The following is a 57,170-nucleotide window of genomic DNA, read 5'->3' as shown; positions in this document are numbered from 1 at the left end:
TCCCTAGTCCCTCGGAAGCTCTCTTAGAACCCCGTTGAAGCATGGAGATGCTCTTTGGGTAAATTGGAGTGGAGTGGATACTGTCAAACGTTTGACATTCAGCGAATAAAGGTCGTAAGCCGGTTTGCCCAAGCATCAAGCGCGTTCTGACGACTGTCTGGAATAACGAGCAGAGATTCCAAGTCTGAGGGAGTACACCAACGAAAATCTGTGGCTTCCTCTCCAAGTCGCAGCTTGCCCTCAACATGCTCCACCAAAAAGCACAGAACGAAACTGCGATGCACATTTCCATCGGGATAGGCGACGATGCTCGTCGGGTCGGTGTTGATCGAGATGAGGCGGACAACACGGGTCAAGAGACCTGTCTCTTCCAAAACCTCGCGGATACAACATTCCGCAGCGGATTCAAGGAGGTCAATACGCCCCCCAGGTAATGACCAGTAGTCGCTCAGATGACGCTTAAGGAATAAAATGCGGCCGATGGAGTCCATGAGAACGGCGGAGACACCAGGGGAGAGCGGTACATTGGGTGAGGGAGCCAGCGGATCGTGGAAGTAGAAACGTTCTTTGTTCATTGGGCGTTTAACCTTCCTGAGGCACAAGGAGATCGAGAAGACGTTCTAGTTCATCGAGAGAGTAGAAGAAAATTTCGATGCAACCTGCGCCGCTCGAAGCATAGTGGAGGCTTACACGTGTCTTAAGGGCGCCCTGAAGACGTTCTTGAATGTATTGGATCTGCGGGTCGGGAGAAAAAGAAGCAGAAACGGAAGGCGGAGCGGCAGAATGGCGGGAGGCTTTGGCCAGACGCTCTGTTTCCCTTACGGATAGCCCACGCGATTTAACAACAGTCCAGAGACGTAAGATCACCTCGGGACGCTCTGCCATCATAAGGGCACGGCCATGCCCTTCGGTGATCTCTCCACGTTCAATGCTCTCCTGAACCTCCTCTGGTAGCTGTAGAAGGCGGAGCGCATTGGCGATCGCGGTGCGGGTCTTCCCAACACGTTGAGCAACCTGCTCTTGGGTTAGGCCGAATTCGCGCATCATTCGAAGATAGGCTTTGGCGGCTTCGATGGGGGTGATATCCTCACGTTGAAGGTTCTCGACGATGGCCACCTCGAGCATTTCCCGATCGGAACAGGAACGTACCATAGCAGGGATACGAGTGAGCCCAGCTCGTTGGGCGGCACGAAGGCGACGTTCACCGGCCACAACCTCAAATTTGCCCGATTCGGTCTCCCTCACGAGTATGGGCTGAAGCACCCCATGCTCGCGAATAGATTGCACTAACTCTTCAAGTGCCACCGGGTCGAAGAGGGTTCGTGGTTGATAAGGATTTGGAAGAACCTCAGAAATATCTATCTCGCGTACCTGACCCTGAGGGATATCAGCGGCCTCAGGAAGTAGCATGGCGAGGCCGCGACCGAGTCCGCGTTTGGCCATATATCTCCTCCGCAATTTTCTTGTAGGCAAGCGCCCCGCGGGAGCGGGGATCGTAGAGAGCGATAGGAAGTCCATGACTGGGTGCCTCGGATAATCGCACATTGCGAGGTACCTCAATCGCAGAGACTTTGTCCCCTAAAAATTGGCGTACCTCATCAGCGACTTGTTGTGAGAGACGGGTACGGGAGTCGACCATCGTCAAAATCACCTTGGCGATCTCCAATTTAGGGTTCAATCGCTGGCGTACGAGCTCGATGGTGCGCAAAAGCTGTGAGATCCCCTCCAAAGCATAGAACTCGGCCTGAAGGGGTATGATAAGGCCTTCCGCGGCTACCAGAGCATTTACCGTGAGAATGCCCAAAGAGGGAGGCGCATCTATGAAGATCAGATCGAAGTGGTCTGTAGCCGGCTCGATGGCCTCACGTAGATAGCTATCTCGCCCGATTTTAGGCATTAACTCTAACTCGGCGCCCGCAAGATCGATGGTGGCTGGAAGCAGTGAAAGGCCCGTGATAGGAGTTTCTACAAGCGACTCGAGGAGAGGATGACCTTCCACTAGCACCTCGTAAGTCGAGTACTCCAAGGATTTTCTGTTGATGCCAAGGCCGCTTGTTGCATTGCCCTGTGGGTCAAGGTCAATAAGCAGCGTTCTAGCGCCTGCCAACGCGGTGTAGGCGGCGATGTTGATGGCTGTTGTGGTTTTTCCAACCCCGCCTTTTTGATTGACAATTGCGTATACTGTGGTCATATCGTATCCGAGGGACGCCAACACATGTTGAAAAGAGTATACTCCAAGAAGTAGGTAGATACGTGAGGAGATGGATGTTGAGTGCTACTTTCACCCGATCGCAGCGTAAGGCTATCGAGACTTTGGATAGGAACGTCTGTGTGTCTGCAGGCGCAGGGTCGGGAAAAACCAAAGTGTTGGTGGAGCGCTTCATTCGGATAGTTGTCGGGAGCAAGTGTGGGCGCCTTGCGGAAGAGCTTCGGGCTACGCCCGAACAGATCCTTGTGATAACTTTCACCGATAAGGCCACGCGCGAAATGAAAAACCGGATCATTGAGGCCTTTCGACAGCGGAATCTGATAGAGGAGCTCCATCAGATTGAAAATGCCTACATTAGCACCATACATGGGTTTTGTGCGCGCCTACTGTTGGAAAACCCTTTTGAAGCCCAGATAGATCCCCAGTTTCAAGCGCTTGACGAGGTGAGAGCCGCTCAGCTTCTACGTCGCTGTTGCGAGATAGAGTTAGATCGCCTTGTGGAGAAGAACGACAGATGGATACAGGAACTCCTTATAGCAATACAAAATAAACAGCATGAATTGCAAAGTGGATATGATGCATCTGGATTGTTGGCAGAGGCGGTGGAACAGGTACTCATGACCCTAAGAAATGCTGGATGGCAACGAGAAGATGTTGAAGCTCTCGCTGCCGAGGCGCTCGATGGGATCGCCAGAAGAAACCTAGTGGCTGTACGTGGCTTTTTTGAACCTCTCGTCGCTGAGATACTGGCTTGTCGTGAAGCGCTTATGCCGCTTCTTGGAAACCTGAGAAGCGAGATGCGTGCGATCGTTAGCAAGTTAGACAACCAAATCACTGCATGTCCTCTAAACAGTGGCGATCCCAACTTGCTATTGGGATGGTTTGAAAAAATAAAGCCTCTTGTAAATAGACGCATCGTTTACGCAAGTGGCCCCAGCGAACATGATCTCTTGCCTCTTCTCTATCGCATAAAAGAGGCGGTTGCCCAAGCGCTGAAAGTGCATAAAACGAGCCGCGAGCTAGAGGAACAAGCGATCCGCTTCTGTCATAGTTTTGTGGTGCTTCTGCTGCAGGTATGGCGGGCGTATGAGAAGAGTAAGCGCCAACTCGGCTGCCTGGATATGGAGGATCTTCAGAGCAAGGCGATACAACTGTTGGAAAATTTTCCGGCAGTGCGCCATCGCTATCAAAAACACTTCCGTCACCTGCTAGTAGATGAGTTTCAGGATACAAATCTTCTGCAAGTACGCCTCGTCGAACTGCTGCATAAGGAAGACGGGCAAATTTGTAACAGAAAATTTCTGGTCGGTGACATCCAACAGTCTATCTACGGCTTTCGTGGAGCGGAGCCTCTGCTGTTTCGTGAGGCCGTTCGAGACGCGGAAAATAAAAGAGAGGCTATCCACGTGCGTCTTGCCGACAATTTTCGTTCTCGACCTGAGGTGCTTCGACTGGTCGATCAGGTATTTCGACAAAGAGCCTTCGCACTAGAAAGCTTTGAGCCGCTAACGCCTGGAGCAGACTTCTTGCCAAAGGAAGCGCCCTCCATAGAGATTCTGCTTGCGAAAAATATGCGTAGAGATGCTTACCTTCTTAGAGAAGCCGAGGCTTTAGCCTTTCGCATTCGTGAGATTGTGGAGAAGGGGCAGCTACGTATCACGGCTCGCTCCGATCCGAGATGTGGCGAGCCGATACGCTGGCGCGATATCGCCGTGCTTTTTCGTAGCCTAACGAAGATCGCCCTTTATGAAGAGGCTTTTGCAAGTCAAGGAGTACCTTGTTTCGTAGTGGGTGGAGGGCGTGGCTACTATGCGAGGCAAGAGGTGCGCGATCTTTTGAATGCTCTACTTTATCTCGATACTCCCTTCGATGATATAGCGTTGACTGCAGTATTACGCTCGCCGTTTGTAGGGCTAAGGATCGATTCGTTGGTGGAACTGCATCGCCTTCGGAGAGAAAGAAGCTCTGAGCCGCTTCATCTTTACCTAGGTTCTCTCCTAAGCTCACGGGTTTTAACCGAAAGAGAAAAAGAAAGGCTCCATTGCTTTTTGCAGATCGTGGAGACGCTCCGAGCACAAGCAGATAGGCTCCCCGTCGGTCAGATTTTAGAGAGGCTCATTTTGCACACGAACTACGACATCTGTCTCCTAAGTCGGCCTAATGGGCGAAGGAGACTGGCAAATATGCGCAAGCTTCTACAAATGGCAAGCACAGAGCCGGTTTTCGGTGTCTCCGCCTTTATTCAGCAACTTAAGGAGATAGAAAAACTCTCTCCGCGCGAAGGCGATGCGCCAACGGAAGAGGAGGAGGCGGATGTGGTGCGAATGCTGACCATCCATCGGGCTAAGGGGTTGGAGTTTCCACTGGTCTGCTTGGCCGATCTTTCTCATCCGTTTCAATTGCCTTCTCAGGAGCTGTTTATCTGCCATGGAAAAACCATGGCCATCGGCTCTCGAATTATGGGGAAACCCGATCTCGCCTACAGCGTCATCGAGGCAATGCGGTTAAAGCGCGATCAAGAGGAGGCCATGCGGTTGCTCTATGTCGCTCTTACCCGTGCAAAGGAGCATCTTCTGCTTTCGGGATGCCTCAACGATCTATCGTCCTCCTCAGAGAGTTGGGCTTCTTTGCTGTTTCCTCTGCTAGGCGTGAACGATGCTCCGCAAGAACCGCAGATACGATCTCTGGTGGGAGGACTAAGAGCCCGCGTAATGGCCATAGCTCATAGCGGAGTAAGTAGTGATGCCAATGAAGCCTATCTAAGAGAAAAGAGGATAGATGACCTTGCCGAAGTGCTGGCAAACCTGACAAAGGCTATGGAAGGTGCAACGGACTTCAAAGGGTGGAGTGAATAGGCGTTGCTAGCTCTATTCGCGGTATAATAGACGAGGATACGATTACGGGCTGCAGCTCGTTCCTAATGTAACTCGCTTTAAACGGACTTGTTGAAAATATACTCCTTGCAGCTTTAACGGCATCCTTCATAAAAGGAATTCTTCGTAAAGAGACCACCGCTGGTAGCAAACGACTGTTTTGTCATTGGACGGGAGCTGCGGTGCGATAGCATCGTGGTGAATGGACTTCCCATCCTTGAGGTAGTTCCTATGCATCCTTCGTGAGCAGGGGAACAGAGGAGGCAGAATGACGTCGGAGGCATCTAAAGCTCAGAACGAAAAAGGCGAAATGGCCTGCGGGGATTTGCAGGAAGGCATCGTGTTGAAGGTCCTAAGCGGCACCTACATTGTGCAGGCTGAGGCGGATAAGAGCAGCGATCCGCCCCGCTATACCTGCATCTTAAGGGGAACGCTTCGTAAACAGCTTACCTACACAGAGAGCGCTGCGCTCCCTCGCCGGGTCGTCAAGGCAAAAATGCCGCCACAGACCGACGTCGTGGCGGTTGGCGATCGGGTGCTCTTTTCCATTTTACCTGACCATACCGGTGTCATTGAGGAGGTACTACCTCGCCGGACACGCTTTGCAAGGGCAGCTTTTCGTGGCAAAGAGCAAACGCTGGTAACCAATCTAGACCAGCTGGTTGTGGTCTTCGCCTGTGCCGAGCCGAACCCCGATCCATGGCGCATAGACCGTTGGCTGGTGGCAGCCGAGGCATTTGGTTTGGAAGCCGTATTGGTAGCCAACAAGCGCGACCTAGTGGATGAGACGCAGTTTCAGAGGAGTTTCGGTGAGTTCGCGGCTCTTGGCTATAAAGTCTTGCCAACAAGCGCCTTGAAGGAGACCGGTATTGAACCGCTTCGGCACGTGTTGCGAGGACGAATTTCGGCCTTCACTGGCCCCTCCGGGGTCGGCAAGTCGAGCCTTCTAAACGTTCTGCAACCGGGCCTGCATCTGAAGGTTGGCGCTGTGGGCGATGTTACCCATCGAGGACGACATACCACAACGGTGCGCGAGCTTTTTCCTCTGGAAGGAGGCGGATGGGTAGCCGATACTCCTGGTCTACGGCAGTTGGAGCTGCCTGCCCTCTCGCGACAGGAGTTAGCGGAATGCTTTGTTGATTTTAGACCGTTTCTGGCTACCCCCTGTCGGTTTCGGGACTGTCGACATGAAACCGAGCCCGGATGTAACATTAAAATGGCGGTGGAACAGGGCCACCTTTCTGCCAGACGCTATCGAAGTTTCCTCGAAATCGCACATGAGCTAGAGCAAAGTCGTCCTAAATAACCTCGCATCCCTAGAAATAGAGCTAATCACCTTTGTGGAGAATGAAGTTAGGAAAACTCTTGAAACCGAATACTTCACGGCTGCGTAGTCTCTTCAAGAAAGAGAGCGCTCCGTGAGACCAATGGGGACGATCACACTCGTGGAAGAAAAGGATTCCGACCTCGTGCAGCGTACGCTGTGTGGGGACTGGTCCGCTTATGATCAACTCGTAAAGCGTTACCAGCGCCAAATCTATAATTTCGCCTACCGAATGATGGGCAATGCAGAGGATGCTCAAGACATTAGTCAAGAGACGTTCCTGCGCGCCTTTCAGTCGCTACACTCCTTTCGAAAAGATGCAAGCTTTCTAACGTGGCTTTTTAAGATCGCCTCCAACTTGTCCATTGACCTCCTGCGATCAAGAAAGTCAAAGGGAGCGCTCTCTCTTGATTCCGAATTGGAAGAGGGCCGTGAACCCGCCGCGGAGGCTCGCACTTCAGACCCTGAAATCATGGCGATACGCCATGCCACGCAGGAGATGGTACAAAATGCCATCAACACGTTACCGGCTCGCTATCGAGCGGTTGTCATTCTGCGCCATCTCCAAGGCATGAGTGTGGAAGAGATCGCGCAGACACTGGATATACCTGCCGGCACGGTAAAAACCCACCTCTTTCGTGCGCGCGAGATGCTTCGTGAACGGTTAGCCACGGCATTAGAGATAAAATGATGGAACATCAATTTCATGAGCAGCAAGAACAACACGGTCAAAAGCCGCTCTATCTTACTCACTCCGCAGAAGCGGCCAGTGAAGAGCTTTGCCTAGAAGTTCGCCGATATCTGCCGGAACTGCTTGAGAACGACGGCTCGCTGCGCCCTGATCAGGCCGTAGCGCTCAACGTCCATCTGGCCGTCTGCACCAAGTGCGCACAGGAGTTTGCGCTAATGCAGCAGGTGGTGATGTGCCTTGAAGAGCTTCCGATGCTTGACCCTCCATCGGATTTTTCCGATCAAGTGCTAAGGCGTCTGCAGTTTCTCGCACCTCCTGTTATCTCTCCTGAACGCATGCGCGATGAGTTCTCTGAGGAATCGGCGAGTCAACTCCAGAGCCACCTGCAGACTCCCAAAGAGACTTTAGGCCGATATGGCCTATTGGCTGCGACGCTTTTTATGGGGGTTTTCCTTTTCCTCATAGCAAGCGCTTGGGGGCGACTCGTGCTAGGGGCTAATCTGGAGATAGGGGTTCAGATACTGCGCGAATTTGCTGCTTCCATGCGCTCTGTTCCCCTATTAGGCTGGCTGGTTGCTAATGTGCTGCAGTCGTTGGCGGCTTCTCTCGATACTCTCCTTCACATCTGGCAGGAAGGAGGAAGTGCGGAGCTGGCAGGGGTTCTTTTTGATATTGCCCTGTTGGCGGTGTTGGCAGCATTCATGCGCTATCGGCGTCGTCCACTCTGGCGAGGAGGAATGTAGCGATGCGTGCAAGAGCCCTTTTCTCTTTGTCCATCCTGATGAATCTTCTCTTGGTTCTACCCTGCTGGGGGCAGGATTCACAGAACCTTCATTCCGCTCTGCTTCGTGTACCTGCCAATGCCAAAGAGGAACAACTTAAAGCGCTCCATCAAGCTCTGTTCATAGAAGGCCATGTTCTGAAAGATGTCTATGCCTATCAGTGCCCGCGCGTTATCGTCGCCCCAGGCGCCCGAATCGATGGAGCGATCAAACTCTTTCAAGGCCCCACCACCCTGGAAATATCTCCCAAAGCCATTGTGCATGAGGTTGCGCTTTTTGAATCGGCTCGCAAGACCAAACCGCTGAAAACTATTCACCCAACACCAAATCTGAGGGTCACCTGCTTTTTTAAGTCAACTCCCAACCGAGGGTACATATTAAATGAGCGATCCGATTCGCTAGGGAGTTCGTCCGCAACCACGGTTAATATGATGACGGATGGCGATGCGAGCACTTACCTGCCGATAGGATCTCCCACGCTTACTAACACAATCGCAACTTATCACGCACCTGCCGATACCGAGTCGGCGCCACCTTCGCGACCTCTCACACTGCTGGGATTGTGGCTTTATGGTCTTTTGGGAACAGTCATTCTTGCGGGCTTAGCCCCACGGTGGGCACAAAATGTCAGCCTTACCCTCTTGGACCGGCCGCGCGAGGCGGTAGGGCACGGGATAGGTAGCTTACTTATCTTGCTCTGCACCGGAGTGGCCTTGGGGAGTCTATGTGCAACCAGCTACAAACTCTACATAGCTCCTCTCGCCATAGCCTGGGTGCTGCTGATGTTTTGTGGGCTAGGAGTAGGGTGGCTTTGTGGATCGGCAGCCTTGATGGATAAGCTCATAGAGCGCTTTCCAAAGTATGCTGCCTATCTCACCAACTGGCCGCGTAAAGCGGCCGCTGGCATCACGTTCTTGATGGTTGCAAATCTCTTGCTAGGTATCTTCGGTCTGTCACTTATAGGAGTTTTAGCCATCGCCATTGTAGCGGTTGGAGGGCTTGGCTCGGCGATCCTTTGGGTTCGCACACGCTTTCATCCGATAGAGGGGACAGACGTCTAAGCGTCGGGAATGATATCAAAAGTCGAGGCCGGGCGCAACGCAAAATCTAAAGGGAACATGGCTTATTGGCGTTTAAATGGTCAGAGTAAGAGATGCGGTATCGGGCTGTTTCATGTGCTAAAATAGCCTCAATGCATTGGCATAAGGAATGTGAGTGAGGTGATAAGTTTCGAGTGCACGGACGGCCAAGTGCGTCTGCATCACGTTGCCCTGCAGCTACCCCAACTCCCCGGAATACTGCACGTGGATGAGGTGACAATCGAGCTTGCCTCCGCTCGCTTTGAGCTTGATCAAGCAGGAGGTTTAAAACCACAACTGTCCGCAGACCTCATCTCCGTTGTTCTAGTCCTATCAGAGGTTACTCTCAACTCCCTCCTTCGCGATTTTACGCCACCAAGCGCGCCGGTACGCGAGCTGCGGATACGGCTGCTTTCGGGCAAGACGATCGTTGATGGCAAGTTCCTTCCCGCTCAAAAAAATCTCTACCTTCCCTTTTTATCGAATCTCCTCGTGCCGTTCACTGCTGAGGTTGTGCCCGCGATCGCCAGCACAACCCAGATTCGTGTGGAGCTGAAGTCGGTACGTACCGGTTTTGCACTGCCGGAGATGGCGGTGCAGCATATAGAGCGTCTGATCAACGAACTGCCTCTTTTGAGCCTGCACCAACTTCCCTTTCCCGTGGTACTCCAGGATATTCGCTGTGAGCCAGGGCGGCTTATCGTACGTGCTGCTGTGCAGTTCTCCTGGCCGTTCGTTACCCCATCATCCCCTCAGGTCGCTACGGCTCCTTTCTCCCTAACCTCACTTCCCACTCCTAGCGATAAGGCGAATAGCTAAGGTCGCTTATGGCGTTACGTGATCGCCTCAGAGAGGTTTGGCATGACCCTTACACAGTGGCGTTGCTTTTGCTGCTCACCGTCGCACTGATAGCACGAATCCCCCTCTTGCTTACCGGTGCCACTGAAGAAGATGTCTATATTACTCTGCGCTATGCGGCCAACATTGCACAGGGTGTAGGGTTTGTCTATAATCCCGGTGAACATGTTTTAGGGACAACAACGCCTTTGTACACTCTCTGGCTCGCGCTGTTATTTCGCCTCCATCTCAATGCCTTGCTGGGAGGGAAGCTCTTAGGAATTGCATGCGATCTATTGACGGCTCTTGGAGCCTATCGGTTAGGAAGAGCAGTGGGCAGGCCGGGGGTGGGTTTAGGGGCAGCATGGGCTGTGGCCCTTTTTCCGCTCAACCTTACCTGGGCCGCCAGAGGAATGGAGGTAGGGCCTGTAGCCGCAGCCATTATGGGCAGCTTTCTCGGGCAGATACTGGAAAAAGAGCTTGTAACATGGTTTTGCGCTGCTCTTCTGCTGCTATTGCGCGTTGATGGAGGGGTGCTTGCCCTCTTCCTTTTAGGCGATTCGCTCTTACGACTGCACCGTTTTCCATGGAAAGGGTTGCTTCTATTCTGCTTAATCGTTCTTCCCTGGCTTGTTTTCGCAACCATCTATTTTGGCTCGTTCATCCCCACATCTGTCCCGGCGAAGCTGATCGTGTACTCTCGTGAATATGCCAGACCTTTGCCGCAGCTTAAGCCCTTCTTGAGTCATATGTTGATGCACCCTTTCGAAGGATGTATGAGTGTAGGTTGCATCCTCGCAATTTTGCAGGCAGTTTGGGGCTTCGTTCACAAAGAGACCACTCTCCAGTCGCAAAACACCAACTTGTTGGCCTCTCTGCTTTGGATGCTAACCTACTATGCCGCAATGGCTTTCTCCCCTGTTTTCCTTTTCGGCTGGTACTTTGTACCACCCTCTCCCCTCTTCTACTTCTGGGGCATGCTTGGCTGGTTTGCGCTCGGCGCGCGTCTCTTGCCCAACCGATTTCGCCTTTCGCCGCTGGTTGCTACAGCTCTGGCCAGCCTGTTGCTAGCTACCGTCACCGTTCCTTATGCCTATCGCACCTTGAAGCGGGCGCAGATGGCCGAGCAGAGACTGCGCTTACCTATAGGAGTTTGGCTTCACACACACGCACATCCTTATCAGACCCTTATGCTGGAGCCAATAGGCTACATCGGTTACTTTAGCGGCCTGCGCGTGCTAGATACCGTCGGGCTGGTCTCACCACAAGTTTTGCCTTTCTATGCAAAGCGTTACCCATCACCACTGCACGCACTTTGGAGCCATTTTCTGCCGGATTTCGTGCTACTACGCGCCGGAGAGTACCAGATGCTTGTCCGATACGAGCGGACGCTTCCGTTTGCAGAGCGTTTGGAGGGTCACTATCGTCTTATTCATGTATGGCACGATCCGTCACACCCAATGGCTGTACCTGCGTTCTATCTGTTCAGACGTAGTAACCCATTATAAACCACCGTACAACCGGCTGGCGGTAGCGTAACGCTGGTGCGACGTATAGAGACAAGGGGTAAAATGAACCACAATCCTTTCTAGGTATAACGCTTGCACCAACAGGACGGCGTTCTTTGCAAAAAACAAGAGGAGATTAAAGGAGGGTATTCGTGGCTTATTGGCAGCGCACCATAGCATGTGGAGCTTTGCGGGAAGAGCATGTGGGACAAGAGGTTGTTTTGAACGGTTGGGTGCACCGTGTGCGCACCTTTGGCGATCTTGTTTTCATTGACTTGAGAGATCGCACCGGCCTGGTGCAGGTGGTCGTTGATCGTTCAGACGTACCTCATCTCATTGAGACGGCAAATGCTCTTCGAACCGAGTATGTGCTAAGCCTTCGCGGGCTAGTGCGTCTGCGCAAGCCTGGCACGGAGAACCCTAAGCTTGCTACCGGCAACGTTGAGATCGCCGCACAACAGATCGAGATACTCAACACGGCTAAAACTCTTCCCTTTCCTCTGAACGATGAAGATCAGATGCGCACTGTGGATGAGACGCTGCGAGTAAAGCATCGGTACCTCGATCTGCGACGTCCAAAAATGATGCGCATTTTGGAGCTTCGTCATCGCGTGGTGAAGTTGATCCGCGATCTGTTGGATGCCGAAGGCTTTTTAGAGATCGAAACGCCCATTCTCACAAAATCCACACCTGAGGGGGCAAGGGACTATCTTGTGCCTTATCGGTTGCAACCAGGCCTTTTTTACGCACTGCCGCAGTCGCCGCAACAGTATAAGCAGCTGTTGATGGTTGCCGGCTGTGAGCGCTATTTCCAGATTGCACGTTGCTTTCGTGATGAAGCTCAACGCGCCGATCGTCAGCCCGAGTTCACCCAACTCGATGTGGAGATGTCGTTTGTTACCCAAGAAGACGTCCTACAGATTATCGAGAAGGTGATGACGGCGGTGGTGCAACAGCTTAGCGAAAAACGACTTCTATCTACCCCATTCCCTCGCCTTACCTACGATGAGGCGCTCCGACTCTACGGAACAGATAAGCCCGACCTCCGGTTCGGCCTCACGCTCTGCGATCTCACAGCGCTTGCGCAAGAGACGGAGTTCGGAGTTTTTCGAGCGGCCATAGAGGCCGGCGGGCAGGTAAAGGCCGTGCGTTACCCCCAAGGGGCGCAGCTCTCGCGAAAAGAGCAAGAGGCCTTGGGCGAGTTGGTAAAGGAGTTCGGGGCCAAAGGGTTGGCCACGATCGCCGTCCTTGAACCGACTCCACAGGGGGTAAAATCCAACATCGCTAAGTTCTTTTCTGCCGACCAGATGCAGCGTTTGCTGCAGCTTTGCGAGGCGGAAGCCGGCGATCTGCTCTGTATTGTGGCCGACGCCAACCCAAAAATCGTGGCAGAGTCGCTGTCTCGACTGCGGTTGGAGATCGGGAAGCGATGTGGGCTGCGTAACCCTGATGTGCTGGCGTTCTGCTTTGTAACCGATTTTCCTCTCGTGCAGTGGAATGCGGAGGAGCAGCGTTGGGAAGCCGAGCATCATCCCTTCACAATGCCCTACGAGGAGCATCTGCCCTATTTCGATACCGATCCCGCCCGTATACGCGCTCAATGCTATGATCTCGTTTGCAACGGCCAGGAGTCGGCGTCGGGCAGCATTCGAATCCATCGGGCAGACATCCAGCAGAAGGTTTTTGACCTTCTAGGTATTGGCAGAGAGCAACAGCAGGAGCGTTTTGGGCATCTATTGGAGGCCTTTTCCTATGGGGCTCCGCCGCACGGGGGTTTTGCTGCTGGGATCGATCGGCTCATCATGAATCTTTTGGATGAGCCCAACATTCGAGAGGTCATTGCTTTTCCAAAAATGGGACTTGGTTACGATCCGATGATGGAAGCCCCCTCAGAAGTCGAGGAGGCCCAGCTCATAGAGCTAGGCCTCCGCATTATCCCGCGCAAGAGCTAGCGGGCAGCCTCGCTACGGGTTCGGAGTTAGCGATCGTCTCGATCGTGGTCGCGATCCCGCCGCTCATGTCCGGGTGGAATGCGCCCATGCTTGTACCAACCAAGGTGTTTTCCGTTATCGTGATGCCAGGCTATCGGGCGGTAACGGTCGTTATCGCCATCGCGGTCGGAGTCCCAGCGCTCTGGACGATAGGGCGGGTGGTAGTATCGCGGTTGGTACCTGTAGTGGTGACCCCAGTAGCTCTCCCAGCGGTGACGAGCCGTGATGGAGTCGTTCCACCGTTTGTAAGCATAGGCCGCAGCGAGGCCGGTGAGGATGCCCGCCGTCTTATCATGTTGTGTTAGCAATAGGGCGGCGGCAGCAGCGCCAAGCGCATAGGTGGTGTTGCGTCGCCCTTCCTCGCTGGCCAGCGCTTTAGAGGGGAGCGTCAATGCCCCCATCATACTGGCAAGCGCCAGCATACCTGCCAAACCTTGTTTCGCATATCTCATGGCATCTCGCCTCCTTTCGCAATGTTTTGGCAGTTTTCACTACACACTTTTAGAAGACGAGACCTCAAAAAGGGCGTGACTCAACCACCTATTGTCCTAAACTCGCAGTGAAGCGGACGCCGACAGGGTCGCTCAACAGATGCCGTGAGCAATCTGATGAATAGCGAGCACCTGCCGCAAAAGCGGTTCTAGCTGGGCTAAGGGAAGCATCGTAGCCGCATCGGACAGGCCTTTTTCCGGCTCTGGATGGATTTCAAGAAAGAGCGCATCAATACCTACAGCGGCGGCAGCACGCGAGAGATGAGGGATATATTCGCGAAGGCCGCCTGTTGCCGTTCCCCCTGCAGCAGCTCCCGGACGCTGCACACTATGGGTGCCGTCGAACACTACTGGAAAGCCCAAAGACCGCATCTGCGGTAGCCCTGTCATGTCAACGACGAGTGTGTTGTAGCCGAAAGAGACTCCACGTTCCGTCAGCAAGAGCCGCTTGTTCCCCGTAGAGAGAACCTTCTCCACCACGTTTTTCATATCCCATGGAGCCAAAAACTGCCCTTTTTTCACATTAATGGCCCTGCCGGTGTTGGCGGCAGCAAGCACCAAATCGGTTTGTCTGCAAAGGAAGGCCGGAATCTGCAACACATCGCATACCTCCGCCACCGGAGCGCATTGCCACGTTTCATGAACGTCCGTCAGCACGGGAACGCCCACCTCCTGCCTTACCGCCGCCAAAATTTCAAGGCCCTTCTCTAGGCCATGTCCTCGAAACGAGTTTTTGGAAGTGCGGTTTGCTTTGTCGAAGCTCGCCTTGAAAATATAGCCCATTCCCAATGCCTGAGTTATCTGCCTGGCAGTTCGGGCGACCTCCAAGCACAACTCCAGGCTTTCCACCACGCAAGGGCCTCCGATCAGCGCGAGCGGTTGGGCAGGCGCCCCAATACGCACTTCCTCTATCTCTACCGTGGTTACCTTTTCGGCTTGCATCTTATCCTCTCTTTCCAAGTCTTAGCCTAAAAGATACCTTATCCCAAAAATGGGATATTTTGCAAATGCCGCATATCCGGCCGACCGAGGTTGTGAGAATGGGGTAACATGAACCTAAAAAAGTGTGAAGGGAGGAGCCTGCGAAGATGATTCGGAAGGGGGAATATATCCGCGATATTCTTGCCGGCGATGTTGGACGGCCGGTGGTGGCGCACGGATGGGTAAAAACGCGCAGGGATAGCAAAGGGATTCATTTTGTGCAGATTAACGACGGTTCTTGCTTTGCCGATCTGCAGGTGGTTATCGAAAATGGTGCTATTGAGGAGAGCGTTCTAAAACAGGTTACCACCGGTGCAAGCGTTCGCGTGGAGGGTGAACTTGTGCCGTCTCCTGCATCAGGGCAACCGGTGGAGCTAAAGGCAAAGGCGATTTTTGTGTATGGCACTGCAGATCCGGCCAGCTACCCGCTCCAGAAAAAGGGACACACTATGGAGTTTCTGCGGGAGATCGCCCACCTCCGTCCCCGCTCCAACACCTTTGGTGCCGTCTTTCGGGTGCGCAATGCCCTCGCCAAAGCTATTCATGACTTCTTTCAGGAGCGTGGCTTCCTCTATGTGCATACCCCTATCATTACGACGTCGGATTGCGAAGGGGCTGGCGCCATGTTTGGCGTTACGACTTTAGACCTCATGAACCTTCCCCGCTATGGGGAGGGCCCGCGAATCGGTGAAATAGACTTCAGCCAGGACTTCTTCGGAAAACCGGCCTACCTCACGGTAAGCGGGCAGCTGGAGGCCGAAATCTTTGCGCTCGCTTTCACCAACGTCTATACCTTCGGCCCTACGTTTCGTGCTGAGAACTCTAACACTCCTCGCCACCTGGCCGAGTTTTGGATGGTGGAACCGGAGATGGCTTTCTGCGATCTGCAAGATGACATAGCTCTTGCAGAGGAGTTTCTTAAAGCAATTATCGCAAAAGTAATGGACGAATGCTTGCCCGACCTCGAATTTTTTAATAAACGCTTCGACCCACAGGTTTTAGAGACGCTAGAGCATGTTGTCAAAAGCTCATTCGCGCATGTGAGCTACACGGAAGCGATAGAGATTCTGCAAAAGAGCGGACGAAACTGGGAGTTTCCGGTGCATTGGGGAGCCGACCTCCAAAGTGAGCACGAACGCTATCTTACAGAGGAGGTGTTTCGGCGACCGGTGATCGTAACCGACTACCCCAAAGAGATCAAAGCGTTTTACATGCGGGTAAATGAGGATGGCCGCACAGTACGTGCCATGGATGTTTTGGCCCCTCGCATTGGAGAGATCATTGGAGGAAGTCAACGTGAGGAGCGCTATGACGTCCTGCTTCAGCGCATTCGAGAGTGTGGGTTGTCGGAAGAGAACTACTGGTGGTATTTGGACCTGAGGAAGTACGGCAGCGCGCCGCATGCCGGTTTTGGTCTTGGCTTTGAACGGCTTATGCTCTATCTAACCGGCATGAAGAACATTCGAGACGTTATTCCGTTTCCACGAACCCCCGGCTCCGCGGAGTTTTAAGGTTCTAGATCGCGTAGAAGGGCGTTAAGCCGATCGGCCTCGCTTCTTAGGAGAACAGCGAACTGTTTGCCCATGCGCACCAGAAAGTCGAAGTCGTTGCCACGCTGCGCATAAGCCTTTCGGAGGCAGGCCACGATCAGAGGATCTGGCAGAGCTATTTCCGGTAAGAAGAGCAGGCGTCGCGGCAGATCGGGCAGTTCGGTGAGCGCATAAAACTCAGCTTGGGTACAGGGATAGACAAAGGCATGTAAGCGTGGAGGAACGGCAGGAAGGCCACCACGTAGCTTTTGATTGGGGCCTTGCACCGCCAAATGGACGGCACGAAACTCGGTGGTTAGCAGATGAAAAATCTGCGGCTGCTCTGCCCGTAGGCTCTCTTCATCCAGGCCGTAAGCCATCGCCTTGCGGCCCGGATCGGTACCTGTGGTGTAGGCCTCTACTACCACCGCATACAGCGTCTCTGGCGGAGCTGCAACCTGCGCAGCTCTCTCTTCCGGCTCGAGAAAGGGGTCCTCTATGAAATCACCGTTGGCAGAGGGCGAAGCACCGGGGGGTAAAATGCGCACAAATGTTCCTACCTCCGGCGGAGCATGCAGGCGAGGCGGATGACATTGGGCGGTGAAGGCTGTGGTACTGGTCTCTACCACCTCACCAAGCGGTTCACACGTCTGCCGAGTATCCGTTTCCACGGCATCTCACCAGAGTTGGTTTTCGGTCATATGAAAATTATACTTTACCTCGGCACGATTTGGGTTTTGGGGCATAGGCCGTAGCTCTCCTACCTTGATGAGTCCGGGGCTAATGTAGGTATGAAATATGACAATAGAGCAGTTTTCGCCGAGGTCGTTGCGGGCCTCACGCCACACCATCAGGGCAATACGGCTCATATTCCAGGGCTCCATGCGCGCCGGACAACAGAGTTTAATGGTATTGGGATTATCCCAAGAGACGCGAATGGCAATGGCATCAGGCCTATCACGAAATCGTGACGTAAGCAAGCTGGCAAAAAGGGCGCGCTTCTTCGCCATCTCTTTCTCCGAAGCCAAACGATGCGCTACCGTTTGCGCATCTGGTGGCCACTGGCTGAGGTCAGGCAGTTCATCCGTAGCGGGGGCCCAACGGGCATTGAGACAGCGAATTCCTAGCCACACTACGAGCAGTAACGCCACCGGTGCAATAACCCATAAGCGTTTCATTGTTGTTTTGTCCTCTTTCGGCTTCTCTTCTTAATCGTACCTTAATCAAGGAGCCGAACAGAATGCTTCTGTGGAGACGTCATTTCTATTGAGTGAGGGAGCTAGGGCGTCGGCAGAGACCCCATAGGCGATTACCATCTCTCACTTATCCATCTACCTGAAGCAGGAGCAGTACCATGATCACCGACACAATGAGCGAAATCGCCACGCCGAACACCATCGGCGAGGTTCCATCCTCTACCTCGAAATCGCGCGGGCGCGGGTGGTTCGGCGATCCCGAAGGTCATGCTAAAGCTGGCCAAAAGGGAGGCCAGAAGATAGCCGAGAACCGTGCCCATATGGCCGAGATAGGGCGTAGAGGCGGAAAACGAGTCGCCCAAGATCGCGCTCACATGGCGGCGATAGGTCGCCTTGGGGGCTTGAAAGCTGCTAAGAGACGACGCACAGAATCGTAGTAAAGAGCTTTACTTACGCCCCCTGCCTATCCTAGCCTAAATTCGATTTGCAGGCACCGTTTTCCTTCATTTGGCATAGCTCCCCCAGAGGATTTTTGTCAAGAACTCTGAGGGAGCTTTTCTTTTATCGTCAAAGCACGGGCACGATCTCGAAGAGCCCTGGCCTTTCCGCGTTGGCCGCTTCAATACGCTCCCTAGGGCCAACAACGCCAACAACGGAGTTCCGGCTGGCCTCATAGAGGGCCTCACCGAGCCGACGGAAGTCTGCAGGGGTTGTCGAGAGAACCTCTTCCCGAAAACGTTGCCGATCCTCTTCGGTAATCCCCACTAGCTGGCGTACCATGGAGGAGTAACCTTTTGCATCGGGCAACTGATAGGCATCCAGATCGCCAATAGCCCCGATAATAGCGCGCTCCCGCTCCATATCGCTTATCTCGACCTCTCTAAGGAAACGAATGGCCCCCTCAAAATTATTGAGGGTTTGTATTAGGTTCGGATCGCGATAGGATGAGAAGGCAAAGATGCCTGATAACCTATCTAAACCACATCCGGCTCCATAGGCGCCGCCCTCCATACGAACGCGCTCCCATAGATAGGTTGTGTTGAGATAGTTTTGGATAGGCAGAACGGAACCGTGCTCTTCATACCCAACGGCATACAGATCGAAGGCCATGCCAACGTGGTTAACCTGTCCAGGTATGGTAAATCCCTCGTTGTGAGGGGTAAAAACAGGCTTCCACATCGCCCTCTCTGGGCTTCCTTCAGGCAGCTCGGACAAAAACGCTTCGAGGTGGGGTTGGAACTGTAGCCAATGGGTTTCATCTACAGTAACGTTAGCTATCATGGTATTACGTTGAAGAAGTAGCGATCGCATGCGCTCGAAGTTTTCACGGATCGTCTGCCACTCCGTCTCCATGGCGGAGAGGAACCAACGCAAGAAGAAGAGATAGCTAATACCACCAACAAGCTCTGAAACCATGTCGGCTTCAGAAAACTGGGCGCGCAGGCGGCGCACAACAAACCCCGATCCGGAAGGGGCTAATCGCGATTCAAGCTGCGCTTTCTCTTCAAGCGCCAGCTGCAGGATGCGTTCCTTATCATCCAGACGTGCGGTAAGCAGCACATCGTTCAGAATGGCTAGCAGCTCCGTTGCGTTGGCCGGCGTGGCCTTACCGCGCAAAATGAACCAAGCCGCACTGCGTTTTTCATTTCGGCGGGAAGAGAGCAGCAGCGTCTGATAGATGCCTCCTGTCTTTTGCCCAATGCGTTGTGTGAGACGTACAAAATCTTCCTTCTCGGTGCCTGTTTCGAGGAGGGCGCGCCCAAAGAGACCGAGGTAAGGAAGCAGCTCCTGTGGCAACGTGTGTAGGTCGAAGCCAATGTCAAGATAAAGCACGCCGTTAGTGAAGAGGTCATGATAGAACACGGGAACGCCACGGCTCTCAAGCACCTCGATGGGAACTGCCTTAGTTTGGCGTTCGATGTCCTCGAGATGAAGGGTTGGAATAGTAGCCAGCGCCTCAGGCGGATCAGGGGTTGTTTGAAACTCTTTTAGCCGCTGCGTATTCGCAATGACCTGCTCCTTTTCGGCATCGCTCATCTGGGCTAATGTGTGGCGAAGACGAGCGCGCTCCTTCTCTGCGCGTTTCTTATCAAGATCTGGGTCGGGCTCCAGCAGCACGGTGGTGCGGTGCGGGTTGGAGAGGAGATACTGTTGGATAAGCCCCTCGAAGAAACCGCCTTGAGCCACCTTTTCACGTAGCTCGGCGAGTGGTTGCTCGAAAGCAAGAGCCGCAATGGGGTCGCCTCCGTAGAGCCACACGGTGAGCGCGCGCAGCATCATGGCCAGACCGCGTGGAAACGAGCCGGTGTTGTTTTCTCGGAGTCCAAACTCCACCGTGTTAAAGGCGGCTTCTACGGTTCCTGGGTCTAGGCCCTCATCGGAGAGCTTTTCCAAGGTACAAAGAACGAGTTGTTCTACCTTATCGGCATCTTCCGAACGTATGCCCTTGAGACCAACCGAGAAAGTCGCTTGTCGTAAATTGCGGTCCATCCAGCTGATCACCTCTTCGCCAAGCCCCGAGTCGGTTAATGCCTTGTAAAGTGGTGAGGCAGTGGTGCCAAGCAAAACCTCATCCAGCATCATGAGCGCAAACATGGTAGGTATATCGGTGGTTTCGGTGAGGAGCCAGTTGACCGTAAGCATAGATCGGTTCGGCTCATCCGCCGTTTCTGGACCAACGGCATAACGTTGCACCACACGCCTTGGCGCTGAGAAGCGAGGCTGAAGAGGGACTTCTGGTGCCGGTTCTTGGCGCTCAAACTCGGAAAAGTAGGCGTTCAGCAGGCGCAGTCGTTCTTCTGGAGGATCATCCCCATACATCACCGTAAGACTATTGGAGGGGTGGTAGTAACGTGCATGAAAGGCACGTAGCTGCTCGTAGGTGAGATCAGGGATGTGTTCGGGGTTTCCGCCGGAATCGAATCGGTAGATCGTATCGGGAAATAGAGAGGCCTGCACCGCATCCGCAAGAGCGTTTTCAGGCGACGCATAAGCTCCCTTCATCTCGTTGAAGACCACTCCACGATAAACCAGCTCCCCTTCTTTCGATTCCAGTTCGTAATGCCATCCTTCCTGTTCGAAGGTTTGGCGGAGCAGACGAGGATGAAATACTGTATCGAGATAGACATCAATGAGATTGTAAAAGTCCTGCAAATTTTGACTCGCCACCGGATAGCAGGTTTTGTCCGGATAGGTAAAGGCATTCAAAAATGTATTTAAAGAGCTTTTGGCAAGCTCAATGAAAGGCTCTTTCACAGGGTACTTTCTGGAGCCGCAGAGCACCGAATGCTCCAAAATATGGGCAACGCCGGTCGAATCGGAAACGGGGGTACGGAAGTTAATACCGAAGCTTTTGTTCTCATCGTCGTTGATGAGAGAGAGAAAGAGAGCACCCGTCTTTTCGTGCCGATAGAGCCGTGCGAGGCTGTTGATCTCTGGAATGTTTTGTTCTCTAATTAGCTCAAAACCGTGACTAGCTTGCATCTCCTTTGTTCTTTCTTCGTACGGTTTCGTATTCTTCGGTATTCATACGTGCCATGCGAAGCGGTTGTTTGCAAAGCCCAAAAGAGTAATATGGCAACAAAAACAGCCGGAGCAAACACTGCATCCGGCTGTTTTGTGTTCGGGCAGTTGCCGATAGGCCAGAGGGAGCACGCGAAGTCCGGAACCTTCGCGTTTTGCACCGCTCTCTCTAGCAGCACGGCACTCATATTTGTTATCAAAGGCCCTCTACCTTTATATACTGCAATTTGCGTGCCAAATTGCACGAATCTCGCTGAGTTTAAAGAAAAAAATTTTAAAAACTTTTCGCTCTAGCGACTCTGGCCTGCGCTAGTCCTTAAAAGTTGTTACAATGCCCTTGAAAGAACCAACTCGCTACGCTAGGCAGTATAATTATGATAGCACAGCTGCGACACCCCATTGCGGGGTATGTCCCTTTCTAGGAGAGACGAGATCATCATGAACCTGCCGGAAGTAAGTTATCCACGTCGTAAAACACGCGCCGTTCGCGTGGGCAATGTCTATATTGGCGGCGATCATCCCATCGTTGTGCAGTCCATGATTACGGAGGAGACGCACAATGTGCCGGCGGCCGTGGCCCAGATCATCGCCATGCACAAGGCCGGCGCCGAGATCGTGCGGGTGACGACCCCTAACCTTGCCGAAGCCAAATGTCTAGCCGAGATCAAAGCCGAGTTGAAACGACGTTATCAGGATGTGCCATTGGTGGCAGACGTGCATCATCAAGGCACCGACATCGCCGTGGAGGTGGCCAAATATGTAGATAAGGTGCGCATCAATCCCGGGCTGTTCGTGTTTCGCAAGCGGGTTCAGCGCACGGAAGAGTACTCCCAATCGGAGATCGAGGAGGAGCTCGAGGCCATCGAAAAGGCGCTTCTACCGGTGATCCGAGCCTGCAAGGAGCGGGGTGTTGCCATGCGAATTGGGGTCAACCACGGGTCGCTTTCAGAACGCCTTATGGTGATGTATGGCGACACGCCGGAGGGGATGGTGGAGTCGGCCCTAGAGTACATCCGCATCTGCGAGCGGCACGATTTTCGTGACATCGTGGTTTCACTGAAAGCCTCGCGTGTGCAGGTGATGGTGCAAGCCAATCGTCTCATGGTGCGCCGCATGGCCGAGGAGGGCATGGACTATCCTCTACATCTCGGTGTGACGGAGGCGGGCGACGGACAATATGCACGCATTAAGAGCACTGCAGGCATCGCCACCCTGCTGGCCGAAGGCATCGGCGATACCATCCGCGTCTCTCTCGCCGAAGACCCCATCAACGAGCTGCCGGTATGCTATGAGATTTTACAAGCTCTAGGGCTACGTCGCACAAAAACTGAGTTCATCGCTTGTCCCTCGTGCGGGCGCACGAAGTTCGATCTGCCCACCGTTCTTGCACAAGTAAAGGCGGCAACGGGCCATCTCGCTGGTCTAAACATTGCCGTCATGGGGTGCATCGTCAACGGGCCGGGCGAAATGGCCGATGCCGACTACGGCTACGTGGGGAAAGCGGGAGGAAAAATATCGCTCTATCGAGGGCGCGAAGAGGTCAAAAGCGGCATTCCTCAGGAAAAGGGGGTCGAAGAGCTGATCGCGCTCATCAAAGCCGATGGGCGTTGGGTAGACCCACCGGAAGGCTATACGCCGCCTCCACCACCCCAAAACTTCCGCGATCGTATTCGTGTGGATATTCCTTTGGAAACCGTTTCCTCCAAAGGCTCGTAAGGAGGCTTTTGCTGTGAGAAAGGAGTTTTGCCATGGCATCGAAAAAGATTCTTATGCTGGTAGGCGACTATGTGGAAGACTATGAGGCAATGGTGCCGTTTCAGGCGCTGCTGGCGGTAGGCCATCAGGTTCATGCCGTTTGCCCAGGTAAACGCGCGGGAGAGACCGTACGCACCGCCGTGCACGATTTTGAAGGCGATCAAACCTACAGTGAAAAGCGGGGGCACAATTTCACGCTGAACGCCACATTCGACGAGGTAAACCCCGCCGACTACGACGCGCTGCTCGTTCCCGGTGGGCGTGCACCGGAATATTTGCGGCTCAATCCTCGGGTACTCAGCATCGTGCGCCATTTTGCCGAGACGAACAAACCCATTGCGGCTATCTGTCATGGGCTACAGATTCTGGCTGCAGCGGGGGTGTTAAAGGGGCGACGTTGCACGGCCTACCCTGCTGTAGGGCCGGAGGTGCGTAACTCTGGAGGCGACTATCAAGACATCCCGGCCGATAAAGCGCTTGTAGACGGCAACCTTGTCTCTTCTCCTGCATGGCCAGGACACCCCGAATTCATCGCGGCTTTCCTTAAACTGCTCGGCACACAGATTCAACCCTAGAGGCATTGCGAACGATCCGCCGACGTAAAAGCCTCGGCCTGTTTTAAGAAGACGAGTGCTTTTATGCCATGTCTGGCGTTTCAATTGAAACGTCAGACATTCTGTTGACCCCTTAGTCGTGCCCTTTCCTGGAGTCGGGCCTCGAGCGCCTGGCTGAGAGGCTTCCATCTGCGAGTCGTAGATAGCAATCTGGCCGATTAGTGGCACCAATTTTTCAAGTGTCTGAAAGACAGGGCTTGGCCGTTCTGCCATGCGCCAAAGGTAATACAGCGGGCCCTTGTCCCAGCCCGGACCTATTTCATTTCAGTGGCCGTGCCCCGGCAATCAGGATGTCGACCAGTCGACGCGCGCTTTTCGGCCAGTCAGGGCCCGCTGAGACATTGGCGATGCCGACAATAGCCCGAAGGAAATCGATGGGGTCGAGGTCCTCACGGATGTCGCCGCTTTCGACGGCGCGTTTCACTAGCGCTCGAAGCGCTTCATAAACCTGAGCGTAAGAGGTCTCGAACACCTTCTTTGGATCACCAGCGAGAGTATTTAGCACCGGGGCGATGATATGCTTCGTCTCCAAAGCGTCAATCCATAGCAGTAACCAAGCCCGCAATGCTTCAGGAGGAGATTTGGTTGTCGCAAGGTTCCGCTCCGCTACCGCCAACGTTTCCATTTCGGACCGATAGACCGCTATGAGCAGATCCTCGCGCGTCTGAAAGTGACGGTACAAGGTTCCGGGCCCAACCCCTGCTTTCTTCGCGATCTCTTCCAGACTGGCGTTTGCACCTGCTCGGGTGAACTCGCGCTTCACCAAGTCAAGAATACGCTCGCGATTGCGCAGCGCGTCGGCACGTCGCTTGCGGTCTGTACTTTCGGACCTTGTCATATTTTTCAAAAAGTTATTGTAACCGGAGGCGCCCTTGAGGTACTATGGCGCTATGCGGAGGGCTCCTCCGTTTGTAACAATTTTGGGAACGACAAGTCAAGGAGACATAAATATAAATATGCGCATTTTTGTCACCGGAGCGACCGGGTTTATCGGTTCTGCGGTTGTGCCGGAGCTGATTGAAGCGGGACATCAGGTGCTAGGGCTCGCGCGGTCCGAAGCTGGTGCAACAGCGCTTAAGGCCGTGGGGGCGGAGGTGCATCGCGGCGAACTGACCGACCTTGAAAGCCTTCGCAAAGGAGCGGAACAGTCTGACGGTGTCATTCACCTAGCCTTCATTCACGATTTCTCAAAATTTCAGGAAAATTGCGAGATTGACCGACGTGCGATCGAGGCCATCGGGTCTGTACTCGCGGGCTCGAACAGACCGTTGATCGTCACCTCTGGGCTCGCAGGACTGGCAAAGCCGGGTGAGCTTGCGACTGAGGACATGGACGTGCCAATGGATTTTCCGTTTCCCCGCATTTCGGAACAAACGGCTTTCTCGTTGAAGGGTGTGAATGCTGCGGTGGTGCGCCTCCCTCAGGTTCACGACACGGCCAAGCAGGGGCTCGTGACGTATTTGATCGCACTGGCACGCGAGAAGGGCGTATCGGCCTATGTCGGCGACGGAGGTAATCGGTGGGCTGCAGCGGCTGTCGCAGATGTCGCCCGCCTCTACAGGCTGGTGCTGGACAAGAACGAAGCCGGTGCGAAATATCACGCGGTCGCCGAAGAAGGCGTGACGCTGCGTGACATTGCCGAGGCCATTGGACGAGGATTGCAAATTCCGGTGCAATCGGTATCGCCGGATGAAGCAGAGTCTCACTTTGGTTGGCTCGCCCAGTTCGCAACTCTCGACCTTCAGGCCTCAAGCGCCAAGACCCGCGAGAGATTGGGCTGGCAGCCGACTGGGCCCGGATTGATCACCGATCTTCATCATATGCGCTATTACTAAACCGATATGGCCGGCGCTTCTGCTGCACGACGCACCTAGGTTTTGAACCCGGAACATCAATCAAGGCAAATCAAGGGTGGCTTTTTCATTGTCACGGCGCTGCATCGTGACTTGGTTTGTCCACGGCGGCCGCTCTCTCCGACCGGGGTGCGAGAGTCATGCTGCTCGCTCGAAGCACAGGTGCGCCGGACGAATTGGTGCGGAAGCTTCCGGGCAGTTTGCCTGTGACCGTCGACATGACGCAATTTGATCGCGTACGAGAAGTTGTTCGGGCTGTGCACAAGCCCTATGGCCGCATCGACGGTCTTATCAACAATGCGGGCGCGGCTATACAGCTTCGATCGAGGAGATAGATCCCGCCCTGTTTGACGAAATCTCCCACCTGAATGTGCTGGTGCCGATCGTAGCCATGCAGGCTGTGATCCCGCCGAGGCGCGCGCAAGGCGGAGAAAGCATCGTGAACATCAATTCAGGGACGGCGTTCATGACCGTTCTCAATACAGCGTCTACTCCTCTTCGAAGCGCGCGCTTCTTGGGTTCAGTCGCACTGGCAACGGGTGCTAATCAGGGAGTCGGATTTCAAGTCGCAAAGTAACCGGTCGCGAACGGACTTACTGTGCTGGTTGGGTCGCAGCAAGATCTATGAGATCTTTTGCCCGGCTGTTCATCCTGTCCAATCGGGGGCGTGTATAGGCGTGAAACTTTTCCGCCCACTGTTGTTCGCACGGAATCGAGAGGAATTGCGGCCGCGGTATTCCTGAAAACGCAAGCCAATCTCCGCCCTCGATTACTTCCTGTGAATCGGCAACTTCGTCTCCGATTCCGATATCGACATGGAATTTGGCGAAGATGCGCCCATCCATTACGGCTTCTACGGGATAGCGAAGACCACCCACTGGCGCGCCTTCGAGGTCGAGAGTTGCGGGTTGAACGAAAAACTCGAAGAAGTCCGCCAGGTCAATTGAAGCGGATTGCTGCAGACGCCTCCTTAATCTGTCGCGCTGAGTCCCTGATGCATCTGTCGGAAGCAAACCTGATCTGAGGGTAAGATCATTGTCTTTGGTGGAACGCGCTGAACGAAAGCGTAGTTCCAGAGCATAGCCGCCCTTGAGGACCCATGGGGCTTCTGTCTGCACAGCAAACAATCGGGCTAGCAGGCGGTCGAAAGAGAGCTGTCGGCGAATTCGTTGAAGCACGAGCCCCTCGCTTAGTATCGCTGCACACACCCTGCCCGCTCTGGGCATGTGTGGTACAATAAACTGCAGTAGGCAGACTTTGGAGTGAAATAGGTTATGGTAGAGATTATCGAGGAGGGAACGCAGCTCGTTATCCGCATTGGTGAGCAGGAGTTTGCACGTTACAACTTCGGAAGTAATTTGTGGAAGCCCTACCTTTACCCCGTGCGAGCTGCCAACGGTCTCTCCTTAGTAGCCGACGCTCCTGTGGATCATCGCCATCATCACGGGTTCTGGGTAGGGCACAGTCGAGTAAACGGACACGACTTTTGGCAGGAGCGCCATAATAGCGGGCGCATCGTCCATCGTAACTTCGAAAAGGTTGTTAGCGGAGGTGAGCTGGGCAGCTTCACCGAAAAATGCGACTGGATAAGTCCCACGGGGGATGTTGTGCTGACAGATACTCGTACGTTTGCCTTTCATGATACCCCGCCCGACGCGCGCCTATTCGATTTTGAGATCGTGCTGCGAGCGCCCAACAACGCACCGGTTAGCCTGGAGCCGACCAATGAGGCCGGCATTCCCTATGTGCGCCTGGCGGATGGGCTTACGGTGAAGTCAGGGGGAACCCTTGTAAACGCCTCTGGCCAGCGCAACGAAAAAGGAACCTATGGCCAACGCTCTCCTTGGATCGATGCTTCCGGCAGAATCGGACGCCTACAGTGTGGCATTGCGCTGTTCGATCATCCCGACAACCCTGCCTACCCTACCCCCTGGTTTACACGCGACTACGGCCCGGTTTCGCCGAACTTTGGACTTTTTCAGGAGGAGCCCATTGTCATTGCGCCTCGCCGCCCCTTGCGCCTGCGCTATCGTGTGTATGCCCATTCGGGAGATGTGGAGGCTGGGCGCGTCGCTGCCGTCTTTGAAGAGTTCTTGCAGTCGTTGCGGCAGGTAGAGAGCAGCGACCAGCCCATGGAATCGCCTGTCGGCAGGAGTGAGTAGAACATGCCACCCCAACGTCCGCCAACTTCAACAGAGCAAAAATATTACGAGGAGTACATACAGCCTCTGTCGGAAGCCCTCATAGAGGCTGAGGGTCTGCAGCCGGAACAGCAGTGGCCGCTGATCATGCAGCTTCTGCCGGAAGACTATCTCTATAAGCTGCTCGATATCCACCCTCTAGAACGTATCGAGGTGTGGAAAAACTATGCGCCGCTTGCGCATCTGCTGCTGCGGGTGTACTACGATTACCAGATGGACAGAAACGATCAATCGAATCAACATGCGATCCTCATCTACCGATGTTTGCTTGGTCTGCTCTACTCCGCCCTTGCGGAACTGGAGGCGCGTGAAGGGCACTTTTGTTATCGAGTGGAACCTATTGCAGAGCCTCTACAGGCCATAGATAGCGCTCAGCCTTTCTTTTGTGAGCCGAAAGACCCCGATCACTTCTCCTTTCAGGAGATGCTCTTGTTTTATAAGAGCCGTGCTAAAGAAAAGTTAACCCCTTAAAGAAACCTATGCGCCTCTTTTTTGCCTGCTTTCCCCCTGCCCCTATTCGTAATGCTATTGGGGCCTTCCAAAAAGAGTTGCAGAACGCCGTGGCTGACCCCGGGGTGCGTTGGACGCGACACGAGCAGTTTCATTTTACTGTCCGTTTTTTAGGGGAGATCGCCGAGCCGGTGGTGCCGAGGTTGGTCGAAGCCGCGACCCGTGTTTGCACGGAACAGCCCACATTTTCCGCCGCATTGGGCAGTTTAGAGCTGTTACCTAACTCCCGAACCCCACATACGTTGGTATTAGGCCTTCGGATCGGGTTGGTTGAAATGGCCACATTGGCACGGGCACTCGACAAGGCCTTCCGTGGACTCGATCTCGGCATTGCACCAGAAAATCGCCCCTTCCGTGCCCACCTTACCCTGGCACGTATGAAAAACCCGCGTGCGGCCGAGGCCGTGTTGCCTCTCCTGCAACGTTCGTGGCAGCGGCTCGATCAGATTCCCTCTTTTATGGTAGAATCATGTACACTTGTGCGTAGTGAACTACGTCCTGACGGACCCATCTACACCCCTCTTGCCGAGTGCCTTCTGCAGCACTCCGCAGAGAAACTATGAGGAGAAGACCGTGTCAACTGAAGAGGCCTTTGAAAAGGTAGACCCACGAAAGCTCAAAGCGCTAGAGTCGGCGCTGGCAGGTATCGAAAAGCAGTTCGGAAAAGGGAGTGTTGTACGTTTAGGACAGGCGTCACGCCTGAACGTGGACGCGATCCCCACCGGCTCTATCGCCCTCGATCTCGCGTTGGGAGTGGGCGGCATTCCGAGAGGCCGCATCACCGAAATCTATGGAACCGAATCGTCTGGAAAAACGACGATCGCTCTCCAATGTATTGCCCAGGCACAGAAGAAAGGGGGCATCTGCGCCTACATTGATGTAGAACATGCCATTGACCCTGAGTATGCCCGTAAAATCGGCGTGGATGTGGATAACCTCTTTATCTCCCAGCCGACAACAGGAGAGGAAGCGCTCGATATTATGGACGCGCTCATTCGCTCCAGTGCCATAGATGTCTGTGTGCTCGACTCGGTGGCAGCCCTTGTGCCCAAAGCGGAGTTGGAGGGAGATATGGGCGAATCGCATGTGGGCGTGCATGCACGCCTTATGTCCCAGGCGTTGCGTAAGGTAGCGGGCACCATCAGTCGCACCAACACGGCGGCCATTTTTATCAACCAAATACGCCAGAAGATAGGGGTTATGTTTGGTAACCCCGAAACGACGAGCGGCGGACTAGCCCTCAAATACTACGCCTCCGTGCGGCTTGAAGTGCGGCGCACCGAGACGGTAAAAAATGGGGCTGACCCGGTTGGGGCGCGCGTTAAGGTGAAGGTCGTCAAAAACAAGGTAGCACCGCCGTTCCGACAGGCCGAGTTCGATATTCTCTTCGGACGTGGCATTAGCCGCGCCGGCGGTGTGCTCGATATGGGAGTGGAACTGGGGTTGGTGCAAAAAAGCGGCTCCTACTTCTCCTATGGCGATGTTCGCTTGGGGCAGGGGCGCGAGAACGCACGCACGTTCCTTGAAGAGCACGAAGAGATACTGGATGAGATTGAAAATAAGATTCGTGCCACCGCCTCCGCCGTCCCTGTGATCGGGGCTGCAGATCTAGAAGAGGTCGAAGCGGAATAGTCGCCTCTATTCTCTCTATGCTGCATACGGGCTGCTGTGAAAAAGGGGCGAAGAAGTTCGCGCACGAGGGGGCTTTTATGGCATTTTAAACGTATAAAAGAGAGGTTGTACAAACGATAATCTAAAGAGCAACGGCGCTCACCCTTTTATGCCATAAGGGCACGCAGACGTGCAATGGAGGACGTCTTCAAATGCCAACGACTCAGGGCCTAGAAGTTCTATCTGGCCTGCATACCGTTCATAACTTGCCGGCCGCTGCGCTGGTAGAAGAGGCCATTCGGCATCAGGAGGGTTTCCTTGCCGATAATGGTGCTTTGGTCGTCCACACCGGCCGTTTCACCGGCCGCTCTCCACAAGATAAGTACATCGTTTATGAGCCTTCTGTTGCATCGGAGATCGAGTGGGGAGCGGTTAATCATCCCCTCTCCGAAGAGAGCTTCCATCGGTTGCTGAATCGCATGATAGCGCATCTGCGCTCGCAAACGGTCTATTCCCAAAACCTCTGGGCGGGCGCGGATGCGCATTATACTCTGCCGCTTTTCGTGGTGACAACTCACGCCTGGCAGAGCCTCTTCATTCGCCAGCTTCTGCTGCGCTCCGAGCAGCCTCCTCTAATGCAGCGGGAAGATCCCTTCACCGTGCTTTGCGCGCCCGATTGTTTTGCGGTGCCTGAAGAGGACGGCACACGAAGTGAAACTTTCATCGCAATCCACTTCGGCCAACGCCTCGTTCTCATTGGCGGAACAGCCTACGCAGGAGAGATCAAGAAGGCGGTCTTCACGATCATGAACTATCTGCTCCCTCAAAAGGGAGTGTTTCCTATGCACTGTGCGGCCAATGCTGGAAAAGGTGATTCAGCCCTGTTCTTTGGGCTAAGCGGCACCGGCAAAACGACGCTGTCGGCTTTGGGTGATCGGCCACTTATTGGCGATGATGAGCACGGCTGGTCGGACGATGGCGTTTTCAATATAGAAGGTGGCTGCTATGCCAAGTGTATTCACCTTAGCCGCGACAGCGAACCTCATATTTGGGATGCCATTCGCTTCGGCACCGTGCTAGAGAACGTGGAGCTGGAAAAAGACACACGCCGCCCTGACTTTGACAGCGATCGCTATACAGAGAACACACGAGCCGCCTACCCTATAGAGTTCATCCCACAAGCTGTGGTTAGCGGTAAGGGCGACCACCCTAAAAACCTCTGTTTCCTCACTGCCGACGCCTTCGGGGTTCTACCGCCCATTAGCCGGTTAAGCTTAGGGCAGGCGTGTTATCACTTCCTCAATGGATACACTGCTAAGGTGGCCGGAACCGAACGAGGTTTAGGTAGGGAGCCGCAGGCGGTGTTTAGCACTTGCTTTGCAGAGCCGTTTCTTCCGCTCTCCCCGCTACGTTACCTGGCAATGTTTCGAGAGAAGTTGGCGCGCCATGCAGCTACCGTCTGGCTGGTGAATACCGGATGGATTGAAGGGCCTTATGGAGTAGGCAGACGTATCCCACTGGAGTGCACTCAGGCGCTCATTGAGGCGGCTTTGAGTGGCGCGTTGGAGAATGTGGGGTATCAGACGGAACCTTTCTTCGGCTTGTCCGTTCCCTTACAGGCGCCGAAGGTTCCAGCCGGATTGCTGCTCCCTCAGCGCAATTGGCCCTCCAGGAAAAACTATGAGGAGATGGCGCGCGCACTCGTGCAGCGCTTTCGGGAGAACTTCTCCCGCTATGCTGTGGCCTTTCCACACGACTTTCCAATAGAAGCTTTATAGCGATAGGGGGCTTAAAAAAACCAAAGCGAGAGAGAAGACGCCTCTGCCTGGTTTCAGTCCTCTTCCGCGCGAGGATGCGTGCGCTCATAGACAGCTTTTATCTGTTCCGTTGTTACGTGGGTATAAACCTGGGTGGTAATGAGATGCGCATGGCCTAAAAGCTCCTGTACGGCACGGAGGTCGGCGCCATTTTCAAGCAGGTGAGTCGCAAAGCTGTGTCGTAGGGTGTGTGGAGTGACTTTTAGGCGCTGGGAGGCGGCAAGGCAGTAGCGATCGAAGATACGCCGGATGCCTCTATCCGAAAGTCGCTTTCCGAAGCGATTCAAGAACACGGCGGGGTCGGGCGAGCCGGTATTGGCGGCAGCGAGACGCAGGCGGCCATCCGCAAGGTAGAGTTGAAGCGCCTCAACGGCGGCACGACCAAGAAACGCCATGCGGTCTTTACCACCCTTGCCCTGCCTTATACGGATCTGCTCGTTGACCAGGTCGAGATCATCTATGTCGAGAGAGTGCGCTTCTCCGGCACGAATGCCGGAGGCGTAGAGCAACTCCATCAGGGCCTTATCGCGTTGGCCTTCAGGGGTAGAGACATCGGGCGCATTCAGCAAAGCCTCTACCTCGCGTACGCGTAGAAAGCGCGGTAGACGCTCCTCCTGTTTAATAGGCAGCACTCCGATGGTTGGGTCTGCCTGCAAATAGCCTTGGCGAAGCGCCCAACGACAGAAGGCACGCAGAGAGGCCAATTTGCGGGCTAAAGAAGAGCGTTTGTACTCGCCCTGCTGCAGATCGGCGAGAAAGGCGCGCACATGGTTTCTTTCTACGAGGTGCAGGGTACCAAGTTCTGGGTGGGTGCTCACATAGCCTAAAAACTGTTCGATGTCGGCGCGGTAGGCACGGACGGTGTGTGCTGCAGCGTTTTTTGCAAGCCGCAAATACTGCAGAAACCCGTGGAGCACATCGGCCAAAGCGGCATCAAGTACAGGCGCCTTGCCAGCGTTCTCTTGGTTCTGCCTCTCTTTCTCCATGCGACCTCTTCCTTTCTCTGTTCAGTTGCGGCGACGTCTCGCTAATTCAGCCTCTTCAGCGGCATCTAACTGTTCGCTTGTCTTGCGCGGCGGCGTTTCCACAGGCGCCACTTCGACTTGCTTGGTTGTTGAGCTTTTAGGGCCTTGTGACGACGCCTTTGTTTCCGAGTAGGGAATCAGATCCTTCAGCGCTACAAGCACAACATAACGCAGGGTAAAGATGCGCTCTTGAGGTGTAAGGCGGTTTCGTGCCTCCTCGGACAAGCTATCGAACCACTTGCTGCGCATGCGCTCTTCCGTCTCGATATGGCGTTTAGCAATGTTTTCCGGCATGCTCTCCACTTCGATGACGACTGCAGCCTCTTTCTCGTCGTAGATTTTCTGTATAGTGCCCACCAGCCCGCGAAAGTGGTTGTAGAAAAGCCCCGATTTGACATCCTCAGGGGTCACCTCTCTGTCCACTATTCGCACGCGGTCGCCCTCACGCAACGTTTTTGCCATCTGTTACCTCCTCATCCTCGATTTTTAGTATACCATTGTCTGTCGAAAATCTATACCGTATCCTCTTAAGAACGCGAAACTCGGAGATGCGATACAACTAAGCACCTCTATCCGTATTGCACATTTTGCCTAGATAAGGCTAGAATAGCAAGGCAATTTGCGCACATGAGGAGATGAAAGTGGCGCATCGAAAGGTTCTTCGTTGGATAGGTCTAGGGACACTACTGGTGGCTCTACTCTTTGTGAATGGCTGCACGCGACCGATAAACCGTACGGCGGAGCGCCGCATTCGTGAGGCGCTCCCAAGCTTGCTGGGGCCGGCAAAAGCGTATCGCGTCCATGTGGAAAGCAGCCCTCTCAATACCCTTAGTGGCCGACTCGCTCATGTCCTCATTGATGCCGACGACCTCCAATTGCCGAACGGCCTTCTCCTCCAACACCTCCACCTCGACTTGAAAGGGGTAGATTTTGACACACAACATAAGCAACTGCGCCATATCGACTCGGCTCATTTTCAGGCCGTCGTGGATGAAAACGCCTTGACGCTCTATCTCATTGGGCAGGAGACGGAGGAGTTGAACCTCCGAGACCTTCAAGTCCATATTCTTCCCAATAACATCCTGCAAATCGCCGGTGAGCGAACCGTGCTTGGTGTCGGAGTGCCTTTTAGCATCTCCGGCCCCATACGCCTTATGGGCCCCGATCGCATTGAGCTAGATCCAGATCGTCTTACCTTAGTGGGCATTCACGTGCCCGATCTGCTATTTGGCTTTATTAAAAGTAGGTTTGAGAGCGCGATAACCTTTTCAAACCTACCGTTCCCCATTCGTCTTACCTCTTTACATACTCAATCCGGCCAGCTCTTTTTAGAAGGAGATGCTGATGTGGGTAAAATGGCCGATGCCGTTAATCGTCGTGTACAAGAGGCCTCCCAAGGCGTCGTCTACAGTAATTGAGAGCCATGGCCGTTCCATCCACTTCCTACGCCCTATGGCAAGAGACTCTTGAGTACCTCAGTCGAAGCGACGGTACGGTTTTGCTATTGGGGGCAAGCGATACAGGTAAGACAACTTTCGCGCGCCTTCTTTTGAATCGTTGGGCAGTGATGGGCCGAACGTCAGCCTTCCTCGATGCCGACATCGGGCAGTCAGAAGTGGGGCCGCCGGGGACTATCGGTATGGCCTATGTCACTAAGCCACTCGAAACGTTTGCCGCTCTTGTGCCGGAGGGGCTTGCTTTTGTAGGAACCACCATGCCGATGGGCAATTTGTTGGAGATCGTCACCGGTGTGAAACGGCTTGCGGAGCGTGCACAAGGTCACCCCCAAGTTGTGGACACCGGAGGGTTTATTCAAGGTGCTGGGGCCCAGCGCCTTGCGGTTGCGCTGGCCGTCTTATTGCAGCCAGCTCATATTGTTGGGCTGCAACGTGCGGGCGAATTGGAGCCTATTCTTCGCCTCCTGCGAGGGGCACATTGGGAAGTACACACTCCGGGCGTGCCGGAGGAGATCGGACGAAAAACACCTTTCTTCCGTGCGCAGCGCCGCTCTCTACGCTTTGCTGCCTATTTTTATGAGGCCACACTTCAGACCTACTCTTTCCGCAAGGTGCCCTTGCTTGGCACGTGGTTAGGCTGCGGTACCCCGCTACCAGCGCATCTCTTGCGCTTTGTACGCTCTACCTTGGAGACAGAAACCCGTGTTTTCTATGCCGAGACCTTCGCGGGACGTCTTTGTCTTATGACAGATAAGGTGTTGCCACCGCATTCACCTGGCATTTCCGTTATTCAGCGCCAACTGCGGGTTAGCGGGGTTGTCATGACAAGGGCGCCTCGTCTAAAGCATCTTCTGATCGGACTAGAGGAGGCTGAAGGGCAGCTACTGGGCATGGGCTTGCTGGAGGCCATTGATTTTCGGCGTGGAGAGCTTGGCATTCTTAGCCCTGTAAAAGTACCTAGTGCGGTGGAACGCATTCGTTTTGGACGTTTCCGTGTTACCCCAGAAGGTAAAGAGCTGGGGCTACTACGTGGGGAGAAGATATGAAAACGGGCAAGGAGGGACTCCTTGCCCGTCTACTTCCCGTTTTCTTTCACCGCTTAGTCGGCGCCACCAGGCATGGAACCGCCTCCACCGGCTGGGCTAGGTAGACTTGGACGCGCAAGGGGTGGGCGACCTGCCGGCCTTCCTGGAGCACCGGGGAAGCCAGGATAGCCACTTGGAGCGCCGGGCATTCCAGGAGGCATTCCGGGTATGCCAGGATAGCCAGCCGTGCGTCCTGTTCCCCCTGGATTGTTCGGGGCAGCACCAAAGAAAGAGCTCATGTCGAAATGATCTTGTTCCAAAAGCATCACGAAAATGGCGATAACGCGATTGTGGTAGACGTTTACCTGCAAATGGTGTTTGATATTGTAAATCAAGGCGATAGATTCGCCCTGTTGTTCGGTAGAATCGGGCCAACCATAGAGTTCGTAGACTTTTTTAAGTGAGTCGCCCAAGCGAAGTCCGCGGCTTGTCGGCTGTCCACCGGTTCGTCCGACTTCGAGAATATGGATCACGCGTCCTGAAGGGGTAAAACCGAACATGTAGAGCAGCTCTTTTTCCGGATAGAAATAGACCCATTTATAGCCTCCCAGCTCGGCAAAGGTCGGGTTGCCCTGTTGAGCGGGTTGGTTCACTCCGGGCAAGCCGGGGATGCCATAAGGTGAGGAGGAACCTGGCGCTCCGGGTGGTACCCCGTAGGGAGATGAGCTGCCGTAAGGTGACGATGGCATGCCATAAGGAGAAGAGGATCCCCCATAAGGCATGGACGGTCCATAGGAAGGCCCACCTATGGGCGGCCCTTCAGAACCCGGCATACCTGTGGGAGGGCCATAGGGTCCGTAGGGCGAACTGCCTGGCATACCTGGGTAGCCGGGCATGCCCCCTCCGGGGTAGGCGGCAGTCGGCATGCCATTGCCTGCGTTGGGGCGGTTTATGGAAGAAGGTGTCTCGTTGGAGCCGAAGACGGCCAGGACACCCCCGGTGATCTCGCCTCGGTTATTTACTGCCGGAATAACGTTTAGCATAACGCCAGCTGGGATAACGCGATAAGGGGCCCCATAGCGAGCAAACACCTGGTGATAGGTAGCAAGCAGATGAATGCCCAACAAGGAGGTTTCCATCTGAGAGGCGCGCTTTTTAGCATAGACGGGCTGTCCCCAACCTGCCCAAAGGATGCCGATGAGCCCAAGAGATATTCCGAATTTTGTAATACGTTGCATCGCAGCTATAGTCTCCTTTCGCATTATGGTTTGGCCAGCCCGAGCACAATGCCCACTACATGGTTATGGCGCAACTGAAAAGCGATCTGATCACGTCCACCATAGCGCAGGACGATGTAGTCTCCGCTGCTTTCGCCATCGCTGCTCCAGCCGTAGTGACGAATGATGGCGCTAAGAGGGCTGCCCAGCGTAATCCCTTCGGCGGAGATCGGCTCTGGCACTTTAGGGGAGGGCTTGTAGCCGTAGGCTTGAATTTGGATCACACGTCCTTGCTTATTGAACAGGAAAGAGTAGTGAAGCCCGAGTTCGGGGAAGTGATACCACCATGTGGTTAGGCCCTCCTCCTGTACCGTCTGATTTGGGGTTCCGGGTAGAGTAGCGCCAGACATCCCCGGATAGCCGGGCATGCTGGAGCCATAGGGCACCGCACCGGGAAAGCTGCTACCACCAGCAAAGTTCGGACGACTGCCTCGCTTCCCTTCGGCAGCAGGAATGCCGCCATAAGGTACACTGCCCTCTGTGGGGACACCAGGTGGCATGCCGGGCATACCGTAGGGCGAGGAAGAGGACCCTGGCATTCCATAGGGAGACCCTGGCATACCGTAGGGAGAACCCGGCATGCCATAGGGTGGCCGGCCTCCGGCTGGGCTATAAGGGGAGCTTGTAGGGCCGCTCGTGCCGGGCAGTCCAGGCAAAGTAGGCGCTCCTGAGTAGCCAGAAGGACCTGCATTATTGCCGCTTTGCTGGGATGGTGGGAACGCTTGGGCGCTTAGGTAGGGGATTCCAACTTGGACTTCGCTCGGTTGGCCTAACCTGCGCAGCACCACCGTGTAGGGCGCCAACAACGGCACGCCCAACAAAGAGCGCTCCGGCCGCGGTGTGGGAGGCGCGCCAACAGCCCACGGAGCCAACGTACATAAAACAGCCCCTACAAAAACTTTTTTCCAACTATCCCCAATACTTTGGAGCACTATCATACTATTCCTCCTTGGGAACCCTTTGCCCTACTAGCATACCGACATACCCTTCGTTATGCCAAGGGTCGCCGCAGTTCCCATTAGATTCTACGTTTTCTATCGGTTACCCTGCTTACACCATGAAAAAGTCTTTTACTCGCCTCTTTGTAAATGGATAGGTGTTGTTTGGCTCCTACCCATTTGAAGCAGCTGCGATAAGGTTACGAAGGTGTAGCCGCGTCGTTGCAGCGTTCTCACCAGGGAGGGTAACGCCTGTACCGTACTCATTTTACCATTGTGCATAAGGACGATCGCTCCTGGGCGAACGGCGCGTGCTACATGCTCGGCTGCCTCCATAGAGCCGACAAGTTCGGCATCGTAGGCATCTATCGTCCACATGCACAAGGTCAATCCCCACGCATGGGCGATCTTTTCCACCTTTTCGTTTTCATCCCCTCCAGGAGGGCGCAGGAAACGCGGCACCTGCCCGGTGGCCCATTCTACAGCGGCCTGTGTGGCCATAAGCTGCTGAGCTATGGCCTGCGGAGAGAGCGTTTTGAGATTAGGATGTGTAAAGCTATGATTCGCTAACTCCATGCCCGCCTTCGCTATTTGGCGCGTTAGGTCGGGATATTGCATAACATGTTGACCTATAACGAAAAACGTTGCCTTTACCCCAAGCCGTTTTAGCGTGTCGAGAAGCGCCTCGGTTACGCCCGGCTTAGGGCCATCATCGAAAGTCAGGGCAATAACTTTCTGCGAGGTCTGAACAGCCCAGCAGATGGGCACTTTGGGGTCGAGCGCTTCATAGGCTGCCAGCTTCGCCCGAATCCCCGCGCTTGGTTGTGTCGCTGCAGCCCAAGTGAACCAAAGGCGAGCCTCAGCGCGCTCCCCCGCACTTTGCGCCAGCATTCCAAGCGCCTCAGCGCAGGCGCTTGCGTCAGGTTGTAGGCCGAAGGTACCCCAAAAGGCTGCACGTAATCTCTCTTGTGCCGGGCCGGTATGACACGAAAAGCCGTTGATCACGTGCACGATTCGCTCTCCTCGATCCAGGAGGTTGCTGTTCGCATCGTAGAGCGACAGGGCCACCCGATGCAGGCCATTGGGAACCGTGCGCGTGTCCCAAGAAAAACTATAAGGAGGGTCGCCAACGAGTGCCAGAGGCTTACCGTCAATATCGTAACCGACATAGGCCACATTCGGAGCGACGACTTCGGGCCGCAACGTAACCACACCGCGCACCCCCTTTTCGTTTTGCATCGCGGGCGTATGGAACGCAATCGGCAGCTCAACCTCGCCGTTTAACGGATGATTCGGGTGAAACGTCATCAAAGGTGCCGGTGGGTTCACGAGCCCCTGCTCCGGTAGTCGTTTCATGAGCGCTTTCAACTCGGCCTGCGCCTCTTTTACGGCCCCCAAACGGTAATCTGCCATACCCTTCATTGCCAAAATCGCGTTCTGCTCCTCCTCTGTGGGCATTGCGGGCTGACGCGAGGTGTCTTTTGGCCACTGGGCATAGAGCTTAGCGGTCTCTAGAACCGTTCGGTCGCCACCTGCCGCCTCAGCAAGAGAGAAATCCTGCAGCGCCCTAGCGCTTTCGCCCCTTGCGAGGTGCAGCAGTCCGCTGCCGTAGAGGGCCACAGGGTCCTGTGGATCTTTCTGTAATGCGGCTCCGAAGAGGGCTTTTGCCTCTTCGAACCGGTTGGCACAGAGCACCATGGCGCCGTAGATATCGAGTAACTCCGGATCGCCCGGGTTTTGCGCGAAGGCCACTTTTAGTCTCTGGACCGCCTGCTTTACCGTGCCTCTATTCCAGGCCTGCAGCGCCTGGAGTGCTATCTCCTCTGGGAGGGTCGCTTGGGCGCGACAGGCTCCTAGCAAGGAGCAAACGCAGCCTAAAGTTGTCCACCAACTCTTTTGTCGGAAGAAACGGTTTAGAGGTTCACACACATAGCGACTAAGGCAGAGCATCTCTTAAGAGATTGTAGAGAGCAATGTAGAGATTCGTGGTGGCATCGAACTGCAGAGCGAAATGCAACCTTCCCTGAGCCCTGTTCCGGCGCGTCCAATCTATCTGCAAAAAGTGCAGCTGGCGGGGAGCACTATGGGCATCAAGCACGATCTGCTGCCATATCCGCAGATTGGTAGAGGTGCGGGCTTGAAGGGTAGGCAGCTCACGAATTTGGGAAAGATGAGCGTTCGCCTTTTGAAAAGCCGTAAAATAGGCTGTTATCCGTTTTTGGTAGGCTTGAGGCGTTTCGTTTGGCAGTGGCAGCGCGATACGGCGTAAATAGGCATCGAGCTGTTCGCCAGGCAGCCGTAAGCCTGTGTCTACCACGATCGCATGGCGTACATCGTCGGCGGCAGCTGCCCACTGATTAATGCAGCGCTGGGTCACAACCATCGCTTCTGCACAAGCGGCCGGCAGAAGACATGCCATCGCAACCAAATAGCAGAGGAAGCTTCTCCATAACATGACTCCTACAGTATACCCTCCGCTTGACAGAAGGCGTCTTTAAAGGTATCATAATAACCGCGTGGTCATCAAACTGCCAAAATCTTTGATTGGGAGCAAACGGGCCCATAGCTCAATGGCAGAGCGCCCGGCTCATAACTGGTTGGTTGTAGGTTCGAGTCCTACTGGGCCCACTCACCCATAGCCAATTTTGCCTCTGTGGCGCAACGGTAGCGCAACGGTTTTGTAAACCGTCGGTTGTCGGTTCGAATCCGACCGGAGGCTCTAACAGGGAGGCGGAGGTTACGGCTCCGCCTCCTCATGTTCTTCAGATGGCCACTCCACAAGCACGGGGGGCATGTCGGCGATATACAGCAACGCCTCGCCACCGCTTGCCGGCACGTCGAATGCCAAAGCCGCCGCAAAAGCGAGCTGGCCGGTCAGCGGATCGGGGTGTTGTTCGAGCCGTAGTTTCTCCCCTTCTACAAGCACGTGCACTCCATGGACCTCTAGCGGTACCCCACAGGGCTTCCAGGTCTCTTCCGTCGTGCGGCTTTTGAGCCGTATATCGTTGAAGGATAGCCGAAAAGGTTGAGATGCCTTTGTGTCGCTATGAAGTGTGAAGCTGACTACGAGAAGCGTTGGGCTTTCCGATGGGCTGTTCGTGTTTTTAGGAAGTCCGTTGAAACGAGTGCGCTCTGCCCTGGTAACACACAGCTCCGTGTCCTGCACCTTCACCGTATCACCTACACGGTAGAAGGAGGGCTGGCCCTCAATATACTTTGCCATCCAGGCCAAACAGCGTCGCATCTCATCGAGCCGATGATTGGGCTCCTCTAACCCGTGCTTCTCTCGTGGATAATGGACAAACTGAACCGGCACCTTGCGATGCTTCAGCGCCTGGTACATCTCTTTGGAGTTGCTAATAAAGGTGTTATCGTCCTCCTCGCCGTGGATGATAAGCGTAGGGGTCTGGATGCGATCCACATAGGTGCCTGGAGAGAGGCGACGATAGATTTCGGGGTCCTCCCAATAGTAAGCGCCGAGATATTCGTAGTCCCAGCGTGAATAGGAGGAGTTGCTATAATCGGTTTGAAGGTGAAAGATGCCGAAAAGGGAGATGGCGGCTTTGAAACGGTTGGTGTGAGCGATAATCCAGTTGGTCATGTAGCCACCATACGAGCCGCCCATCACCCCCATACGTTCGGGGTCGGCCAAACCTTCTGCAATGCACCACTCGACCCCGGCCATGATATCTTTGTAGTCGCCGCCGCCGAGGTCGCGCCGATTGGAGATGGCGAAGGCGTTGCCATAGCCTTCGCTCCCCCTGTAGTTTGGGCGCAGCACCAAGTAGCCTTCGGAAGCCCAAACCGGATGCATCTCATAGCTTCGTAACGAGTTTTGAGAGCAGCCCTTCGGCCCCCCATGAATGAGAAGCAGAAGAGGATAGCGCTTGCCCTTCTTGTAGTCCAAAGGGTAGGTAAGCACCCCCTCAATTTCCTGCCCGTCGAAGCTCTTCCAGCGTACCACCTCCTGCTTTGGCAAGAGATACTCTTCGGTGAACGCTACGTTAAGCTTGGTAAGGGGCTGAACCTGGCTAGGTGCCTCGTGGATATAGATTTCAGGTGGAGCTTGGGCGCTCTCCTCGATCCACGCCATTACAGCGCCCTCAGGCTGTAGCGCCAAGTCGTACCTTGGCACGTCTGAAGAGAGCGGCAAGGGGGTCGTAACGTCGTCAATGCGAAGCAGTTGGCTACCGGTTCGTACAGTAGCTAAAGCGTAAATCGCCATCTCTTCGGAAGACCACTCGTAGCAGGATAGGTCGAAGTCGTACTCCGTTAGCAAGGCATCGTTGGGCGCCTCGGGCAGTTTGTTAAGCCATGGCGGTGGCTGTGTGGAGTGGGCTGTGGGCGGCAAGAGCGGCGCCGGAATGCGCATCCCAAAAAGGCTGTTACGCGAATAAGAGAGCTTTGGATCGAGCCATCCCAGAAAAGTAAGCACGTGCCCATCTGGCGACCAACGAAGATGGTATTTGCCGCCCTCCCGATCGCTAAGAAGGTGGAGGGTAGGCTCTCCCTCCTCCGGAAGCGTTAGCAGATAGAGATCGGCGATGTGCGCATCGTCAGGGTCGCCAGTGCGGTTGGTTAGATAAGCGAGGCGAGTTCCATCTGGCGATAGCGCAAACGATTCAACTCCGGGATCGGCAGTGAAGAGGAGCTGAGGTTTGCGTTCTTTTAGATGAACGCGCCAAAACTGCTTACGTGGACGTGGCTCCGTTTCATCCGTCGGGTCTATATGTTGCTTCTGATAGTCGCATTTAACGTTTGCGACGGGTTCCGGCTTCGGCTCGGTTGTGAGAAAGAGAAGGGTTTCGGCATCTGGAAACCATGCGTAGCTTTCGACGCCCTGCTTTGCCTGGGTAAGGCGAAAGGCCTCTCCTCCTTCCAAAGGCAAAATCCAAATTTGAGTGGTACCATCTTCCTCTTCACTGTCTTCTTCCTGTCCGCTCGCTGGGCGTTCGGAAAGAAAGGCGAGATAGCGCCCATCCGGAGACCACCTAGGTTCTCGTTCGCCCTCCTTTGCAAAGGTGAGTTGACGAACGTTTTCGTCCGACTCCTCCTCACTCTCTGCAGGCTGACGTCGATCGGCTAGCCAGATATGGCAGTTCCATCGGCTCTCTTCAAAGTCTGCCTCCTCAAGCACAAAGGCAACACGTTGTCCATCTGGATGCACCTGAGGACAACTCAGTCGTTTGATTTCGAGCAGGGCGCGCGGGGTAATTCGCCGTTTGGGTATCGTGTTATTAGGACTCTTTTGCATAGTCAGGGGAGTTTGTCTCCTCGAAGACGAAACAGGGTTGGATATTCGGTAGGGGAGCGTGCAGACGGTTTAAGACCGCCTCACGCAGTTGAGCTTGCGGGGCCGGCATAGGGTAGCGGGAAAGCGCCTCCGGGGTTACCCACTCTTTCGGCCTCTCTTCCTTTGGGGCTACCGGGGCTTTGGGGCGCATGAGGTAGCCATAGAGGGTTATGCGATAGTGCATCACACCATGTTTGATCCGGGTAATCGGTGCGACCTGTCCTTGAACGGCTCTAAGCGTTTTAGGCTCCATGGCCGTCACCTCCCATCCGGCTACCTCCAGAGCCGCTCTATGGGCGCCTTCAAGAGGTGTTTCTCCTGCGCTACAAACCACCCGCGGAAACTCCCATAGGCCTCCCCACAGGCCGTGCGGTGGGCGCTGTACAATGAGCAGAGCTCCCTCCTCGTTGCAGATGAGGGCGCTGCTGTGGACGACAGGGAGCGAGCGCTTATTAGAGGAAGCTTCCGGCCAGGCGGTTGGGTCAGGAGCGTTTCCGGCCACGCAGTCTGCAAGGAGAGGACACTGCTCACAGCGCGGGTCGGATGGAATGCAGACGAGGGAACCGAGTTCCATAAGCGCTTGGTTAAAGGTGCCGGGTTCGTTTTCGGGCACAAGCTGCTGTGCGAGGTTCCAAAGACGCGCTTGGGTAGAGGTGCTGCGCAAGTTGCCGCTTACACCGAACAGGCGCGACAGCACGCGGGCTACGTTGGCATCTACCAGCGGATAGGGTTGATGGAAGGCAATAGAGCGAATGGCGCCCGCCGTATAGCGCCCCACTCCGGGCAGGCTTTCGATGGCGCCAGGCTCTGTCGGCAGCTCGCCGCCGTAGCGTTCAACAAGGATTTTAGCGGCTTGGTGCAGATTGCGTGCACGTGCATAGTAGCCTAGCCCTGCCCAATAGCGAAGAACCTCTTCCTGCGAGGCCTCCGCCAAAGCCCTCACCGTGGGAAAACGCTCCATAAAGCGAAGATAGTAAGGAATGACGGTGGCAACCTGCGTCTGTTGTAGCATAATCTCAGAGACCCAAACGCCATAGGCTGAGGCTCCACGCCACGGCAGATCACGCTTGTTCTGCAGGTACCATTCTAGCAGTTTAGTGACAATGCGCTCGCGCAGATCGCTTGTAACCGGCTCGTTCAGGGCAGCTTTCATACGGCACGATTATACCTCTCGTCCCATTGTCCTCTCTTTTTGTAGGAGCTGTTCAAGGGAATTGCTAGTCGGCGCAGCGCGCCTAGCTCGCCTCCGGATAGGAGCCAAGCACGCGCACAAAAAGCGAATGCTCCTTCAAAAGATTGAGAGCTTTGGAAACAGCGGTGTCCTTCACATGCCCCTGAAGGTCTACGTAGAAAAAGTACTGCCAAGGTGCACTGCGTGTAGGACGTGTTTCAATCATTGTAAGATTCACGTCGTACTTCTCGAAAGCGTTAAGCGCATGGGCTAACTCGCCGGCTCGATTGGGCACAGTAAAGATGAGAGAGGTTTTGTCTTTGCCGGTGGGTTCTGGCTCGTTGTAGCCTAATACCAAAAAGCGGGTTCGATTGGTAGGATCGTCTTCGATATGTTCGCACAGGATGGGGAGATCGTATTTTTCTGCCGCAAGGTAGGTGGCAATGGCCGCGCTCTCTGGGTCGCGGGAGGCGAGCTCAGCAGCCTTTGCCGTGCTTGATGCCTCTATCTCCTCGACATGAGGCAGATGGTTGCGCAGCCACTGGCGACACTGAGCGAGCGGCTGAAAGTGCGAGTAGAGCCTTTTTATCTCTTCCAAAGAGGTGCAGCGCGACAAAAGGTTGTGGTAGATAGGCTGATATATCTCCCATACCACCCGAAGATTGGAGTTTAGAAACGAGTCGAGCGTTTCCGGAACGGCGCCGGCCCACGAGTTTTCCACAGGCACCACGCCGTAATCACACAGGCCACGCTCCACTTGGGCAAACACGTCCGCAATGCGCTCCACAGGTACAAATTCCGAAGAGGAGCCGAAGCGCGCTATACCGGCCAAATGGCTGAAGGTGCCTTCAGGGCCTAAGAAGGCCACCGTGAGCGGCTTTTCAAGTGCGCGGCAAGCGGAGATGATCTCTCGGTAGATAGCCCGCACCGCCTGCGCCTCCAGCGGGCCAGGGTTCATCTGAACTAGTCGCCGAAAAACGGTATGCTCCCTTTCTGGGGTAAAATAGTGTGATCGCGTTCGTGATTTGGCATGTCCGATCTGACGGGCAAGCTCTGCACGGCGATTCAGTAGGTGCAAAATCTGTTCGTCAATCTGGTCAATCTCTTTGCGCCATTCCGGTAAGCTCATCGTTGGGTTTCACCTCGTTAAACGGTTTGTCGCAAACGCTCTTACAGACGATACGCTGTTTCCTGCATCTATACAGGAGGTTATATTATACCAATGGCACGTGGTAGCTGGTTCAAACGTCCATCACGCAACGGCCTGACGGGCAAGGAGGTGCCTAGCGGCCTATGGTTGAAGTGCCCAAAGTGCAACGAGATACTCTTTGCCCGCGATGTGGAACGCAATCTTTCCGTATGCCCTCATTGTAACTATCATCATCGTCTTCCTGCGCGCAAGCGCATTGAAATAACGGTGGATGAAGGCAGTTTTGAGGAGTTCGATGAGCATCTCCTCTCTACCGATCCTCTCGATTTCCCTGGCTATCGTGAAAAGTTGGAGCAAGCTCGAAAAGATACCGGTCTTACCGATGCGGTGGTTTGCGGCTATGCCCGCATTGGAGGGCATAGAGTGGTCCTTAGCGTAGCCGACTTCTCTTTTCTAGGCGGCTCCATGGGCAGTGTGGTTGGAGAGAAGATCGTGCGCGCCATTGAACGGGCCATCCAAGAGCGTCTCCCGGTAGTGGTCTTCACCGCGAACGGAGGCGGTGCGCGCATGTTTGAGGGACTCCTCTCTTTAATGCAGATGGCCAAAACAAGCGCTGCTGTGGCGCGCCTTGGGGAGGCTGGCCTGCCCTTCATCGTCGTGTTAACCGACCCCACGATGGCCGGCGTCTACGCCTCCTATGCCTCCTTGGGCGACATCACCTTCGCGGAACCGGGAGCGCTTATCGGTTTCGCCGGGCGCCGTGTCGGGAATCAGGATATGGGCACACGCCTGCCCGACGATTTTCAAACTTCTGAATTTCAGTTTCGGTGTGGTATGATCGATCGTATCGTGCCGAGACGTGAGATGCGCTCCGCTCTCGCCTCCGTACTCTCTTTACTTTGTGAGGAGCCTACGGCATGTCTGTAAGCCCACTCGATTTTGAAAAACCCATCTCTGAGCTCGACGCCAATATCGCCGAACTCAAGCGTATCGCCGCCGACCCCGTTTTACGCAAAGATGCCCTTGACCGTGGCATTGACATTGACGAGGAGATCGCGCGCATCGAACGGCGTCGCGAGGAGGTGATGCGCCAAATATTCGCCAATCTCACCCCGTGGAATGAAGTTCAAATGGCACGTCACCCCCAACGACCCTATACGCTGGACTACGTTCGGCTTATTTTTGAGGATTTTATGGAGCTTCACGGCGACCGTATCAATGCGGACGACCCAGCGATCATCGGCGGGTTGGCACGGTTTAACGGCCGCTCCGTGGTGGTTATCGGCCATCAGAAAGGACGCGACCTAAAGGAGCGTCAGCTTCGTAACTTCGGAAGCGCTCGCCCCGCCGGCTTTCGCAAAGCTCTACGCCTTATGAAACTGGCCGAGAAGTTTCATAAACCGCTCATCACTTTTGTAGATACCCCAGCTGCCGAAGCTAACCTCATGGCCGAGGAGGAGGGTATTAGCCGTGCCATCGCCGTGAACCTCTTGGAGATGGCACAGCTAAAAACCCCTATTATTACGGCCATTATCGGTGAGGGCGGCAGCGGAGGTGCACTCGGTATCGCGATGGGCGACCGCGTTGTCATGCTTGAACACGCCATCTACTCCGTCATCCCGCCCGAGTCGTGCGCCGCTATCCTCAAAGAGTTCGGACGTGATCGCAGTCGCGCCCCTGAAGCTGCCGATGCTTTAAAACTGACGGCAAAGCATGCGCACGCTTTCGGTGTGGTGGATGAGGTGCTACCGGAACCTCTTGGTGGGGCCCATCGGGATCTGCAGCAGACCGCCAAAACGCTTCAAGAGGCCATCGCACGCCATCTCGAAGCGCTCGACAAGAAGCCGCTGGACGTGCTTCTACAGGAACGCTATGAGCGCTATCGCAGTATCGGTAAGTGGCATGACCCACTGCAGCTCATTCGTTCCCAATTGGAGGTCTAATAGGTTGCGCCCACAGAACCCCATTAAAGCCACCACCATCGTGGCCGTGAAGCGGGAGGCCGAAGTGGCTTTAGCCGGCGATGGCCAAGTGACGATGGGCGATACGGTGTTGAAACACGGCGCACGCAAAGTTCGTCGTCTCTATCAGGGGCGTGTGCTCGCAGGCTTTGCCGGCTCGGTGGCCGACGCTCAATCCCTAGCCGATAAGTTCGAAAGCAAGCTCGAGTCGAGCGCCGGTAACCTCACTCGTGCTGCCATCGAGTTCGCCAAAGAGTGGCGCACCGACCGCATTCTCCGCCGTCTCGAAGCCATGATGATCGTAAGCGATGGCGACAAGCTTTTTATTCTCTCCGGCGATGGCAACGTGGTGGAACCCGACGATGGGGTGGCAGCCATCGGCTCCGGCGGGCCTTATGCGGCGGCGGCAGCCCGCGCACTGCTGCGTCATACATCGCTCAGCGCCCGCGAGATCGTAGAGGCGGCCATGCGCATTGCCTCCGAGATCTGCGTCTACACCAACGATCGCTTCACTATCGAGACCCTTCCGGCCAACCGATCTTCCGGCTAGCCCACGACAAATAAGGAACCTTTTACAATGTCCACCTCTTTGCACACGTGCCGAGTGAAAAGGTGCTGCGCTACCGTCTCGCGTATCCTCCACCTATCGGCTTCCACAGCGTCTTGAGGCTGCTTTTTTGGGGTGGGAACGCCGTGCGCCAAAGCCCTGAGGATTGAAAGAGGCGATGGTTTTTGAAGCGTGAGCTCCTTAAGAAGCTTTGGATTGTGCTCACGAGAGTGCAGATGAAATGAAAGCAAAACAGGCGCTTGTGTTTCTCTTAGAAACCCTCCATCTATGGGCCTTCGGAGTCTGGTTTGGGGGGGTGGTGTTGTTACTTGTCCTCTCTGTGCCCTTCCCCGCGGCAAATCGAGCCCCATTTTTTCTTTGTGGGCTTGTCATGTTGGGCAGTGAATGGCTGCTACGCCGGCGCTATCGCCTCCAACGCCCCAAAGCGCTGGGCGATTCGCTGCGTCAAACGCTCGTGCTGGCCGCCCTTTTCGTAGAAGAGTTAGAGCACAGTGGCAGCCACCCAACAGTGGCCCAGCAGCATGCCCTGGAGATCACGCAAGTAGCACTTCTCGCTTTGGTCGCTGCTATTTCGGTTTGGCTACAAGTGTCCCCTCCTGCGGGGGAACCGGCGCCGTTAGCTGCAACGAATAGGGAACAAGGAGCGGCGATCCCTGCAAACTCCATGAAACCGCAGGAAGGCGCTGTGCCCAAACCTCACCTTCAGAGGAGACGCCGATGAATACCACGCAGAAGCTATCGCATACGCTCAAACAGGAGTTAGAGGCACTGCTAGGCCCGGAGGGGGTACTTACCGATCCGGTGGCCTTACGCGCCTACGACTGCGATGCCTATTCGCCAGCAAAACACTTTCCCGATGCGGTAGCCTTACCACAGGATACGGAGCAGGTAAGCGCCATTATAAAGCTCTGCAACCGGCTTGGGGTACCGTTTACCCCACGAGGGGCGGGCACCGGACTTTCTGGAGGTGCCACGGCCATTGAGGGCGGTGTGGTGATCGCCACCACGCGCCTTAACAAGATCCTCCACATAGATGTGCCCAATCGGCGGCTGGTGGCGCAGGCCGGTGTCGTGAACACCTATCTCACCAAAGCGGTAAGGGCACATCACCTACATTACGCGCCCGATCCCTCGAGCCAGGGCGCCTGTACGGTGGGGGGCAACGTGGCTGAAAACGCCGGCGGCCCTCATACCCTGAAATATGGGGTCACCACCAACCACGTCACTGGCCTCACCTTAGTACTGCCCGACGGTGAAATCGTGGCGCTGGGTGGGTTCGAGGAGGAGACGCCGGGCTATGACCTCGTTGGACTTGTTGTTGGCGCCGAAGGCACCATGGGAATCGTTACAGAGGTCACTGTGCGGTTAACCCCACTACCCCAAGCGGTGCGAACCCTTTTGGCTGTTTTTGAGACCATTGACCAGGCCACTCAAACTGTTTCAGACATCATTGCGGCGGGGGTTTTGCCGGCCGCACTCGAAATGATTGACACGTTCATTATTAAGGCCTGTGAGGAGGCGTTCCATCTCGGCTTTCCTTCGGATGCTGAGGCAGTTTTGATCATCGAGGTAGACGGTCTAGAAGTAGGGCTCGATGAAGAGGCCGATCAGGTGCGCCAGATCGCGTTCAAGAACGGGGCACGGGAGGTGCGCCAGGCTAAAACGGAGCTGGAGCGCGCCCTATTATGGAAAGCCCGCAAACAGGCCTTCGGCGCGCTGGGGCGCCTTGGGCTTTCCATGGTGACCCACGACGGCGTTATACCGCGCACCAAGCTTCCGCAAGTGCTTCGTGAGGTGCGCGCCATCGCCCAAAAATACAACCTGTTGGTGGGAAACGTCTTCCATGCCGGCGATGGTAATCTCCATCCTAACCTCATGTTCGATGAGCGCGATCCCGAGCAGGTAGAGCGCGTCATGCAAGCCGGTGAGGAGATACTCAAACTCTGTGTGGATGTTGGCGGATCGCTTACAGGAGAACATGGGATCGGCGTAGAGAAGATGGAGGCCATGACGCTGCTGTTTAGTGAGGCCGATCTCGATCTGATGCAAAAAATAAAGTCGGTATTCAATCGGAACGCGCTCTGCAACCCTGGCAAGGTTCTGCCTACCTCGAAACGGTGCTGGGAGACAGAGCACGGTCCACGACTCGTGCGCTCGGTGGGAAGAGGTGCTGCAGTTTAGCCCTCCCTGAAAGACAGGAGGTAAATAGATGGAACTTCCATCTGGCATGGTAACTCTGCTCTTCACCGATATTGAAGGCAGCACCCGCATGATGGAGCAGGAGCCTGAGGTCATGATGCGCCTGCTGGCCCATCACGATGCTCTTGTGCGTAGAGCCATAGAAGAACAGGATGGAACTGTTTTTAAGGCTCTCGGCGATGGTTTTTGCGCCGTGTTCAATCAGGCCGCGGCAGCCGTTCAAGCCGCTATTGAGATACAAAAACGTCTCCACACTACCGATTGGAGGCCCTTTTCCGCGTTCAACGTCCGCATCGCGCTTCATTACGGCGAGGTGGTTCTGCGAGATGGTGAGTATTTCGGAATCGCTCTGGCCCGAATCGCGCGTCTGTGCGCTCTTGCGCACGGAGGCCAAATCCTGCTGACGCAGGCTGTTGCCACGCTCGTCAAAGATTCTCTGCCGGAGGGTGCCTCACTTAAGGACCTCGGTATTCTATCCCTACGAGGCTTGCAACGTCCGGAACACGTGTTTCAACTAAGCCACCCAGAAATCCCATCCCATTTCCCTTCTGAAGGCTTTGGCGGAGTCGTCACAACGAACATACCCGCCCGGTTTACGAGCTTCATCGAACGGCCTGGTGAGCTGGAACAGTTGAAAGCGTTTTTCGTTAACGCGCAGCCCAAAAGGCTTCTTACCCTGCTCGGGCCGGGCGGTTGCGGCAAAACGCGTCTTGCTCAAGAGCTGGCGATCATGCTGACTCCCCATTTTGGGGACGGTATCTGGTGGATCGATCTCGCTTCTATCTCATCACCTCAACTCATCGTTTCTAAGATTTTAGCGACGCTTGGCCTTCGTGAAACCGATGGGACCTCCTCTACGCTCGATTATTTGCAGCAAGAGCTCCGCACATTGCAAACGATGCTCATCTTAGATAATTGCGAACACCTTCTCGACGATGTGGCTCAAACTGTAGAGCGTCTGCTCCATACCTGCCACAACATCGCCATCGTGGCTACAAGCCGAGCAGTCCTGCGCATTGCAGGTGAGACGGTATGGCCGGTGCGCCCGTTGAGCGTTCCCACACGGCCAACAAGCAGCCTTTCAGCTATGGCGGCTTACGAGTCCGTTCAGCTTTGGGTCGATCGCGCCAAGTTAACGGACCCTTCCTTCGCGCTTACCAAGGAGAACGCCTCTCTTATTGGAAAGATATGCCGGAGCCTCGACGGAATTCCATTGGCCATTGAACTAGCGGCTGCTCGCATAGGCAGCCTATCTTTGGAAAGAATCGCCCTTGATCTGCGCCAAAACCTTCGCTTTCTTACCACCAGCGGCGCACGTAAGACGCGCCACGATACCATGGAAAACGCGATTCGATGGAGCTACACTCTGCTCTCCGCGGAAGAGCAGGAGATGCTTCAGGCCTTGTCGGTGTTTTCCTGCGGATTCACTTTAGAGGCTGCCGAGGCCGTCGCCTTCCAAAATGGAGACGCGTTGGACTGTTTGCTCAACCTCGTGGAGAAGTCTCTCGTCAACTTCGAGAATACCTCTGGGCAGTCGCGTTATCGCCTTCTGGAGGTCATACGGCTCTTTGCGGCCGAGCGTTTGGCGGAGAGCGATAGAATAGCGCAGGTTCACGAGCGGTATCTCCACTTCTATAGCCGCTTGGCACAGGATGCAGCGCAGGGGCTGCGCGGGTCTGAACAGGCCATGTGGCTCGCGCGCCTCGATGCGGAGTACGACAACTTGCGGACAGCTCTCCACTATGCTCTCGACCCTGAGACCCGTTTAGGGCTTGCCGTGCCCCTCTATCAGTACTGGTATCTACGGAGCCGTTTCACAGAGGGCCGAAGCTGGCTAGAAGGGGCTTTGCTAAGGAGCCCTAAAATCCCACTAAAACTTCGCGCCGATGCTCTTAACTGTGCCGGTATTCTCGCTTGGGCACAGGGCGATTGTGCCGCTGCATATCATTTCCACACCGAAAGCCTTAAGCTGTGTCGAGAAATTGGAGATAAAGAAGGAGAGGCAAAAGCCTTCAATGGATTAGCCCTTACCGCGCAAAAACAGTCGGACTTCCCTCAGACACGCTACTACCTTGAACAAAGCCTGCAGATTTTTTGGGAAACGAATCCACGTGCTGCGGCACAGGTGCTGGTAAATTTGGGTGGAATAAGCACGGAAATGGGGGACCTGGTTCAGGCCAAAAGCTATTTTGAGGAGGCCATTCAAAGGCTCGAAGCCGTTGGCGACAAGATCACCCTCCTCACAGCGCTCTATAATTTGGGTGAGCTACATTTTCAACAACAGGCCTATACCTATGCTATGCGATGCTATAAAGAGAGCTTAGTGCTCCTCCAAAACCATCCGATTCCCGCCCTGCAAAGCCGAATCTTCGATTCGCTGGCGCACATCGCCTACTCTGCCTATAAGAGTGCAGAGACGGCCGCACTCCTTCTCGGTATGGCACAGGTTTTTGTGCAAGATACAGAAGCCGTAGGGCTACTTACGCCCCAATCTCGCCACGTACAGGAGCTCGTCGAGGCCCTGAAGGCGCAAATAAGCACAAAGCGATTTACAGAGCTGTACGCTCAGGGAGAGGCCTTAACGCCATCGGAGGCTCTTGCCTATGGAATGGAACATATTGATAGTTACTTGCAATTAGCATCAGATAAATGCTAGACTATAGCCATCTATTTGTAAAAGGAGCTTTTTATGAGCATAAAACCTACCCTCGGTATCGTCTATGTGCCTATTGGCATCGGCCTACCGGCAACGCCCATCAATGCGAATCGGCAGCAGTTCTACGTATATGTGCAGCTTGGTTACTTTAATGGCACCACGGCGCCTGCAACGACGGTTGTCCTAACCCCCTATCAGTACGATCCCGGCACAGGATCTCTTGTCAAGCCCGACCCGAACGTGCTCGCGACCAACACGCCTCAGTCGTACACCTTCAGTGGACAACCCTCTACAAATATTCCGTTTTCGCTGACCACAGGCCCCCAGGCGCAGAACAGCAAACAGCAGATCGTATTGGTCGCTTCCTGCAGTGGCTATGCGGTATCCAACTCCTTGCCTATCGGCTACGCAGCGTTGCCTCAACCGGTGGGGGCGAACGCACAAGCAGCGGCTTCGGAAGAGGGGTTTGAGGCGGTCGTCGAGATCACAGCAGAGAGCCACAAAAATCCGTCCTAGATCAAATGCAGCGACGGTACTTATTTTTTGAATCGCTTTTACCGTTGCTGAGCATAGACCTATCTTTTCACAAAGGGTTCGAGCAGTTGAATGACTAAAGGCTTTTTCTTGGGTGTTCATGTACAATTCAAACATGTCACGCAAGATGGTTAGCATCCACGAAGCCGCCGAGTTCTTGAGTGTCTCGGCTCAGACGCTGCGACGCTGGGAGCGTGAAGGCAAGCTCTTGCCTGATGAGCGCACACCGGGCGGGCGTCGGCGTGACGACCTTGCGCGGCTGCGGCCCGCACAGTTGCATGCGCCTGAAGTAGCGCGTCGTACCATCGCCTACGCTCGCGTCTCCAGCCCCGACCAGGTAGACGATCTGGAGCGGCAAAAGCAGGGGCTCGAACTCTACTGCGCCCGGCAGGGCTGGACGTTCGAGGTCATCGCCGATTTGGGCAGCGGCATGAACTACCCCAAGAAGGGCCTCAAACGCCTGCTCGCTGCCATCTTGCGAGGCGAGGTCGGGCGTCTGGTCATCACCCACAAGGATCGGCTGCTGCGTTTCGGCGCGGAACTCGTGTTCGCCATCTGTGAAGCGAAGAACGTTGAAGTCGTGATCTTCAACCAAGGCGAGGACACGACCTTCGCAGAAGACTTGGCGAAAGATGTGCTGGAGATCATTACGGTGTTCAGCGCCCGGCTCTACGGTGCCCGTTCGCGCAAAAACCAGAAGCTTCTCGATGGCGTGAAAGCCGCTGTGGAGGCCGCCCAATGCTGATCGCCCACCGCATTGCTCTCGACCCAAACAACGTGCAGGCGACCTACTTCGCCAAGGCTGCTGGGACTGCCCGCAAGGCTTACAACTGGGCGCTGGAACAGTGGCAAAAGCAGTACGAGGCCCACAAGGCCAATCCAGCACTGCCTAAACCGAACCAGGTGGCGCTGCGCCGTCAGTTGAACGCCATCAAGCGCGAGCAGTTCCCCTGGATGCTCGAAGTCACCAAGTGCGCCCCTCAGATGGCCATCATCCAGTTGGGGCAGGCGTTTCAAAACTTCTTTGCGGGCCGTGCACGCTATCCGCAGTTTCGCAAGAAAGGTCGTGATGACCGCTTCACCCTCACCAAGGCCCCGTTCAGTCTCGACGGCTGCCGCATTCGCATCCCCCATCTTGGCTGGGTGCGCATGCGCGAGTCGTTGCGCTTTGCTGGGAGGATCATGTCGGCCACGATCTCCCGTGTGGCCGACAAGTGGTTCGTCAGCATTACCGTGGACACGCCTGACCATCCTCACCTGCCCAAAGCCGAGAGCCAAGGCGCGGTGGGTGTGGAACTGGGCGTTTCGGCACTGGCAACGCTCTCGACGGGAGAGGTGATCCCCGGCCCCAAGCCTCACAGAGCGCTGATGGGCCGCTTGCGCAGGCTCTCGCGGAGCCTCTCACGCAAGCCAAAGGGATCGGTCAACCGGGCAAAAGCCAAGGCCAAACAGGCAAAGCTACACGCCCGCATCGCCGCGATCCGGCAGGATGCGCTTCACAAGCTCACCACTAGCCTCACGCGGCGCTTCCACCCCATCGCGATGGAGAACCTGAACGTCTGCGGCATGTTGAAGAACCGGCATCTGGCCCGGTCGATCGCTGACATGGGCTTCTTCGAGTTGCGGCGGCAGTTGGAATACAAGGCGGCGATGCGGGGTGGGCAAGTGGTGGTGGCTGACCGCTTCTATGCCGGCAGCAAAACATGTTCGGTGTGTGGGCACAAGCTGGAGACGCTACCGCTGTCGGTGCGTGAATGGACGTGCCCGGAGTGTGGCGTGCTCCACGACCGCGACGTGAATGCGGCGATCAACCTGAAGAACATGGCCGTGAGTTCCACGGTGTCAGCCTGTGGAGAGGAAGGCTCTGACCCGACGCGCAAGCGCCGGGTGAAACCGGCCTCTGTGAAGCAGGAAGTCAGCTTCGTTCCTGTTTGAGCAGGAATGAGTGAGTCTGATGGAACGGTAAAAGAAGCTTCTAAGAACAGGGGCTTTGCTGCTTAAGTAAGGTCTCTACCTCCTCACGATACGGAATAGAGGGCTGGGCACCCAAACGGGTAACGCAGAGAGCTGCAGCTGCACAGGCAAAGTGCACGGCCTCGTGGATGGGCTGTCCCTGTGTAGTCGCCGTGGCGAATGCACCGCAGAACACATCGCCGGCGGCAGTAGTATCTATCGCCTGCACAGGGAGCGCTGGGGCATGAAAGCCGCCTTGAGGCGTTTCGACCCACACACCGTTGGCCCCTAACGTGAGGAGCACATTTTGGGGCCCTTGTCTTCGTAGAATCCGGGCGGCCTGCTCCGCCTCGCGGAAAGTGCCGACCTGCACGCCGCTAAGGTAGGCCGCTTCGGTTTCATTGACTACGAGGTAGGTGATCCGTGGGGAAAGTTTGGGAGCCTCTTTACGAATGGGGGCGAAGTTAAACAGGATGGCCGTTTCAGAGTCGGCCAACACCTCGAAGGTTTTTTCCACAGCGATGCGTGGAATCTCTGCCTGTATTACCACCATGCGGCTGCGCTTCAGGAAAGCCGCATAACTCTCGATATGCGCGGAGGTTAAGGCGTTGTTGGCGCCTGGAGCAGCTGCAATGCAGTTCTCGCCTTGCTTGTTGATCAGGATCATCGCAATGCCGGTTGGTTCCGAAACACTCTTAACAACTGGTTCGGTAAAAATGCCATCTCTCCGGAGGTTTTCCAGAATGGCCTCGCCAAAGGCATCGGCCCCAACACATCCTAAAAAAGCAACCCTCCCTCCAGCACGCGCTGCAGCGACGGCTTGGTTGGCCCCTTTGCCTCCGAAAGCCTGCGAAAACTGGCCGTCACTCACCGTCTCCCCTGGCGCCGGAAATCGCTCCACCTGCATGATCATATCCACATTTGCGCTGCCAACCACAGTAATTGGAAACTCCATTCCTTTATGCCTGCCTTATTAAGGTAAATTCACACCCATGTTGCATTCTGGTTCTGATTAGCATACCCACTTCGCTATAGGCTGTAAAGAGATGGCTTGTGCATAAAAAAGAGCGCATCGTTGCCGATGCGCTCTCATCATAAAGAGAAGTGTTATCTATCCAAGCAGTTTCAGCAGAAGCTGAGGTGCGGCATTCGCCTGTGCCAACATCGCCGTCGCCGACTGCTCGATGATCTGGTTCTTCGTGAGGTTCACTACCTCCTGAGCCACATTCGTGTCGCGTATCTGGCTCTCCGATGCCGATAGGTTCTGAACCCCTATCCCCAGATAGTTCGCCGTCGCCTGTAACGTCTGAGACTGCAACGCCCCCAAGTTCGCACGTAACTGCGAGACCTGAGAGATCGCCTCATCCACTATCTGGATCGCGTTCTCTGCCCCTTGACTCGTCGTCACATCAATGTTGGACAGGTTATAGCCCGCTACCACCGTGTTGCCTAAGTTCACCACACGAATGTTGCCTAAGCTCGCCTGCACCACCTGACCCGCGTTCCCCCCTACCTGGAACTGCAACATGTTGGCCGATACCTGAGCCACTGCTGTCGGGGTCGTCGCCGATGCGTTCCCATTCTCCGTCAACAACATCGAGTTGCCATAGAGGTCCTTCACCAACAGACCGCTGTCGGTGCTGGCCGTCCCTCCCGTGAAGTTGACTGTCACCGCCGTGGTCACGTTGTTCTGCAACACCTGAGCTGTCACCGCTACCACCGCATCGGTGCCTTGAACCGCCGCAGAGGTGCCAAACACTCCAGCAGCCCCTAGGCTGTCCTGCTCACTAATCGAGTAGTTATGCCCATAGGTGGTCTGCGTTAACACGATATTGTTGGAAGCGGTATTGAAGTTGGCATTGACCCCCGTGAGGTTGGAGGCGGCATTGATCTGATTGATGGCCTGTTGAACCGTCTCCGAAGCGCTGAAAGTGAAGGTCTGACCATTGATGACCACCGTATCATCCCTTCCCCACCCGGGTGGCCCAGCCCCGATTGGTGGAGTTGGGCTCCCGTTGGCAAAGAACGGTGCTGCCGGTGAAGACCCGCACGGGCTGCTTGCTGGGTCACTTGAATGGTGACAGGTCCTCCCACAGTAGAGAGGTTGTCAAACACCCCTCCGATATTGATGCCGGAGAGCACCGCGGTATTGGTGACGGAGGCAGAGACCCCGGCGGTTCCGTCGAGGAGGTGCTTGTCGCCAAACTGGGTCTGTTCGGCGATACGCTCGATGGACTGGACGGCGGAGTTGATTTGGGTTTGGTCGGCTTCGACGGCGGTGATGTCGTTGACGCCGGTGTTGGCGGCATGCACAGCGAGTTGTCGGATGTTGTTGAGGAGGTTGCTGACCTCGGAGAGGGCGCCGTCGGCGGTTTTGATGAGGTTGGTGGCGTCTTGTCCATTGGCGATAGCCTGATTGAGGCCGGTGATTTGCGCGCGCAGGTTTTCGGAGATGATGAGCCCTGCGGGGTCATCGGCAGCGGAGTTGATGCGCAGACCGCTAGAGAGCTTTTGGATGCTGCTAGCGACGGCATCGGAAACCTGGTTCAGGTTGTAAAGGGCGCCAAGCGCCGTTACATTGGTGTTGAG

The 57,170-nt window shown here is 55.1% G+C and carries 52 protein-coding genes and 2 tRNA genes; 32 read left to right on the top strand and 22 right to left on the bottom strand.

From position 1 onward, the window contains the following. Positions 1–98: 98 nt before the first annotated feature. Genes CCALI_RS09335 through CCALI_RS09325 form a run of 3 tightly spaced genes read right to left on the bottom strand, consistent with a single transcriptional unit; the run spans position 99 to position 2,191 of the window. Positions 99–575 carry an NUDIX hydrolase gene (locus CCALI_RS09335; protein WP_016483236.1) on the bottom strand — a complete coding sequence of 159 codons (477 nt, stop codon included), beginning with the start codon at positions 573–575 and terminating at the stop codon, positions 99–101. Between the two features lie 7 nt (positions 576–582). Next, positions 583–1,443 carry a ParB/RepB/Spo0J family partition protein gene (locus CCALI_RS09330; protein ID WP_016483235.1) on the bottom strand — a complete coding sequence of 287 codons (861 nt, stop codon included), beginning with the start codon at positions 1,441–1,443 and terminating at the stop codon, positions 583–585. Then, on the bottom strand, positions 1,397–2,191 hold the full coding sequence (locus CCALI_RS09325; protein WP_016483234.1) for a ParA family protein: 795 nt from the start codon (positions 2,189–2,191) through the stop codon (positions 1,397–1,399). The genes CCALI_RS09330 and CCALI_RS09325 overlap by 47 nt, the downstream gene beginning before the upstream one ends. 74 nt (positions 2,192–2,265) lie before the next feature. Between CCALI_RS09325 and CCALI_RS09320 the strand changes: the two genes are divergently transcribed. The 8 genes from CCALI_RS09320 to aspS all read left to right on the top strand — a co-directional run bounded on the left by CCALI_RS09320 (position 2,266) and on the right by aspS (position 13,255). After that, on the top strand, positions 2,266–5,064 hold the full coding sequence (locus CCALI_RS09320) for a UvrD-helicase domain-containing protein (RefSeq protein WP_016483233.1): 2,799 nt from the start codon (positions 2,266–2,268) through the stop codon (positions 5,062–5,064). Between the two features lie 286 nt (positions 5,065–5,350). Next, on the top strand, positions 5,351–6,388 hold the full coding sequence (gene rsgA / locus CCALI_RS09315; RefSeq protein ID WP_016483232.1) for a ribosome small subunit-dependent GTPase A: 1,038 nt from the start codon (positions 5,351–5,353) through the stop codon (positions 6,386–6,388). 121 nt (positions 6,389–6,509) lie between these two features. After that, a complete protein-coding gene (locus tag CCALI_RS09310) occupies positions 6,510–7,097 on the top strand; it encodes an RNA polymerase sigma factor (protein ID WP_016483231.1) in 588 nt (195 codons plus the stop codon). Beyond that, on the top strand, positions 7,094–7,840 hold the full coding sequence (locus CCALI_RS09305) for an anti-sigma factor family protein (protein ID WP_016483230.1): 747 nt from the start codon (positions 7,094–7,096) through the stop codon (positions 7,838–7,840). Before CCALI_RS09310 ends, CCALI_RS09305 begins: the two co-directional genes overlap by 4 nt. 2 nt (positions 7,841–7,842) lie before the next feature. Continuing rightward, complete coding sequence (locus CCALI_RS09300) at positions 7,843–8,940, top strand: hypothetical protein (RefSeq protein WP_016483229.1); 1,098 nt, start codon at positions 7,843–7,845, stop codon at positions 8,938–8,940. A 159-nt stretch (positions 8,941–9,099) separates the two neighbouring features. Further along, complete coding sequence (locus tag CCALI_RS09295; RefSeq protein ID WP_016483228.1) at positions 9,100–9,777, top strand: LmeA family phospholipid-binding protein; 678 nt, start codon at positions 9,100–9,102, stop codon at positions 9,775–9,777. An 8-nt stretch (positions 9,778–9,785) separates the two neighbouring features. Then, complete coding sequence (locus CCALI_RS09290; RefSeq protein WP_016483227.1) at positions 9,786–11,303, top strand: hypothetical protein; 1,518 nt, start codon at positions 9,786–9,788, stop codon at positions 11,301–11,303. A 152-nt stretch (positions 11,304–11,455) separates the two neighbouring features. After that, positions 11,456–13,255: an aspartate--tRNA ligase gene (gene aspS, locus CCALI_RS09285; protein WP_016483226.1), complete on the top strand. Its 1,800-nt coding sequence runs from the start codon at positions 11,456–11,458 to the stop codon at positions 13,253–13,255. Positions 13,256–13,281: 26 nt separating this feature from the next. Here the strand turns inward: aspS and CCALI_RS09280 are convergent, their stop codons facing one another. Further along, positions 13,282–13,746: a hypothetical protein gene (locus tag CCALI_RS09280; RefSeq protein ID WP_016483225.1), complete on the bottom strand. Its 465-nt coding sequence runs from the start codon at positions 13,744–13,746 to the stop codon at positions 13,282–13,284. A gap of 132 nt (positions 13,747–13,878) precedes the next feature. Then, positions 13,879–14,727 carry a 3-deoxy-8-phosphooctulonate synthase gene (gene kdsA, locus CCALI_RS09275; protein ID WP_016483224.1) on the bottom strand — a complete coding sequence of 283 codons (849 nt, stop codon included), beginning with the start codon at positions 14,725–14,727 and terminating at the stop codon, positions 13,879–13,881. A gap of 149 nt (positions 14,728–14,876) precedes the next feature. On the opposite strand from kdsA, the gene asnS reads away from it, so the two are divergent. Beyond that, positions 14,877–16,277, top strand: a complete 1,401-nt coding sequence (gene asnS / locus CCALI_RS09270) for an asparagine--tRNA ligase (protein WP_425481270.1) — start codon at positions 14,877–14,879, stop codon at positions 16,275–16,277. Here asnS and CCALI_RS09265 read toward each other — a convergent pair. Then, positions 16,274–16,966, bottom strand: a complete 693-nt coding sequence (locus tag CCALI_RS09265; RefSeq protein WP_016483222.1) for a hypothetical protein — start codon at positions 16,964–16,966, stop codon at positions 16,274–16,276. The two genes, asnS and CCALI_RS09265, sit on opposite strands and share 4 nt — an antisense overlap. A gap of 6 nt (positions 16,967–16,972) precedes the next feature. After that, the gene (locus tag CCALI_RS09260; RefSeq protein ID WP_016483221.1) at positions 16,973–17,473 is read right to left on the bottom strand and encodes a hypothetical protein; all 501 of its coding nucleotides are present in this window, start codon (positions 17,471–17,473) and stop codon (positions 16,973–16,975) included. 176 nt (positions 17,474–17,649) lie between these two features. Between CCALI_RS09260 and CCALI_RS09255 the strand changes: the two genes are divergently transcribed. Further along, positions 17,650–17,928 (top strand): hypothetical protein, encoded by a 279-nt coding sequence (locus CCALI_RS09255; RefSeq protein ID WP_016483220.1) that lies wholly within the window; start codon positions 17,650–17,652, stop codon positions 17,926–17,928. A gap of 130 nt (positions 17,929–18,058) precedes the next feature. On the opposite strand, the gene CCALI_RS09250 is transcribed toward CCALI_RS09255, so the two are convergent. Beyond that, a complete protein-coding gene (locus CCALI_RS09250) occupies positions 18,059–20,974 on the bottom strand; it encodes an insulinase family protein (RefSeq protein WP_016483219.1) in 2,916 nt (971 codons plus the stop codon). Positions 20,975–21,451: 477 nt separating this feature from the next. Between CCALI_RS09250 and ispG the strand changes: the two genes are divergently transcribed. Together ispG and CCALI_RS09235 are read left to right on the top strand one after the other, a co-directional pair. After that, positions 21,452–22,729 (top strand): (E)-4-hydroxy-3-methylbut-2-enyl-diphosphate synthase, encoded by a 1,278-nt coding sequence (gene ispG, locus CCALI_RS09240; RefSeq protein ID WP_016483218.1) that lies wholly within the window; start codon positions 21,452–21,454, stop codon positions 22,727–22,729. A 32-nt stretch (positions 22,730–22,761) separates the two neighbouring features. Further along, on the top strand, positions 22,762–23,343 hold the full coding sequence (locus CCALI_RS09235; RefSeq protein WP_016483217.1) for a DJ-1/PfpI family protein: 582 nt from the start codon (positions 22,762–22,764) through the stop codon (positions 23,341–23,343). 298 nt (positions 23,344–23,641) lie between these two features. On the opposite strand, the gene CCALI_RS09230 is transcribed toward CCALI_RS09235, so the two are convergent. Beyond that, positions 23,642–24,220 carry a TetR/AcrR family transcriptional regulator gene (locus tag CCALI_RS09230; protein ID WP_016483216.1) on the bottom strand — a complete coding sequence of 193 codons (579 nt, stop codon included), beginning with the start codon at positions 24,218–24,220 and terminating at the stop codon, positions 23,642–23,644. 118 nt (positions 24,221–24,338) lie between these two features. Between CCALI_RS09230 and CCALI_RS09225 the strand changes: the two genes are divergently transcribed. Further along, entirely contained in the window at positions 24,339–25,217 is an 879-nt protein-coding gene (locus CCALI_RS09225) for an SDR family oxidoreductase (RefSeq protein WP_044949074.1), read from the top strand. 116 nt (positions 25,218–25,333) lie between these two features. Next, positions 25,334–25,570, top strand: a complete 237-nt coding sequence (locus CCALI_RS16955; protein ID WP_075060782.1) for an SDR family NAD(P)-dependent oxidoreductase — start codon at positions 25,334–25,336, stop codon at positions 25,568–25,570. Between the two features lie 258 nt (positions 25,571–25,828). On the opposite strand, the gene CCALI_RS09220 is transcribed toward CCALI_RS16955, so the two are convergent. Next, on the bottom strand, positions 25,829–26,413 hold the full coding sequence (locus CCALI_RS09220; RefSeq protein ID WP_052572379.1) for a nucleotidyl transferase AbiEii/AbiGii toxin family protein: 585 nt from the start codon (positions 26,411–26,413) through the stop codon (positions 25,829–25,831). Positions 26,414–26,509: 96 nt separating this feature from the next. On the opposite strand from CCALI_RS09220, the gene CCALI_RS09215 reads away from it, so the two are divergent. From CCALI_RS09215 to pckA, 5 genes are all read left to right on the top strand, one after another. Then, entirely contained in the window at positions 26,510–27,397 is an 888-nt protein-coding gene (locus CCALI_RS09215; protein ID WP_016483213.1) for a DUF6807 domain-containing protein, read from the top strand. A gap of 3 nt (positions 27,398–27,400) precedes the next feature. Further along, the gene (locus CCALI_RS09210) at positions 27,401–27,907 is read left to right on the top strand and encodes a hypothetical protein (RefSeq protein ID WP_016483212.1); all 507 of its coding nucleotides are present in this window, start codon (positions 27,401–27,403) and stop codon (positions 27,905–27,907) included. Between the two features lie 8 nt (positions 27,908–27,915). Then, positions 27,916–28,509 (top strand): RNA 2',3'-cyclic phosphodiesterase, encoded by a 594-nt coding sequence (thpR, locus tag CCALI_RS15230; protein ID WP_016483211.1) that lies wholly within the window; start codon positions 27,916–27,918, stop codon positions 28,507–28,509. 10 nt (positions 28,510–28,519) lie between these two features. Then, positions 28,520–29,578 carry a recombinase RecA gene (gene recA / locus CCALI_RS09200; RefSeq protein WP_016483210.1) on the top strand — a complete coding sequence of 353 codons (1,059 nt, stop codon included), beginning with the start codon at positions 28,520–28,522 and terminating at the stop codon, positions 29,576–29,578. Between the two features lie 191 nt (positions 29,579–29,769). Beyond that, the gene (pckA, locus tag CCALI_RS09195) at positions 29,770–31,335 is read left to right on the top strand and encodes a phosphoenolpyruvate carboxykinase (ATP) (RefSeq protein ID WP_016483209.1); all 1,566 of its coding nucleotides are present in this window, start codon (positions 29,770–29,772) and stop codon (positions 31,333–31,335) included. Positions 31,336–31,388: 53 nt separating this feature from the next. On the opposite strand, the gene CCALI_RS09190 is transcribed toward pckA, so the two are convergent. Next, a complete protein-coding gene (locus tag CCALI_RS09190) occupies positions 31,389–32,360 on the bottom strand; it encodes a tyrosine recombinase XerC (protein ID WP_016483208.1) in 972 nt (323 codons plus the stop codon). A 21-nt stretch (positions 32,361–32,381) separates the two neighbouring features. After that, complete coding sequence (locus CCALI_RS09185; RefSeq protein WP_016483207.1) at positions 32,382–32,861, bottom strand: hypothetical protein; 480 nt, start codon at positions 32,859–32,861, stop codon at positions 32,382–32,384. A 179-nt stretch (positions 32,862–33,040) separates the two neighbouring features. Here CCALI_RS09185 and CCALI_RS09180 point away from each other — a divergent pair, with 179 nt between their 5' ends. Both CCALI_RS09180 and CCALI_RS09175 read left to right on the top strand, forming a co-directional pair. After that, positions 33,041–33,817 (top strand): LmeA family phospholipid-binding protein, encoded by a 777-nt coding sequence (locus CCALI_RS09180; RefSeq protein WP_016483206.1) that lies wholly within the window; start codon positions 33,041–33,043, stop codon positions 33,815–33,817. Between the two features lie 5 nt (positions 33,818–33,822). Next, complete coding sequence (locus CCALI_RS09175; protein WP_016483205.1) at positions 33,823–34,902, top strand: Clp1/GlmU family protein; 1,080 nt, start codon at positions 33,823–33,825, stop codon at positions 34,900–34,902. A 53-nt stretch (positions 34,903–34,955) separates the two neighbouring features. Here the strand turns inward: CCALI_RS09175 and CCALI_RS16760 are convergent, their stop codons facing one another. The 4 genes from CCALI_RS16760 to CCALI_RS09155 all read right to left on the bottom strand — a co-directional run bounded on the left by CCALI_RS16760 (position 34,956) and on the right by CCALI_RS09155 (position 39,551). After that, complete coding sequence (locus CCALI_RS16760; protein ID WP_016483203.1) at positions 34,956–36,119, bottom strand: hypothetical protein; 1,164 nt, start codon at positions 36,117–36,119, stop codon at positions 34,956–34,958. A 23-nt stretch (positions 36,120–36,142) separates the two neighbouring features. After that, positions 36,143–37,096: a hypothetical protein gene (locus CCALI_RS09165; RefSeq protein ID WP_016483202.1), complete on the bottom strand. Its 954-nt coding sequence runs from the start codon at positions 37,094–37,096 to the stop codon at positions 36,143–36,145. A gap of 132 nt (positions 37,097–37,228) precedes the next feature. Continuing rightward, the gene (locus tag CCALI_RS15220) at positions 37,229–38,956 is read right to left on the bottom strand and encodes a polysaccharide deacetylase family protein (protein ID WP_052572377.1); all 1,728 of its coding nucleotides are present in this window, start codon (positions 38,954–38,956) and stop codon (positions 37,229–37,231) included. A 76-nt stretch (positions 38,957–39,032) separates the two neighbouring features. Next, positions 39,033–39,551: a hypothetical protein gene (locus tag CCALI_RS09155; RefSeq protein ID WP_044949070.1), complete on the bottom strand. Its 519-nt coding sequence runs from the start codon at positions 39,549–39,551 to the stop codon at positions 39,033–39,035. A gap of 101 nt (positions 39,552–39,652) precedes the next feature. On the opposite strand from CCALI_RS09155, the gene CCALI_RS09150 reads away from it, so the two are divergent. Both CCALI_RS09150 and CCALI_RS09145 read left to right on the top strand, forming a co-directional pair. Next, positions 39,653–39,724: transfer RNA gene (locus tag CCALI_RS09150), tRNA-Ile, on the top strand. Between the two features lie 19 nt (positions 39,725–39,743). Then, positions 39,744–39,815: transfer RNA gene (locus CCALI_RS09145), tRNA-Thr, on the top strand. 18 nt (positions 39,816–39,833) lie between these two features. Here CCALI_RS09145 and CCALI_RS09140 read toward each other — a convergent pair. From CCALI_RS09140 to pheA, 3 genes are all read right to left on the bottom strand, one after another. Beyond that, positions 39,834–42,350 carry a S9 family peptidase gene (locus tag CCALI_RS09140; RefSeq protein WP_016483199.1) on the bottom strand — a complete coding sequence of 839 codons (2,517 nt, stop codon included), beginning with the start codon at positions 42,348–42,350 and terminating at the stop codon, positions 39,834–39,836. Next, the gene (mutY, locus tag CCALI_RS09135) at positions 42,334–43,542 is read right to left on the bottom strand and encodes an A/G-specific adenine glycosylase (protein WP_016483198.1); all 1,209 of its coding nucleotides are present in this window, start codon (positions 43,540–43,542) and stop codon (positions 42,334–42,336) included. Before mutY ends, CCALI_RS09140 begins: the two co-directional genes overlap by 17 nt. An 82-nt stretch (positions 43,543–43,624) precedes the next feature. Continuing rightward, the gene (gene pheA, locus CCALI_RS09130) at positions 43,625–44,689 is read right to left on the bottom strand and encodes a prephenate dehydratase (RefSeq protein WP_016483197.1); all 1,065 of its coding nucleotides are present in this window, start codon (positions 44,687–44,689) and stop codon (positions 43,625–43,627) included. A 93-nt stretch (positions 44,690–44,782) separates the two neighbouring features. Between pheA and accD the strand changes: the two genes are divergently transcribed. From accD to CCALI_RS09085, 9 genes are all read left to right on the top strand, one after another. Then, positions 44,783–45,637, top strand: a complete 855-nt coding sequence (gene accD, locus CCALI_RS09125; RefSeq protein ID WP_016483196.1) for an acetyl-CoA carboxylase, carboxyltransferase subunit beta — start codon at positions 44,783–44,785, stop codon at positions 45,635–45,637. Continuing rightward, entirely contained in the window at positions 45,628–46,653 is a 1,026-nt protein-coding gene (locus CCALI_RS09120) for an acetyl-CoA carboxylase carboxyltransferase subunit alpha (RefSeq protein ID WP_016483195.1), read from the top strand. Before accD ends, CCALI_RS09120 begins: the two co-directional genes overlap by 10 nt. 4 nt (positions 46,654–46,657) lie before the next feature. Beyond that, positions 46,658–47,221 (top strand): ATP-dependent protease subunit HslV, encoded by a 564-nt coding sequence (gene hslV, locus CCALI_RS09115; RefSeq protein ID WP_016483194.1) that lies wholly within the window; start codon positions 46,658–46,660, stop codon positions 47,219–47,221. Between the two features lie 238 nt (positions 47,222–47,459). After that, a complete protein-coding gene (locus CCALI_RS09110; RefSeq protein WP_016483193.1) occupies positions 47,460–47,960 on the top strand; it encodes a hypothetical protein in 501 nt (166 codons plus the stop codon). Then, positions 47,957–49,420 (top strand): FAD-binding oxidoreductase, encoded by a 1,464-nt coding sequence (locus tag CCALI_RS09105; protein ID WP_016483192.1) that lies wholly within the window; start codon positions 47,957–47,959, stop codon positions 49,418–49,420. Before CCALI_RS09110 ends, CCALI_RS09105 begins: the two co-directional genes overlap by 4 nt. Positions 49,421–49,448: 28 nt before the next feature. Further along, complete coding sequence (locus CCALI_RS09100; RefSeq protein ID WP_016483191.1) at positions 49,449–52,094, top strand: tetratricopeptide repeat protein; 2,646 nt, start codon at positions 49,449–49,451, stop codon at positions 52,092–52,094. Between the two features lie 33 nt (positions 52,095–52,127). Continuing rightward, positions 52,128–52,610 carry a hypothetical protein gene (locus CCALI_RS09095; RefSeq protein ID WP_016483190.1) on the top strand — a complete coding sequence of 161 codons (483 nt, stop codon included), beginning with the start codon at positions 52,128–52,130 and terminating at the stop codon, positions 52,608–52,610. Between the two features lie 133 nt (positions 52,611–52,743). Then, positions 52,744–53,373: an IS607 family transposase gene (locus tag CCALI_RS09090; RefSeq protein ID WP_155850525.1), complete on the top strand. Its 630-nt coding sequence runs from the start codon at positions 52,744–52,746 to the stop codon at positions 53,371–53,373. Further along, complete coding sequence (locus CCALI_RS09085) at positions 53,367–54,563, top strand: RNA-guided endonuclease InsQ/TnpB family protein (RefSeq protein WP_016483188.1); 1,197 nt, start codon at positions 53,367–53,369, stop codon at positions 54,561–54,563. Before CCALI_RS09090 ends, CCALI_RS09085 begins: the two co-directional genes overlap by 7 nt. 40 nt (positions 54,564–54,603) lie before the next feature. Here the strand turns inward: CCALI_RS09085 and rbsK are convergent, their stop codons facing one another. The 3 genes from rbsK to CCALI_RS16635 all read right to left on the bottom strand — a co-directional run. Then, positions 54,604–55,536 (bottom strand): ribokinase, encoded by a 933-nt coding sequence (gene rbsK, locus CCALI_RS09080; protein WP_016483187.1) that lies wholly within the window; start codon positions 55,534–55,536, stop codon positions 54,604–54,606. Between the two features lie 156 nt (positions 55,537–55,692). Continuing rightward, positions 55,693–56,109: a flagellin gene (locus CCALI_RS16825; RefSeq protein ID WP_338058667.1), complete on the bottom strand. Its 417-nt coding sequence runs from the start codon at positions 56,107–56,109 to the stop codon at positions 55,693–55,695. 293 nt (positions 56,110–56,402) lie between these two features. Then, the coding region (locus CCALI_RS16635; RefSeq protein ID WP_484481992.1) for a flagellin N-terminal helical domain-containing protein at positions 56,403–57,170 on the bottom strand (768 nt) is incomplete at its 5' end.

The organism is Chthonomonas calidirosea T49 (genome assembly GCF_000427095.1).
Taxonomy (GTDB): Bacteria; Armatimonadota; Chthonomonadetes; order Chthonomonadales; family Chthonomonadaceae; genus Chthonomonas; species Chthonomonas calidirosea.
The sequence above is the reverse complement of the archived record's forward strand: the minus strand, read 5'-3'. Positions and strand labels throughout refer to the sequence as shown.

Excerpts from the sequence above, each read along its gene's own strand:
- CCALI_RS09335 (WP_016483236.1), bottom strand. The coding sequence starts at position 575 with ATGAACAAAGAACGTTTCTACTTCCACGATCCGCTGGCTCCCTCACCC.
- CCALI_RS09330 (WP_016483235.1), bottom strand. The coding sequence starts at position 1,443 with ATGGCCAAACGCGGACTCGGTCGCGGCCTCGCCATGCTACTTCCTGAG.
- CCALI_RS09325 (WP_016483234.1), bottom strand. The coding sequence starts at position 2,191 with ATGACCACAGTATACGCAATTGTCAATCAAAAAGGCGGGGTTGGAAAA.
- CCALI_RS09320 (WP_016483233.1), top strand. The coding sequence starts at position 2,266 with ATGTTGAGTGCTACTTTCACCCGATCGCAGCGTAAGGCTATCGAGACT.
- rsgA (WP_016483232.1), top strand. The coding sequence starts at position 5,351 with ATGACGTCGGAGGCATCTAAAGCTCAGAACGAAAAAGGCGAAATGGCC.
- CCALI_RS09310 (WP_016483231.1), top strand. The coding sequence starts at position 6,510 with ATGGGGACGATCACACTCGTGGAAGAAAAGGATTCCGACCTCGTGCAG.
- CCALI_RS09305 (WP_016483230.1), top strand. The coding sequence starts at position 7,094 with ATGATGGAACATCAATTTCATGAGCAGCAAGAACAACACGGTCAAAAG.
- CCALI_RS09300 (WP_016483229.1), top strand. The coding sequence starts at position 7,843 with ATGCGTGCAAGAGCCCTTTTCTCTTTGTCCATCCTGATGAATCTTCTC.
- CCALI_RS09290 (WP_016483227.1), top strand. The coding sequence starts at position 9,786 with ATGGCGTTACGTGATCGCCTCAGAGAGGTTTGGCATGACCCTTACACA.
- CCALI_RS09280 (WP_016483225.1), bottom strand. The coding sequence starts at position 13,746 with ATGAGATATGCGAAACAAGGTTTGGCAGGTATGCTGGCGCTTGCCAGT.
- kdsA (WP_016483224.1), bottom strand. The coding sequence starts at position 14,727 with ATGCAAGCCGAAAAGGTAACCACGGTAGAGATAGAGGAAGTGCGTATT.
- CCALI_RS09260 (WP_016483221.1), bottom strand. The coding sequence starts at position 17,473 with ATGAAACGCTTATGGGTTATTGCACCGGTGGCGTTACTGCTCGTAGTG.
- CCALI_RS09255 (WP_016483220.1), top strand. The coding sequence starts at position 17,650 with ATGATCACCGACACAATGAGCGAAATCGCCACGCCGAACACCATCGGC.
- CCALI_RS09250 (WP_016483219.1), bottom strand. The coding sequence starts at position 20,974 with ATGCAAGCTAGTCACGGTTTTGAGCTAATTAGAGAACAAAACATTCCA.
- ispG (WP_016483218.1), top strand. The coding sequence starts at position 21,452 with ATGAACCTGCCGGAAGTAAGTTATCCACGTCGTAAAACACGCGCCGTT.
- CCALI_RS09235 (WP_016483217.1), top strand. The coding sequence starts at position 22,762 with ATGGCATCGAAAAAGATTCTTATGCTGGTAGGCGACTATGTGGAAGAC.
- CCALI_RS09230 (WP_016483216.1), bottom strand. The coding sequence starts at position 24,220 with ATGACAAGGTCCGAAAGTACAGACCGCAAGCGACGTGCCGACGCGCTG.
- CCALI_RS09225 (WP_044949074.1), top strand. The coding sequence starts at position 24,339 with ATGCGCATTTTTGTCACCGGAGCGACCGGGTTTATCGGTTCTGCGGTT.
- CCALI_RS09215 (WP_016483213.1), top strand. The coding sequence starts at position 26,510 with ATGGTAGAGATTATCGAGGAGGGAACGCAGCTCGTTATCCGCATTGGT.
- CCALI_RS09210 (WP_016483212.1), top strand. The coding sequence starts at position 27,401 with ATGCCACCCCAACGTCCGCCAACTTCAACAGAGCAAAAATATTACGAG.
- thpR (WP_016483211.1), top strand. The coding sequence starts at position 27,916 with ATGCGCCTCTTTTTTGCCTGCTTTCCCCCTGCCCCTATTCGTAATGCT.
- pckA (WP_016483209.1), top strand. The coding sequence starts at position 29,770 with ATGCCAACGACTCAGGGCCTAGAAGTTCTATCTGGCCTGCATACCGTT.
- CCALI_RS09190 (WP_016483208.1), bottom strand. The coding sequence starts at position 32,360 with ATGGAGAAAGAGAGGCAGAACCAAGAGAACGCTGGCAAGGCGCCTGTA.
- CCALI_RS09185 (WP_016483207.1), bottom strand. The coding sequence starts at position 32,861 with ATGGCAAAAACGTTGCGTGAGGGCGACCGCGTGCGAATAGTGGACAGA.
- CCALI_RS09175 (WP_016483205.1), top strand. The coding sequence starts at position 33,823 with ATGGCCGTTCCATCCACTTCCTACGCCCTATGGCAAGAGACTCTTGAG.
- CCALI_RS16760 (WP_016483203.1), bottom strand. The coding sequence starts at position 36,119 with ATGCAACGTATTACAAAATTCGGAATATCTCTTGGGCTCATCGGCATC.
- CCALI_RS09165 (WP_016483202.1), bottom strand. The coding sequence starts at position 37,096 with ATGATAGTGCTCCAAAGTATTGGGGATAGTTGGAAAAAAGTTTTTGTA.
- CCALI_RS09155 (WP_044949070.1), bottom strand. The coding sequence starts at position 39,551 with ATGTTATGGAGAAGCTTCCTCTGCTATTTGGTTGCGATGGCATGTCTT.
- CCALI_RS09140 (WP_016483199.1), bottom strand. The coding sequence starts at position 42,350 with ATGCAAAAGAGTCCTAATAACACGATACCCAAACGGCGAATTACCCCG.
- mutY (WP_016483198.1), bottom strand. The coding sequence starts at position 43,542 with ATGAAAGCTGCCCTGAACGAGCCGGTTACAAGCGATCTGCGCGAGCGC.
- pheA (WP_016483197.1), bottom strand. The coding sequence starts at position 44,689 with ATGAGCTTACCGGAATGGCGCAAAGAGATTGACCAGATTGACGAACAG.
- accD (WP_016483196.1), top strand. The coding sequence starts at position 44,783 with ATGGCACGTGGTAGCTGGTTCAAACGTCCATCACGCAACGGCCTGACG.
- CCALI_RS09120 (WP_016483195.1), top strand. The coding sequence starts at position 45,628 with ATGTCTGTAAGCCCACTCGATTTTGAAAAACCCATCTCTGAGCTCGAC.
- CCALI_RS09110 (WP_016483193.1), top strand. The coding sequence starts at position 47,460 with ATGAAAGCAAAACAGGCGCTTGTGTTTCTCTTAGAAACCCTCCATCTA.
- CCALI_RS09105 (WP_016483192.1), top strand. The coding sequence starts at position 47,957 with ATGAATACCACGCAGAAGCTATCGCATACGCTCAAACAGGAGTTAGAG.
- CCALI_RS09100 (WP_016483191.1), top strand. The coding sequence starts at position 49,449 with ATGGAACTTCCATCTGGCATGGTAACTCTGCTCTTCACCGATATTGAA.
- CCALI_RS09095 (WP_016483190.1), top strand. The coding sequence starts at position 52,128 with ATGAGCATAAAACCTACCCTCGGTATCGTCTATGTGCCTATTGGCATC.
- CCALI_RS09090 (WP_155850525.1), top strand. The coding sequence starts at position 52,744 with ATGTCACGCAAGATGGTTAGCATCCACGAAGCCGCCGAGTTCTTGAGT.
- CCALI_RS09085 (WP_016483188.1), top strand. The coding sequence starts at position 53,367 with ATGCTGATCGCCCACCGCATTGCTCTCGACCCAAACAACGTGCAGGCG.
- rbsK (WP_016483187.1), bottom strand. The coding sequence starts at position 55,536 with ATGGAGTTTCCAATTACTGTGGTTGGCAGCGCAAATGTGGATATGATC.
- CCALI_RS16825 (WP_338058667.1), bottom strand. The coding sequence starts at position 56,109 with ATGTTGCAGTTCCAGGTAGGGGGGAACGCGGGTCAGGTGGTGCAGGCG.